This window comes from Microcoleus sp. AT8-B5 (assembly GCF_036705565.1).
GTDB lineage: Bacteria > Cyanobacteriota > Cyanobacteriia > Cyanobacteriales > Microcoleaceae > Microcoleus.
Window position 1 is genome coordinate 57,672 of record NZ_JAUBUY010000017.1, and the last position, 57,671, is coordinate 115,342.

Genomic DNA, 57,671 nt, shown 5'->3' on the forward strand with positions numbered 1-57,671 from the left:
TGCTACTGTTAGACGAACCGTTTTCTGCTTTGGATACTCACTTGCGGAGTCAACTGGAACGGGAGTTAATGCTGACTCTGGCTAATTATCGGGGAATTACTTTGTTTGTGGGTCACAATTTAGAGGAAGTTTACCGGGTGTGCAAAAATCTGTTGGTGTTGGCTGAGGGAAAGCCGATCGCCTTTGATACAAAACAGAACATTTTCGATCGCCCCCGCAACTTCACCGTCGCCCAGTTGACGGGCTGCAAGAACTTCTCTGCCGCTAAACCGATCTCCGTAACTCTCGTGGAGGCGATCGACTGGGGCTGTACTCTGAGTGTAGTCGAACCAATTCCCAAATCTCTAGTTTCTGTGGGAATTCGGGCTCATCAACTGAGTTTTGTCAGCGGGTGCGATCGTGAAAATACTTTTGCTTGTTGGATCGCCTCGACTGTGGAAACTCCGCACCGGGTGACATTATATCTCAAATTGCACTCGCCTCCCAATGATTCCCAAGATTATCACTTACAAGCCGAAGTTTTCAAGGAAAAGTGGAGAGCTATTAAGGACAATCCTTTTCCCTGGTATGTTCATATCGAGCCAATTAGGTTAATATTAATGGAAGCCTGAGTTAACTAGCAATATACCGTTAACCGTCAACACTCAACAGCTAAATACATCTTAACCCAACATCAAATCATGACTGAACAAGTTAAAAAAACCGACGCGGAATGGCAACAACAACTAACGCCAGAACAGTTTAAAGTCACCCGCAAAAAAGGAACGGAAAGAGCTTTTAGCGGCGAATATCACGACAACAAAAAACCCGGAATTTATAAGTGTATTTGTTGCGGCACTGAGCTATTTAAATCAGAAACCAAGTACGATTCCGGTACCGGTTGGCCGAGTTTCTACGCTCCAGTTAGCGAAGAAAATGTCAAGTGTGAGTCCGATAACACCTTGTTCATGCGCCGAACAGAGGTACTGTGCGCTGTTTGCGACGCTCATCTCGGTCACGTATTTAACGACGGGCCCAAACCTACCGGTCAGCGTTACTGCATGAATTCTGCTGCTCTTAATTTCGTTCCCAAGGATTGATTCTTTTAGGGGCTAGCTAGAAGCCCAACCCCTACTCCCCACAAAAAATCAATCCGGTTGTGGAACAGGCATCTTGCCTGTTCACCGGCGCATTCACTGAGAAAAAATCAATCCGGTTGTGGAACAGGCATCTTGCCTGTTCACCGGCGCATTCACTGAGAAAAAATCAATCCGATTGTGGAACAGGCATCTTGCCTGTTCACCGGCGCAGCCGAAGCCACAAACAAATTCTCTGGCAGCACAAGCAGGATGCCTGTTCCGGGCAATTGATGTTCAAAATGCACCCATACTGCTATCTTATGGTGGAGGCAAAAAGAGTAAAAAAATAGTGGCGGCATGGGGATGGTATATCAGCGAGTTTTGCTGAAGCTCAGCGGTGAAGCGCTGATGGGCAGCTTGGGCTACGGGATCGATCCGATAGTGGTTCAGTCGATCGCCCAGGAAGTGGCCAAAGTCGTGTCCCAAGGCATTCAAATCGCGATTGTTGTCGGTGGCGGCAACATTTTTCGCGGGGTGAAAGCTGCTTCGGCAGGGATGGATCGGGCAACGGCTGATTATGTGGGTATGATTGCTACGGTGATGAATGCTATCACTTTGCAGGATGCCCTGGAACAAGCAGGAGTGCCAACGCGGGTGCAATCGGCGATCGCCATGCAAGAAGTAGCTGAACCCTACATCCGGCGGCGGGCAATTCGCCACCTAGAAAAAAAACGAGTAGTGATTTTTGGTGCCGGTTCTGGCAACCCTTTTTTTACTACTGATACTACAGCCGCTTTGCGGGCGGCTGAAATTGATGCAGAGGTGATTTTTAAAGCTACTAAGGTAGATGGGGTGTACGATTCTGACCCCCACGTCAACCCCAACGCGCGCAGGTATCAAACCCTCACCTATGCCCACGTCTTGAATCAAGATTTGCGGGTGATGGACAGTACGGCGATCGCCCTTTGCAAAGAAAATAATATTCCTATTATGGTATTTGACCTCTCGGTGTCGGGCAACATCTACCGAGCTGTAATGGGAGAATCTATTGGAACTCTTGTCGGAGGTTTTTGTGAAGTTAGCTGAAGCAGAAGATCATATGCAAAAGGCAGTTGAGGCTACTCAACGGTCTTTTAATACTATTCGGACGGGACGGGCCAACGCCTCCCTCCTCGATCGAGTCATGGTAGACTACTACGGCTCTCCAACTCCGATCAAATCCCTTGCCAATATCGGCACCCCGGATGCGACTACGATCACCATTCAACCGTTCGATCGTACAGCGCTGACCTCGATCGAAAAAGCAATTTCCCTGTCCGATGTAGGACTCGTTCCCAACAACGACGGTTCAGTTATTCGCTTGAACATTCCGCCGCTGACAAGCGACAGACGCCAAGAATTTGTCAAAATGGCCAGTAAGTTTGCTGAAGAAGGTAAAGTTGCAATTCGCAATATCCGCCGCGATGCCGTTGACTCGATTCGCAAGCAGGAAAAAAGCAGCGATATCTCTAAAGATGAATCCCGCGACTTGCAAGATAAAATTCAAAAGCTGACGGACAAGTACGTTGCCAAAATAGAAGAAGTTCTGGCAGCCAAAGAGAAAGATATCACGACTGTTTAGGGAATGGGAAATTGGGCATGGGGAATAGGAAGAGTTTTGAGATTGTTCAGAGCCGGCCGCGAACAACGAGCAGACGCTTAATCATTTGTGAGTTGTGAGTTAAAAACTCAAGATTTCACACTCATTAACTTACCCATTCCTCCTGCCCCATTGACCAATCACCCATTACCAGTTGTCCGGTGAAGGAATTCGTCCTGCCATTTTTAGTGGATTTAAGGCTGCTGAGGCGCTCGATCGAGCTCTTGGATGTGCCGACGACGCTAAGGAGCCTTACACTCAATCGATCGCCCAAGAATGGAACACTCATCTGATTTGGGTCAGTCGCTTGGCTAGAGCATTCTATCAGTTTACAGGAGCTGCTTACAGAGCGGGCGTCAAATTGCCGATGACTACTCAGTTGATGAGCAAAATTTTGTGTGGCGAACCGCGTTATGCCGATATCGCTAACTGCGCTCTTAAAAAGCTGATGCCGCTTTAGAACGAAGGAAGTTCAGCAACGGATTTAACGCATGGATTTTGAGGGAAGAAAAAAGAGAGAATCTTCTTAAATCCCAATTCCTTATTCTCAATTCCTCATTCCCAATAGCGGTAAGGTGCGCCCCTAAGCACCCTAGATAATTGGATTTTGCGTAAATCCTGTAAAATTTAAAATCTAAAATCTAAAATCTAAAATCTAAAATCAAATGATAATTTATTTTTATAAAGTAGAGGAGCCTTATGGCTGCTTTTCTAATTTTTCACTACACGACATTTCTCTGCACGGTCAATATTGGTTGACGGTGGAACATTACTATCAAGCCCAAAAATTTGTCAGCACCGATCAAAGATTAGTGGCGGCGATTCAAGCCGTAGCAACTCCTCAAGAAGCCGCTAAATTAGGTCGCGATCCCAACCACCGGATTCGCGCTGATTGGGAAGCCGTGAAAATTCCCATTATGCGCGAAGCAGTTTTAACTAAGTTTCTCACTCATACAGACATTCAAGCGATTCTTCTTGCCACAGGGGATCGAGTAATTGTAGAGGATTCGCCAACGGATTACTACTGGGGGTGTGGCTGCGACCGAACCGGTCAAAATCATTTGGGTAAAATTCTGATGAGCGTGCGCCAAGAAATTAGTCAGCACCAAGGGCGCTGATAGAAACTCAAATTCTTTCGTTAATTATCATTATATGAAGTTCTACAACAAATGTCAAGTTATCCTAACAATGAAGAATTCTCCTAGTGAGAGTGTAAGATTGCGAGAAATTTATAAGAGCATTAAAATAATAATTATTATTTGCTTAAGTCGCTCTGCCTGTTGAAGGCAAGGATTAAACTGGCGCGATCGCAGATTTTACTTACCCCAGCCCACCAGAGGCGATACACCGTCGTCTCTGACAAGTGCGCGACGGATTAATTGTACAGATCGGTTGAGTCAAAAACTCAGGGTGAGGCATTTGAGTTTCAACGCTCCAAGAGCACATCAAAACTTCTTATTATCATTGTATAAGTACAAAAGGAGATTTATGCAACTCAGAGAAAATACGCAAGAATTACATTATAAACTAGACAGAGAAGTTTTGATACGGCGGATAACAGAACGCATTCGCCAATCTCTAGAATTAGAAGATATTTTAACCAGTACGGTAGCAGAAGTGCGGTCTTTTTTGAAAACAGATCGCATTATGATTTACAGGTTTAGTGCCGACGGCAGTGGAGAAGTTGTTGCTGAGTCACTTAATAACAACCATCTCCCTTCCTTGAAAGGACTGCACTTTCCAGCAGACGACATTCCCGCCAGCGCCAGGGAGATGTATCTCACTTTGCGCCAGCGGACAATAATAGATGTTAACTCAGGGACGATCGTCCTGAGTCCCCTCGATGCAGCAGACACCGGTCAACCCTTAATAAAAGAGGAGATGCACTACCGATCGCTCGATCCTTGCCACACCGCTTACCTGATCGCAATGGGAGTGCAATCATCCTTAGTCGTGCCGATAGTGCACCGCCGGATCGTCTCGGAAAACAGCAAAACAGATATCTGCCAAGCCGCGACGTGTCTGACTCGATACGAGCCAGGAAATAATCAAAAAATTCACATCGAACTGTGGGGACTTTTAGTGTCTCACCACTGTGCGCCCCTCAATATTTCACCAGCAGATTTAGAAGTAGTTCAGCTCGTATCGGATCAATTGTCTAGCGCTATCGCCCACGCCCTCCTCCTCCAGCAAACCCGCTCTCAAGCGGCCCGCGAAGCTACCGTGAGCCGCATAGCAGCCCTGTTGTACGGTCACGTCAACATTCAACTGCAACAGGGTTTAGAAGCCACCGTCACCGCTTTGGGTGGCAGCGGTGGCAGACTCTATCTCAACCAGCCGAAAATCAACGGTGAAAAATTATCCCCTCCCAAGATAGAAGGAGGATTGCCAATTGCCCCGGCCCACAGTGATGCTACCTTTGAACTGTTCACCACAGGAGAACAACCGACACTTCCCAACTGGGAAAAAGTTAAGGCGATCGAAGCTCATGCCCTCTGGCAGGAATGGCTAACCAAAGGATTCAAAAATACCGAAGAATTTCCCAAATTTCCAATTTTTACTAATTCTCAATTCCCAGTTTTGATAATTACCGACTTATACAAAGAACCTCTATTTAGAGTTTTAGTTCCCGCTTTCCAATCTACTAAAATTCGGGGTTTGTTGGTAATTCCCCTCCACTACAAACAACAAGTAGTTGGCTGTTTGACCATTTTTCGCAATGCAATAGATACCGAAAAAATGTGGGCGGGGCGCTTTGACACCAGCGCTGCACAAACCCTTCCCCGACAATCATTTGAACTTTGGCGAGAAATAAAAAAAGGTCAGTCGCCAGAGTGGAAGTACGAAGAAATTGAGCAAGCTTTAGCTATAGGCAGCCAATTTTGTTCGGCAATTGGGCAGTACGTTCTTTATAAAGAAGTGCAAACTCTGAATGCCAACTTGGAGCGCCAAGTTCAAGAACGCACCGCCCAATTGCAAAAATCCTTGGACTTTGCCAAAGTATTGACGCGAGTTAGAGACCAGATTCGCAGCACCTTAGATTTAAAAATCATACTGCAAACTATTGTGCGAGAAGTCAGAGTTTTGTTGGATACCGATCGCACGGTAATCTACCAATTTGCGGCCGACAAACAGGGCGAGGTAGTTGTCGAAGCTGTTTGCGGCGAGTGGCGGTCAATTTTAGGTATCACATCTCCACAAGGATGCTTTCCCGAAGGCTCAGACTGCTTTTATCGAGCCGGACGGGTGCGAGCAATTAATGATATTTATACTGAGGATTTAACACCCTGTCACCGCGAATTTTTGGAAGAGTTGCAGGTGAGAGCAAGTTTAATTGTACCCATGATGGGCAAAGATTCCCAATTGTGGGGGTTGCTGATTGCCCATGAGTGTTCGGGGCCGAGAGTTTGGCAAACAGCAGAACAGGAATTGGTGCAACATTTAGCGGCTCAAGCTGCGATCGCCATTCACCAAGCAGAACTTTATCAAGAAAGTCTCAATGCAGCAACTGCCGATCGATTAAAAGCCGAACAGCTAGCTAAAACCCTCACAGAATTGCACAATACCCAAGCCCAACTGATTCAAACCGAAAAAATGTCCAGTCTCGGACAACTCCTGGCCGGAGTCGCCCACGAAATCAATAACCCCGTTAACTTTATCTACGGTAATCTGTCCCACGCCAGCGAATACACCAAAGATTTACTCTGCTTGGTGGAACTCTACCGCCAGCACTACCCCAATCCCAACCCAGAAATTAGCGAGTGCTCCGAAGCAATAGACATCGAATTTCTTGCCGAAGATTTGCCAAAAATTTTGGGTTCCATGACAGTCGGAGTTGAGCGCATTCGCCAGTTAGTGGTATCTTTGCGTAATTTTTCCAGGATCGATCAAGCCGAGAAAAAAGCCGTTGACATTCACGAGGGCATCGACAGTACCCTGTTGATTTTGCAGCACCGGATCAAAGCCAATTCTGAGCACAACACCGTAGAAATCATTAAAGAATATGGCAAGTTGCCCTTAGTTGAATGCTATGCCAGCTCGCTCAATCAGGTATTTATGAATCTGATCGGTAATTCCCTCGACGCCCTAGAACTGAGAAAAAAAGAGGGAGTTATGAATCTTCCCTTTAAAGCAGCAAATGCAGCCGCGACGCATTTAAGCTCCCAAATACTGCCTATCGAGTCAGGAGATATAAAGGCCACCACCGAGTGTTTGATTCCTAATTTTCCATCTCCTTGCATTCGGATTCGCACTGAATTAATCAATGAAAAAATGGTAGGAATTTGCATTGCCGACAATGGTCACGGCATCCCCAAAGAGTTAATCTCTCACATATTTAATCCGTTTTTTACTACTAAACCCGTAGGTCGGGGCACGGGTTTAGGACTGTCTATCAGTTACCAAATTGTAGTTGAGAAACACCAAGGTGTACTTAAGTGTGTTTCTGTACCGGGTCATGGTACAGAGTTCTGGATCGAGATTCCCCTGAATTAGGCAACCCTCAAGGCAAGATTAGCTTCACCAGCACAGAACCGATCGACCCCAGAAGACTCATAAAGTCGCCGCGGCTGGAAGTGCGGGGTTCCGTTGGCTTTTGGCGTGCCACAATGGCTTCGCCTAACTGCTTTGACAACTCCTCACCTTGGGGATTTCCTTGATCTGCAAAGAGTTTGTTTGCTATTGCAGCGTCTTGAGCCGCACCGGCGAACTCTCCCAAGTCAGCGCGAGACATACTGCGCGCAAAATAAACGGCTGCTAAATCCGATTTCAGATTCAGGGCTTGATTGTAATAATCAATGGCGTTTCTGTAGTTTCCTGCTTGAGCTTCCAGCACTCCCAACCGATAGAAGTCTTCAGCGGTGCCGATATTGGTTGGCATTCCTCTAACTCCGAGCAGTTGCGCGTTAGTTAAATTGGCGTTGAGCAAATTGGCGTCGCTGAGATAGGCACTTCTCAAGTCAGCACCGCTGAGGTTCGCACCGCTGAGGTTTGCCCCTGTCAGGTTGACGCCAAACAGGCTAGTGCCGCTGAGGTTGGCACCGCTGAGGTCAGCCCCCGCGAGGTTGGCTCGACTGAGGTTAGCCAACCTCAAGTCAGCACCTTTGAGATTGGCTCCTGTTAAATTGGCTAAAACCAAGCCAGCACTGCTGAGGTCGCAGTTGGGGCACTGTCGGGTGGCTAGTAATTGTTGCGTGTGTTGGATGTTCTCGGCGGGTGCAGGAGCGATCGGGGCGATCGCGCTCAGCAGCGTTGCAGCAGCGAGGATTCTGAGTTTCATTTTAACCGTCCCAAATCCAAAATATTAAATCTAAAATAGCTTTTATCGAAGCAATTGAAAATCACCATAACACAAGTTCACCCAACAAATCTTTTGACTTGCCGTATGTAGGAGTTCTGAGCGCCATCAGCAGCCTAGATTGAAGTTCTCGGCCTTACCTGAGTGTCAATCGATTTTAGATTTTAGATTTTAGATTTTAGATTTTAGAATTGAAGCATTGACTTGCGCGAGAGAAATACGTTCGGCAAGTTTCTCGGATACAGGTTTTTTATTTCTGGACGGATGAATCACGTGGCGGGTATCATGGATGCTTTCGGTCAAATAAAGATTTCGCTGCCAATAAATTAGGGTAATGAATTACTCATTACCCTTTAGCCGCTGTTCTCGGCAACCATAAAAATTAACCAATAAATTAGTCGTGAATCGTGCCGTCGGGCATCGTTGTACCCTTAAGATATACTCCGCTCAGGTTGACTTTTGTAAGGTTTGCTCCCAACAGGTTTGCTCCGCTTAAGTCGGACGCACTTAAAATCGCTTCAGTCAAGTCGGCCCTAATTAGACTCGCCCCCATTAAGTCGGCTCCGCTAAGGTCTACTTTACTCAAGTTTGCGCCAATTAAATCGCATTCTGTGAGCACCGCCCTACGCAAGTTTACTCCGTAAAAATTTACTCCGTGCAAGTCTGCACGGCTGAGTGTTGCCCGAGATATATTCGCTCCAATTAAAGTTGCTTGGATCAGAGAAGCTCCGCTCAAGTCTGCTTTACTGAGATTTGCTCCCATCAACTCAGCTCGATTCAGGTTAGCTTCAAGTAAAAGTGCTTCTGTGAGGTCTGCTCCACCTAAGTCTGCTTTGCTCAAATTAATCTTGCACAAATTGGCTTTGCCAAAGTTGACTCTGTTGAGTTTGGCTTTGCTGAGATTGGCTCCAATCAGGTCGGCTTCATACAGATTGGCTCCAATCAATTCTGCTTCGTAGAGGTAGACCTCGTGCAGGTAGACCCCACTAAAATTTCTTTCTCCTATTGCATATAGCTTGAGCAGTTCGTCAACGTTCATTGTGGCTTCTCTACACCTTTTAAATGAAGAATACTGTCAGCAAGCTGGTTACACCGGATGTTCTGCAATTTTAGATTCTGAAATATTCACACCTAGGGTGAAACTTCCCTGAATCTATAAGGTTTTAGGTGGAAAGTCCGATCGAACTCATAACTTTTTGTGGCTAGTTGAGCTTACTGAGTGCTCGTGTGACCTAAATCACAAAACAATGTTAGTAGTATCACATAGAGGTTCCGCTTTCGATCACAGCAGACGGGCAAAAATAGCCGATACTTATACTGTAATGCTGAGAAATTGACAATGCCACCCTCGTCGTGTTTTACTCAATTGGCGATAAAGCCAGTAGTTTCACGGATAGTAGCCCGCTTGCTGTGAAAGTAGGTTGCAACGTCACTCGGCCCTACCCGCTCTGACCGATGAGAGTGCTGATATCTAAGGATTTTTCGCACTGCGAAAGCCAAAAATGCACTTCGGGGACGAGGGGAATGTCTGTATAAAAATGCGATCGCTGGTGTACAGACATTCGCTTGTTTGCTAGCACCTAATGACTGAAAATCGCCCATACGTTCGCAAAAAATACCAATAAATACCAGGAAAACCATGATTGATGTTTAACAATAAAAGAATAAATGGTATTCCTTAAGAGTCACCTATTGCCGCTAATGTTACAGTCGATCGGTTAACGGCTATCAGTATTAGCAATGACGCTTGTCCATCAAATACAAAACTGACCCAGAAACAGGGTGTTTTACCAAAAAAATCGTTGCAACCTTGCTCCAGGTTAAAATAATCAGGTTTCTGAGCGTCTGAGTGCATCCAGGAAGGAAAAAGTTGAATGAGTACGATCGCTTTTGTATTGCTTCAGGGCAAACAAAAGGTCAGCATTTAGGATAGGAGCAGCTTTTGCTCCCTTGTCAAACAAAGGTATTGTAGAACGCGAATCGTGAGGTAATTGATATGGCTGGAGTATGTAAACTTAGCATCACAGAGACAAGTGAAGAGCTAAAAAACCTGTTAACTGAACAAAAAACAGCAAGTGGCTTTCAAAAAATTCAAGCACTTTACCTGTTCAAAATTTGTCATGTTAAGACAGTTAAAGAATTGGCAATGACGATCGGGGTAAATCGAATTACAGTGCAGCGGTGGCTGAGAAAGTACCGATCTGACGGACTCGAAGGACTCCTCGAAACAAAGCACAGCGGTGGCCGTAAGCCGGCCATTCCACCTCTTGCCCGCGCTAGTTTGGCAATGCGCCTCAGCGACCCCCAGAAAGGCTTTAAAAGCTATGGAGAAATTCAAGAGTGGTTGCAGCAGGAATACAGCATTGAGGCTTCCTATAAAGCAGTTTATGCAACAGTCAGATATCACCTAAAAGCCAAGCTGACGAAAGTCTAGACAGTTCATACCACGTCGGATTAAGCACCGATTATCTAATGGTTAACCGTCAGCTTTTGAATATCTTGAGGAGTTGCGTCATCACGACAAACCGGACTAATTCTTTTTTAACAAAACTCGCTCTCCTAAACTGCGAAGCATATAAATTATATGTTGTGGCAATGGGGGTGAAGGGGAGAAAATTTGATGCTTTTCCCGCGTTTGTGAAAGATGCTTAAAAAATTAGCCAGAAAGAATAACTTGCAAGTTTTGTCTAACTTGCAGGTTTTGTTATATGGATGTAAAAATTGGCAGCGGCTAAGGCAAAAACCGATCCAAAGCGGCTTTCAACTCTTCGATTTCCGTATCGATATTGCCTTCTTTCGCGGCTCTGGCGATGCACTCAGTTAAGTGTTCGTCAAGAATGATTCTCGCTACGCGATCGAGCGCGCCTCGCACCGCAGCAACTTGCACCAGAACTTCGGGACAGGGACGGTTTTCTTGAACCATTGTTTTAATGCCGCGGACGTGTCCCTCAATCCGAGACAAGCGATTTACCAGCCGCCGCATCGATTCTTCATCGTGATGGTGAGGGTGGGCTGATTCAGCGTCGTGATGGTGGTGGGAATTTGAGGGCAAGGATTTGTCAGTAGAAGTATCAGATAGAATCATTGGGGTTATACCATTTTAGATTTTAGATTTTAGATTTTAGATTGGGAATGAGTGATTTCGTAATGGTTGGGCCCACGGGCCTAGAGTTGCATTCTTTTTTTGAAACTGGTATTACTAGGGAATTTTTTAAAGTTAGAATTCAGAATAGGGTGAGTTGGTGCGGGCTCGTGACTCATGTATTGTAACTGTCAATCGATTGCGCGATTTTAGATTTTAGATTTTAGATTGACCCCACGGATAAGTTCGGGGGCAAGTGTCATCGGATACAGGTTTTTTATTTCTGGACGGATGAATCACGTGGCGGGTATCCTGGATGCGGGAATTGTCAAAATATATTTAGGATCTTCATAGTGGCAGATTATGCAGATTATTGAGTCCGCACGATCGCACACCTTTACCAGACTAACCCAGACTAACAAAGATTGACGCTATGCGACTATTTAAGTTTTTTCGCCCCGCACCTCGAACAGGTGCTCGTTGGTTCGCCCTAATTTTAGCAATGACGATCGCCCTGAGTGCTTTAACAATCAATGCTGCACCCGCCGCAGCCGCCGCCGCTGATGGCAAAAATCCGCCCAAGTTGCAGTTCCAGACTGCCCCAGCCACTGCCGCGAATCCGCAACTGTTAGCGCTGCGGAGCTCGGAACTCCCGGCGGATACCGGCAGTTTTGTAACGGCGGCAGTCGATCGAGTCGGGCCGGCAGTTGTTCGCATTGATACCGAGCGCACTGTCAGCCGCAACCTCGACCCCTTAATGGAAGACCCCTTTTTCCGCAGATTTTTGGGAGAAGATTTACGCAGCCTGACCCCCAGACAAGAACGCTTGCGCGGTCAAGGTTCGGGCTTCATCATTGACAAAAGCGGGATTGTTTTAACCAACGCCCACGTAGTTGACAAAGCCGATCGAGTGACTGTCACCTTAAATGACGGCAGGACATTTCCAGGAGAAGTGCAAGGTACTGACGAAGTAACAGATTTGGCTGTTGTCAAAATTAATACCAAGGAAGTTAACTTGCCCGTGGCAATCCTAGGAGATTCAGACGCGGTGAAAGTGGGAGATTGGGCGATCGCCGTGGGCAACCCCCTGGGATTTGACAACACCGTCACCTTGGGCATTATCAGCACCCTCAAACGCTCCAGTGCAGCCGTCGGCATTCCCGACAAGCGCCTTGATTTTATTCAAACCGACGCCGCCATCAATCCCGGCAATTCCGGTGGCCCCCTGTTAAACAGCAGAGGAGAAGTGATTGGCATCAACACGGCGATTCGAGCCGATGCAATGGGTATTGGCTTTGCGATTCCGATCGACAAAGCCAAAGCCATCTACGCGCAGCTAGCCAACGGAGAAGAAGTCAGCCATCCGTTTTTGGGGATTCAGATGATTGCTTTGACTCCTGAAATGGCCAGAGAGAATAATTCTGACCCCAATGCTCCTTTGATTGTGCCGGAAGTTAAGGGAGTGTTAGTGATGCGAGTTGTGCCCAACACTCCTGCTGAGAAAGCAGGGATTCGCAAAGGGGATGTCATCGTTCAAATTGACGGTGAGGCAGTGACTGAAGCCGAACAGTTGCAAAGTTTGGTGGACAACAGCAAAATCGGTCAAATTCTGAAACTGAAAGTGCGGCGCGGTGCCCAGATTAAAGAAGTAGCAGTTCAAACTGCTCAAATGAGGGATTTTTAGAAGTGAAGAGGAAGGGGGAAATCGTTAAAAAACCCTCCTCCTTGTTTCTTTTTTATGTGAATAGATTCAGGAGTGCGATAGTTTTAATAGTTGCATTTTTTCTCTCAAAAACTGATGGTTTTTAATAAAGTATCAATATCCCAACAATGAAAAAAAAACAAATTTTAAATTACCAAAAAAGTCAAATTATTGAGGTACTAAAGCAGGATTATTTTCAAATGACCGCGCAGCTTCATAGAAACTGGACACCAGAGCAACATGAAAAAAATCGATTGAGTCGTTCTTTGGCTGCATTTGCGATCGCCAATCTTGCCGATATTACCCCAGCTCAAGCGGCTAACTCAATTATCAATGGGGAAAATGATAATGGGATTGATGCCATTTATTTCGATCGGATGAAAAATTTGCTTTTGTTGGTGCAGGCTAAGGCAGGGAATGCTCCAAATATGGGTGATAATAAGAAATTTTGTGATGGGATTAGAGATTTAGTCCATCAACGTTTTCAGAAATTTAATGATGGCTTTGTGCGGTTGCAGCAAGAGGTTGAAGATGCTTTAAATACTAACGGGGTAAAAATAGTTGGCTGTAATATATATCTTGATGAAAGCCTTAGCTCTCATGTGATTGCGGATCTCGATCAGTTAAAAACTGAACTGAATCAGTTCGATCAACGTTTTGAATGGCAAGATTTAAATATTAGCATAACACATGGTTGGTTGACAGCCAAACAAGCGATCGCCCCTGTTGATGTAGTCTTGACATTGGAAAACTGGCATTGTTTAGATCGGCCGCGTAGGGCATTTTATGGATTGGTTAAGGCTTCAGAACTTGCATCTTTATATCAACAGCATAATAAGTCGCTTTTTGAGAAAAATATCCGTTATTACCTAGGTGCAGAGGATGTTAACTTAGCGATTGCGGACACTGTCAAAGAGCAACCATCTGAACTATTTTATCTCAACAATGGTCTGACGATTACTTGTTCGATAATTAGTCTGCCATCAGGACACAAACAGGAATCAACTCAATTTACTTTAAAAGGTTTTTCCGTCGTGAATGGGGCGCAAACGGTAGGAGCTATCGCTGCTGTTTATAATGCTAATGGTTCAATATCTGCTGATGCAAAGTTATTAGTTACAATTATTGAAGTGGGGACGGAGACTGATAATATTGGCGAAAAAATTACTGGAGCAAGAAATACGCAAAATGCTGTGCGCGATGTTTATTTTGCCGCGTTAGATTCCAATCAAGAACGTTTGCGACAGGAATGTATGGTATCGAATATTGTTTACGAATATCGACCATCGGCGGAGCGGAGTCAGGATGCGATTACGATTGAACAGGCGGCAGTTGCCCTTGCTTGTTTTAGCGGTGATACGGAAATAGTGGTTGCAGCAAAGAGAGAAATTAGTCAGATTTATAAGCGTTATTATGATATATTGTTTAGTGATGGGCTTTCAGGAGTTACGCTGTGTCGTTATGTGCGAATTTTTCAATATCTGGATGAAATTTTTTCGGCTTCAGAAAATGCTGCAACAGGTCAACAAAAAAAGTTTTATAAGCATGGTAGATTTTTTATTATAGATATTCTTGCAAGACGCTATAAACCTTTGCTAAATAAGCATGAAGTTTATTTGTCTGAGGACGATAAAATGCAACTTTCACGAATTGGGTTAGAGCTTGCTGAGGTTGTTTACACTGTTGCTGAATCTCGATTTGCTAGTGACAACAAGGGATATCTTGCTATTTTTAGGAATATCACAGATGTTAGGCCTTTAACGAGTGAGGTAATGCAGGAGTTAGATCGCAGGGATGCTCAGGCTGAAAATCCGAATATACCTACAGTTTAACTTTTGAGATAGATATTAATTATGAATAAGAAGCAGAGACTAGAACTAACATGGGTTGGTAAGGATATTCGCCCCAAGCTGGAGCCGCGAATTTTACTGGAAGATCCAGAAATATCTTATCATGCTGCTCATCAGGTGAGTGAAAATGATATTTTTGATAATCGCTTAATTTTTGGGGATAATTTGTTGGCTCTCAAGGCTTTAGAGTCTGAGTTTGCAGGAAAAGTTAAGTGTATTTTTATCGATCCGCCATATAATACAGGCTCAGCTTTTGAACATTATGATGATGGAATTGAACATTCTATCTGGCTTGGTTTAATGCGCGATCGTTTAGAGATTTTGCGTAATTTATTATCGAATGATGGTTCTTTATGGATCGCGATTGATGACAATGAAGCACATTATTTAAAAGTGGTTTGTGATGAAATTTTTGGTCGCAACTGTTTTATTACATCTTTTATTTGGAGAAAAGTTGATAGCCCTAACGATAATAAAGTTGCCATTACACCCGATCATGAATACGTTCTGTGTTTTGTAAAAGATCCGAGATTAGTACAGTTTAAACAGAAACCTGATAACTCAATTCTCCATGCTTATAGACAACCTGATTCAGAGTCAGATCGCCCTTACAGAGATCGATTATTAAAAAAGAACGGCAAAAGTAGTCTTCGGTCAGATCGACCATCAATGTTTTTTCCAGTTATTGCTCCTGATGGTACAACAGTTTTTCCAATCCATGACGATGGCCGAGAGGCTTGCTGGGCGATAGGTAAAAAAGGAGTTGAAGATTTGATAGCTCAAGGAAATTTAATTTGGAAACAGCGCCAACAAAACGGTATAAAGCGATGGGTTCCGTATACAAGAGAATTTGCAGCCGAGGAGCCTTCTCGTCCGTATCCAACAATTTGGAACGATCTCGATACTACGCGACAAACCAAAGCACATCAAAAGATTTTGTTTGGCGAGAATAGTTTGTTTGAAACACCAAAACCAGAAGATATTATTTGTCGCATCTTACAAATTTCTACAGAAATAGGTGATCTGGTTCTTGATTCTTTTGCAGGTTCAGGAACAACAGGCGCAGTCGCGCAGAAAATGGGAAGACGCTGGATCATGATTGAACTCGGCGAACATTGTCATACCCATATCATTCCCCGACTCAAAAAAGTAATTGATGGCGAAGATCAAGGGGGAATTACTAAAGCAGTTAACTGGAAAGGTGGCGGTGGGTTTCGTTACTATCGTCTCGCACCATCCCTACTAGAAAAAGACAAATGGGATAATTGGGTGATCAACAAAACCTATAACGCCGCCATGCTTGCCGAAGCACTCTGCAAAATCGAAGGTTTCACCTACGCACCATCCGACACTTTGTATTGGCAACATGGCTATTCCACTGAAAGCGACTTTATCTATGTCACCACCCAAAATCTTAGTCACGAACAACTATCCAAACTTGCAGACGAAGTAGGACAAGAACGCACCCTACTTGTTTTATGTACCGCCTTTCGAAGCGAAACCGACATATTCCCAAACCTCACCGTTAAAAAAATTCCCAAACAAATCCTTTCACGGTGTGAATGGGGACATGATGATTACAGCCTAAAAATTGAAAACTTGCCAAAAGCACCCCCAAAGTTCGGACAACTATCACTATTTGACCTGGATACCTATGATAAATAAACTGGTTAATAATATTTCTAATCGTCTCAGTCTGCGCCATCCTCAGCGCCAATCTTTAGAAATTATCGATCGCATTTGTGAACTCTTATCCATCCCAGACATCACAGATAGAGAAACAAGTTTAGTCGCCCTCAAAAAAGAATTCCCAACGTTTACTGACTTCGAGCGCGACTTTCCCTCCCTATGTTTTGCCCTAGCCACAGGTGTTGGTAAAACTCGACTCATGGGCGCATTTATTAGTTATTTATACCTAGCATATAACATTAAAAACTTTTTTATCCTTGCCCCAAACCTAACCATTTATAACAAACTAATTACCGACTTTACGCCCAACACCTCAAAATATGTATTTACGGGTATCTCTGAATTTGCGATCTCTCCACCAGTCATCATCACAGGTGACAACTATGAAATGAATGCGCGAACGATCTTAGATCAACAAATTTCATGCAAAATTAATATCTTTAATATCTCAAAAATTAACTCAGAAGTGCGTGGTGGCAAAAGCCCTAAAATTAAACGACTATCCGAATATATTGGCGAAAGCTATTTTGATTACCTGTCTCAATTAAAAGACCTCGTAATTCTCATGGATGAATCGCACCGATATCGCGCCTCAGCAGGAGTTCGCGCTATCAATGAATTAAAACCATTAATGGGGCTAGAACTTACCGCCACACCCTTTGTCGAAACCAATAAAGGTTCAGTAGCTTTCAAAAATGTCATCTATGACTATCCCCTCGGACGTGCCATAACCGATGGATTTGTTAAAGATCCTGCCGTCGTCACCCGCAAAGACTTTAACCCCGCGTCAATGTCACCAGAAGCGATCGAGCGTCTTAAACTAGAAGATGGCATCTATCTCCATGAAAATATTAAAGCTGAATTAGAAACCTATGCTATTCAAACTGGAAGAACGATTGTTAAACCTTTTGTATTAGTTATTGCCCGTGACACTACCCACGCCTCAAAACTGATGGAACTCATTCAATCTGATGAGTTTTCCGAAGGAAATTATAAACATAAAGTTATTCAAGTTGACTCTAGTAAAACGGGCGCTCAAGAAGATGAAATGGTAGAGCGATTGCTCAAAGTAGAACATACTGATGAACCTACTGAAATAGTTATCCATGTAAATATGCTCAAAGAAGGTTGGGATGTCACCAACCTCTATACAATTGTCCCTCTGAGAGCCGCAAATTCCAAAATCCTGATCGAGCAATCTATTGGAAGGGGCTTGCGTTTGCCCTATGGAATGCGTACAGGTGTAGAAATAGTCGATCGCCTAAATATCGTCGCCCATGACAAATTTCAAGAAATTGTCGATGAAGCAAAACGCCCAGAATCCCAAATCCGCTTAAAACAAATTATCCTTACAGATGAAGACTTACAGCAAAAGACACAAACAGTAATTTCGCGATCGCAACTAGCCCAAAATCTAGGACTTCACCCCGAACAACCCATTAATTTACCTGATAATTTACCTGAAACAGAACCCCAAAATATTCAACCATCGCTATTTCAATCACCTATAGAACAAAAGATTGCACAGCTTACATACCAAGAAATCCTAAAGCTTGAAAGCCGGCCCGAAGAAGTCCCAACCACCGCCCATCTCGCATCCCCACAAGTTCAGGGAAGGGTGCGCGAAGCCGTAGCTAGAGAATATCAACCCGCACAAATGGAACTTGAAGGCATAATAGCACCTCCAGATATTGAAGCGATCGTTGCGAAAACAACGAATTTAGTGATTCAGCAAACCATCAATATTCCTAAGATTCTGGTTATTCCTAAAGGGGAAGTGCGATCGGGTTTCAGGTCTTTTGCCCTAGATGTCACAGGCTTAAATTATCCCGTTCCCTCCCAAGAAGAATTACATATTCAATCCCTAACAACGAATAAAGTTGAACGTATGGGAATTAACAAAGAAAACTTTGAAGAATTACGGCTTGAAAACTATATTGTCAAAAATCTAGTCAACTTCGATGATATTGCCTATGACGAACACGCTGATTTACTCTATGACCTGGCGGGTCAAGTTATCAGTCATTTTATGACCTACTTATCGGAAGGAGATACACAGAAAGTTTTACGCTATTACCAAAGGGAAATTACCAATTTTGTCCGCAGCCAAATGCAGCAAAATTTCTGGGAAGAAACAACAGGTTATGAAGTCAAAATCAGTAAAGGTTTTACAGCCTTAAAAGATAGCGCATACACTACAAATGCTAATAATTGCCTTGATTATCAATCTTCGCCACGAGACAAAAGCAATATGTCCAAATATCTGTTTACAGGCTTCTCCAAATGCCTCTATCGAGAACAGAAATTTGAAGCGGAAGCAGAAAGAATACTAGCACTGATTTTAGAACGGGATGCAATCAAATGGTTTAAACCCGCAAAAGGACAATTTCAGCTTTATTACAAATGGCAGGGAAAATATTCAGAATATCAACCAGATTTTGTTGCTGAAACAGAAGAAGTTATCTATATGCTGGAACCAAAAGCTCGAAATGAAATTGACAATCCTCAAGTGCTTGCTAAGAAAGATGTCGCAGTTCAATGGTGTCAATATGCTTCGGACTATATGCTAAAGCACGGTGGCAAACCTTGGAAATATGTCTTAATTCCCCATGATGAGATCAAAGAAAATATGAGACTCCAAAAACTAAGCGATCGCTATACCGCCACTACTAAGGGTTAATTTCAGGGGCGATCGGGAGCAAAAAAGTAATCACTAGCCATGCTACCAACCGATGCCAAAGGGCGAAATGTAGGAAAGTTCTTCAACAATCCAGCAATCCTGCGTCACTCGATGCTATATCGCTAACCCGCCAGCTTTTGCATTACCCTACTCTTCAAGTTCTAAATATCGAGCCAAAATTTGTTGAATTTCTTGGAGTTGTTGCAACTCCAATTGCCCAACACAGCGCACAAGTCTGCGTTTATCAAACGTCATCGGATCGACACACACGATAAAACTCTCGGTACTCAGACCATTGAGAGTCGAAGGAATCACAGGCAAAACAACAGGCCGTAAACCATCGTTGGGAACAGCAGAAGTGATGGGTAGAACAGTTACCTTGCTGCGTTGATTAAAAACAGTTCCTGAAATAATTACCGCTGGTCGAGTCTTGCGGATTTCTGTACCAACTGACGGATCGAAAGTCACAAGCCAGATGCTTCCCAGTCGGTAATCGCTGCTTGCTGCCATGCTTCATCCTCATCGGTTAATTGATCGCTCAGTTCATCCAGCAATAAACAGGCTTCTACCATTGCCTGCTCTTCTTGTTGTTTGCGCCATGCTTGCAATAAAAGCTCAACTAGCCGACTGCGATTTTCTACACGATCGTCAATGTAACGCACTAGCTCATCTGGCAAAGAGATAGATACTTTCATATTATGTATGCCACTTTTAATACTACCAATGGTAGCACAACGATCGAGCAGATAGCAAGCTGATGAAGTAGAGCAGCAGCAACGCCGATTCCGTCTGATTCCGATATGCCCTAGAATCCTACACAAAATTAGCCGGATCTTGATCTCGCCGATGCTTCAGCAGAATCGGAGAACCTTGGCCATCACCCACCAAAGCCGCCGTTTCCTCCAACGCTTCCCTCAATCGCTTGGCCGCGTAGATCGACATATCACGGGGCACATTCACCCGATCGCGCAAATACCGCAAAGCCGCATCAGAACCAGCCGGCGGCGTACAAACTTCGCCAGTCATCATCAAAGTTAAAGCACAACGCAAAGCCTCATCGAATAACTTGTCATCAGCAGGATTGACTCGAACGATGTTGCGCTGGTGCTTAATGACGCGGTGAAGTGCTTCAGCGCGGGAGGTTTCCGGTTCTGGATACATCACATCCGGCAGGCCAGCCCAAGGCCCATTATCCACGCGGGCCTTATTGAGTAGCATCTGAGGTTCGCCATTTTCATAACACCCGCCCATCTGAGGCGGTAAATCGTGGGCGTGGGTGTGAAAGTCGCTCTGAGTGCCGCGATAGGTAGGGCGGGTTTCCATCGCCGCAAACCAGTCAGCAAAGCGCGGGTTTTCTTCGCGCATCGAGTAGCCTTTGTAGTAGTAAAGACTGGCATTCATCCGTTCGACGTAGGGCGTAAAGATCACATCCGCAGTGCCAAATTCATCGAGGAAATAAGGCCCCGGAGTGCTAGCCAAGGCCTTTTCTACCTGGGCGACGACGCTGATAAATTGGTTGCGGTTGTGTTGTTCTACTTTGGCTGAACTTGCTGGGTAGCACAGCCAAGAGCACCAGGCTCTAAATAGCAGTCGCTCTAACCGCCGCATGGGTATTACTGCGGGATTTTCCATGCCCAAACCCAAGGGGGCATAGACTCGTTCCAGCGCGATTAAGATGTCATCGCTTTCGGTGATGATGCGGCCGTCTAGTTCGATCGCCGGTAGCATTCCCGATGGCACTTTGCGCTTATACCAGCTTTCCTTTTCCCCATAGCAGAACATCGTAACTTTCTCAATGCGGTAGGGGATTTGTTTTTCTTCTAACCACAACCAGATTTTTTGGCAGTAGGGACACCAAGCATGGTTATCGCGGTACAGGGTGACTCGCACATCGGATTCGGTTTTACCGAAGAGGCGCAAGCGGGATTGAGCGTTGGTGGGGCCGTTTGTGCGATCGACTTCAAAGTCTGTGAGGGCTTCTAATTCTGTCCAGCTTAAGGGGGTCATGGGATTTTAGATTTTAGATTTTAGATTTTAGATTGGAGAATTGTAGACAGGGACTGCTTCGTGGCAATAATAAAACTTACGCACCAACTCTATCTGTAGGGTGCGCTGTGCGCGCACCTTACCTCTACCCATAACGTATTCAACTATTTTTTGGTCTTAGTTCTGAATAAGATAGTTGGTTCTCAGTTAAACAACACTTTGAGGACTGAAGTCCTCACTACTAACTTAACTACAATTAAGGCGACAGTTGGGGAGGGGGTGGGGCGTCTTGAATTTTAGTCAGTGCTGCTTTGATTTCAGGAGTGGCTAGCAACTTTTGGGTATCTGCGATTAAACGATCGCCCCAGAGGTTTTCTTTGAGATATTCTACGGTAGCATAACGTTTGTCGAGTTTCAGAGCTGCTTCTCCCATCGCTAAGCCTTTTTCTTTGTCACCTTTGGTGTAGAATGCTACTGCTAGAGCTAGCATTGCTTCGGCTGCTTTGTCGTCGATCGCGATCGCTTCTTGCCAGCGTTTGATGGCGCTATCAACATCTCCCATTTCGTATTTGACTAATCCGATATTGTTGACAGCAGGCCACAGGTTTTTTTCTAAAGCAAAGGCTTTTTCGTATTGGGCGATCGCCTGATCGAACCGCTTCAGCTTATAAAAAGCATTGCCTAAATCAAATAATGCACCTGGAGTGTCTGGTTTGAGTTTTAATCCTGCTTGCAAATATTCGGCTGCTTTCTCGTAGTTCGCTTTCCGAAAGTGAGCTTCTCCCAAGACAAATTTAATTGATGGATTTTCGGGCGACAGAGATTGAGCTTGTCCCAAAGCTTCAATGCCTTTGTCAAACTGCTCGACTTGAAGGTACAAGCTACCTAACAAAGTCCAAGTTTGAGCATTTTTGGGGGCTAACTGTGTGGCGAGTTCGGCTCTGGGTACCGCTAGTTGGTACTGCTGGAGTCTGGCTAGCTGGACGGCTTCTTCTGCAAGGCTCAATGCCGTTTGTTCGAGTTGGGCCGAGTCGATTTGCAGGGTGTAAGGCAGGAGTGCCTGTGCAACAGCAGGCTCGGGCATTGCCCCCAAACCGAGTGCGAGTAGCAGAGATATTAAAGGAATGCGATTAGGCACTGTACAGCCCCAGAAAAAAATATAAGGGTTTCTCGATCGCCTATAATAACTCATATTTTTGAGTTTTGATATTGCTTCTTGACTCGCAACACTTTTTGGTTTTCATTTAAATACTTCTCAAATTATGTTTACATTCTGGATTGTCGTTTTTATTCACTGTTTTAGACACGACTGATTACCTCACTACAAATAGGCACAATTATGAGTTATTAGCAACTTAAATGAGTCAATAAATAACGCTTCGCGGTTTATATTTTAAAACTTAAAAAATCCTTTTTTTTGTCCTAAATACTCTTTTGTTTTTACTGGTTATAAAGGAGTAAATTATTCAATCTAAACCTGGTAAATCCTTCATTTTCAAAAATTTTAGTGAGTTAATAAAGCTTGTTGAATTTTGTCTAACAATTGTGCTGCCGATAGGGAAGAAGGCAAAATTTTGGCAGATACTTCTTGCAGTAGAAAGTCGATCGCCTCGGATTCCGAATTTACAGCCGATCGATAATCCCAGACTAAAATTGGCAGTTTTACTGCCATTTGCCGCAGGTTCGATAGCGCCTGCAACATAGCGGGGGATTCTGAGGGGGCATCTCGCAAGCACAGCAAAACTAAGTCAACGCTTTGATATTGCAACTGCTGCAAAACTTCTGTCCAGCTCTGAGCGATCGACCCTCGAAATCCTGCGGTTTGGACGTACTGAATCAAAGCTTGAAAGTTGGGAGTAGAAAACTGGGAATTGGGGAGGGGAATCTCGGCCGCGGTCGATCGATCGCCATGTTCCAATTCTCCCGTCGGCTTCCCCCCAGAAGAGGAGTGCAAATCCGGTAAAGTCGAAATGTCGGCAAATAAAATGCTGGGCTTCCAACTCATGCCCGCAGCAACTTGAATTACTTGCCACAAAGCACTTGGCATTAACCCGGTTGGTGAAGTTTCACCGTCGTCGGGACTGCTAGTGGCTAAACAGGGAAATACGGACAATCCTTTGACTTGATTTGCCAGTTGCGTAGTTCGGGAGTCTAAAGTCACCAAGGGGAGAGAACCCAAATTTCGAGACCGACTTAACTGTTCGATAAAAGCTAAGGGGTTTTGCAGTTGACTTGTACCGTCTAAGACGATCGCATCGGGCCGCCAAATTCGGGCCACGAGTTCTGCTTGGCCGAGGTCGTCTGCTTCTAAAACCCGGCAGTAGTTGGGGTTGAGCAGTAAAGCGGAACCTTGAGACGAACTGTTTTGCGGGCTGAGCCACAACACGGTTAAAGAACTCCTTACTTTGGCGCTACTAGCATTACTGTGGCCGATCAAGTCTGCCAGCAGCCGCCGCAAAGCGGGTTCTTCCACCGGCAAGCTCAAAAAGCCTTCGGCCCTGTTGACACTGGCCCGTTCTTTTTCGCCTCTGGTGGCCGTGACGATCGCCGGAATCGATCGGGTATCCGGGTCACTCTTGAGCAGCGTCAGCACGTCCCAACCCGACAGCAGGGGCAGCAGCGGGTTGAGGAAAATCGCTTCGGGACTAAACCTGCGGGCTTTTTCCAGCGCTTCGGTGCCGGAACGGGCCACTATTACTTGGTAGCCCAAACCTGAGATGACGTTGGTTAAATCTTCGATATATTTGGGAACTGCTTCGACTATTAATACTAAACGAGAGCGAGAATTGGCGATCGGAATCTGATATTGGGGTTTTAATAATTCTTCCTCAGCGGCTCCCGGTGCCGGGACTTCTTCGCTGCTGTTTCCCGGAGGAGTTGGTGGCAGCAGCAGGGTAAATTGAGAGCCTTGGTTTTCTGAGGAAATAAACGAAACGTCTCCGCCGTGGAGCCGAGCTAGGCGTTGAGTCAGTACCAGTCCCAGTCCGGTTCCTTGAAAGCGGCGGGTGAGGGGGCTTTCTAGCTGTTGAAATTTCTGAAAGATTAGGTGCTGTTTGTCGGCGGGGATGCCGATGCCAGTGTCCCAAACTGTGAATGCGATCCAGCCTTCCCAAACATTTACTTTCAATCCGATTTTGCCACCGATTTCTGTGAATTTTAGGGCGTTGGAAAGGAGGTTAACTAGCATTTGCCGCAGTCGCAGTTCGTCGGCAATTAATTGGCTCAGTCCCGGTTCTATTTCGAGTGTAAATTCTATTTGGGCGGATGGTTCTGCGTTGGCTGTACCGTCCGTTTTGCTGGGGGCGGGAGGGTTTTTTTCTTCTTGCTGTTGCAGTTGTTTTGCTTGTTCAAAGGCTCTTTGGCAGGTTGATGCTATTTCCACTGCTTCGGGAATTAGTTCTAGCTGCCCGGTTTCCATCCGGGTCAAGTCTAAAATGTCGTTAACTATTGTCATCAAATGCCGCCCGCTTTTATGGATTAGTTTGGCGTAGCGTGTTTGGCGATCGTTGAGTTCTCCGATCAATTTATCTTTGAGGAGGCTGGACAAACCGAGGACGGCGGTGAGGGGGGTTTTTAGTTCGTGGCTGATGCAGGATAAAAATTCGTCTTTTAGTCGGTTGAGGTGGATTAAATCTGCGTTTTTCGCTGCTAGTTCTTTGGCGACTAAATGTTCTTCGGTGACATCTTGTCCCATTACTAAAATTAGCTTGTCTGAGAGCGGCTGTTTGACAAATTGCCAGATCCGTTCTTGACCTTTTTGTACGGGACACTCGCAAATGTAGGTGTCTGGTTTGCCGGCCATGGGACACCAAGCTGGAGCGGTTAAGGTTGAGGGGGAGGCGGCGGCGTACAAGGGTAGTGGGCAACTGGTGGCTGCTGTTGAATCACGCGCGGCGAAGCTATCCCGCAGGGAATCGCCCGATCTACTTGCTCCTACTAGGCTCCTGCAGTCTTTGGTGATGGCCTCAAACTGCACGCTCTTGTATTCGCTTGTTAAATTGCTTGGTTTGCGGGGCGAGTGTTTACCCAAATTTGCTGCTGGTTCGGGAACTGGTTCGGGGCCTGCTCCCAGCAAAATCCGCCACGCTGCGTTTTGACTGACTATTTGTGCGGTTGGGGTTTGCAATCTCAGGGGCAGGGGCAGTTTTTCCAACAGTTCAACTAGGGAGTTGAGGTTTTCCGAAGGTTTCAATCCTGCTTCTAAAAAGCGTACTTGAGCGCCTAGGGCCGTGGCGATGGCTTCGGAAACCGGTTTTAATTCGATTTCTTTGACGGCTGTTTCCTGCTCTGTGAGGCTGCAGAGCGAGCTGCTGTTGAGTGCGGCGAATTGCAGCAGGCTCAGGCTGTCTAGCATTCCTAAAAATTGACCGCTGGCATCTGTGACGGCGATCGGGTTGTTTGATGAAATGCCGGCGGTTTGGCGGTTTGGCTGGGCTGGGGTGTTCTGTTCTTCTGTTTGCAGGTACTCCCAGAATTCCCTGACGCTCATAGTGGCGGGTAATGCTCTGACTGGTTCGATCGCGATCGAGCTTTCTGACAAAGGTTGCGGCCCGTCGTTTGTGCGATCGGCTCCCCAAGCCCAAAGGCTGCGGAGGTACACTAATCCCAGCGGCTGTAACTGTTCGTTGACTACTGCGACTCGATCGCAGTTGCAGGAGCTGAAAATTGACTGCAGCGATTCTAGCGCACTCGTTTGGAGGCACAGCGGCACTGGCTCGATAAAATTTTTGAGACTGGGGGTGGTGAGTGGCATAACAAACCTGAAAGTCTGCTCGCGAGAGCAGTAATATTTTTGATGCTCAATGTAGCTGCGAATTTCTGTATCTTATTTGTTTTATATCAGTTCGCTATCAGGCTCGTTATCCGCACCGAGACCGGGGAGTTCGATGCCTACGCCTGATTTGAGGCGACTAGCAATTATTTTAAGGCTTAAGCTTAATTGCAGAAATCACGCTCAGGGTGCTTGACACAAAAACCACGGAGTACACTTTGATTCTTCCTCTGGTAGAAGCGCATCACTTATTTTGCGGTTAAGATTGGTTAAAATAAATGTTGAGATGATTGTTAAAATGTTAAGTTTTTTGTAAAGGAGATATCAACTCTGAGCGATCCAGCACTTTCAGGCAACTTAGGTGGTGCACCTACAGCTTTGCTTCCTCAACTGTCTATCGGTATTTTTGTCCGCTCTGAGGAAATTGCAGCCTCTGCGATCGAGCTTTTGAGAGGCGAACGCTATACTTTAACGCACATTAAGTCGGCAGTGGAGCTTTTGGGGTTCCTTAAACACAATTATCACCTTGATTGTTTGGTTTTGGAGGTGGATGGGGATCTGCGATCGCTTCTGGGGAAGCTGCAAGAACGATCGCTCTTTTTGCCTGCTGTGATTTTTTCGCCTCACGCGCAGGTAGATGGCAAGCCCGAAGCACCATATTCAGATGGTTTTGAGGCCGCAGCCAGTACCGCCAACCAGAGTCAAGACGAAAGCTGTGCTTTTTTTTATCACCCTGCTGAGGTGCAACTGGCAATCGCTCGATCGAGATCCATAGCTGCCGCTATCGATCGGGCGATCGCACAATTTCTGAAACTTTCAACTCCGGTTCCTGTCAATTACCAATCCGTAACCGTCGATGCGACAGCCCAATTGACTGCTCAAAGTTTGCTCAGCCGACAGCAGCGGCGACTGGCGGAAAAATTACGGGAGCGATTAGGATACTTAGGTGTGTATTATAAAAGAAATTCTCAGATTTTTTTGAAAAATCTGTCGGCCCCCGAAAAGCAAAAGTTTTTGGAGCAACTCAAGTCAAGTTATCGCGACATCGTTTTGAATTACTTTTCTCAAGATGCTGCCGTCAACAATCAAATAGATGAATTTGTGAATTTGGCTTTTTTTGCTGACGTTCCCGTGACTCAAATTGTAGAAATTCACATGGAATTGATGGACGAGTTTGCTAAACAGCTAAAATTAGAAGGGCGCAGCGAGGAAATATTGCTAGATTACCGTTTGACCCTGATTGACGCGATCGCTCATATGTGCGAGATGTATCGGCGATCGATTCCGAAAGAGACATCTCAAGGTAGAATGTAGCAGGGATTTGGCATAATTGAAGAAACAAAAGGTAGAAGGTAGAATCTAACAAAAAATAAAGGAGCCGACCAACTGCCGATCGAGCGTGAGGCTGAAATTATTATAAAATAACAAAGAACAGCGGATTTAAGACAAATAACAACTACAACTAACATCTGACAACTAATACTCAACATTTAAAAAAGTTCATGAGTCCTCTGAAGAAAACCTACGTTCTGAAGCTATACGTTGCGGGGAATACTCCCAACTCAGTGCGAGCTTTGAAAACCCTAAAGGACATCCTAGAACAAGAATTTCAAGGTGTCTACGCGCTGAAAGTCATAGATGTTCTCAAAAACCCTCAGCTAGCAGAAGAGGACAAAATATTGGCAACCCCGACGCTGGCCAAAATCCTGCCGCCGCCGGTGCGAAAAATTATTGGCGATTTGTCCGATCGTGAGAAAGTTCTGATAGGATTAGATTTGCTCTATGAAGAACTTCGCGAAGAAGACCTGAATTCATAAGATAATCAGGTAAGAGTCAGTCGATTTTAGATTTGAGACTTCGGTTTGGCGTCAAACGTTCGGCGAGCGCGAGCGTCGAAGCGTCGAGTCGCGCGATCGTCGAACGATTTTAGATTTTAGATTTACTCCACAGATGAATCTGGGAGGTTGAACAAAAGTCTAAAATTTCTATCTTTCCACGACAGGAGTACGTGGCACGGTATCGGTTTTTGGGCGGGGTCATTAGTCAGCATTCAGCAGTCATTAGTTATTGAGCAAGAGCCAAAACTAAAAGCTGGGTACAAAGACTCACGATCCGCGGTTAATGAGTGACAACTAAAGAATACTGAGAGTTGACAAAAATCGACATGAATGAAATTAGTCAAACGGTTAAACGAGAAGGATTGGTAACGGCAGGAGTTGAAAAAATTCGCACGATGATTGAGGGTTTCGATGACATCAGTCACGGCGGAATGCCCATCGGCCGAACCACCCTAGTCAGTGGCACATCAGGAACGGGAAAAACTTTATTTGCCGTACAATTTCTCTATAATGGAATTACCCATTTTGACGAAGCTGGAGTGTTCGTAACTTTTGAAGAATCTCCGACAGATATTATTAAAAATGCTTGCAGTTTCGGTTGGGATCTAGCACAGTTAATCGAGGAAGGCAAGCTATTTATTTTGGACGCTTCCCCCGATCCAGAAGGTCAAGATATCGTAGGAAATTTTGATTTATCAGCCTTAATCGAGCGAATTCAGTACGCCATTCGCAAGTACAAAGCCAAGCGGGTTTCAATAGATTCTGTTACCGCCGTATTTCAGCAGTACGATGCTGCATCGGTGGTGCGCCGAGAAATTTTTCGCTTAGTTGCGCGCCTCAAACAAGTCGGAGCAACTACAGTTATGACGACGGAACGGGTGGAAGAATACGGCCCGGTGGCTCGGTTTGGAGTGGAAGAGTTTGTGTCGGATAATGTGGTGATTGTTCGCAACGTATTGGAAGGAGAACGCCGCCGCCGCACCATCGAAATTTTGAAGTTGCGCGGTACAACTCATATGAAGGGCGAATATCCTTTTACTATGACTAATGACGGAATTAATATTTTCCCATTAGGGGCGATGCGATTAACTCAAAAGTCTTCCAACGTGCGGGTTTCTTCGGGCGATAAAACTCTCGACGAGATGTGCGGTGGCGGCTTCTTCAAAGACTCGATTATTTTGGCTACGGGTGCAACGGGAACCGGCAAAACGCTGTTGGTGAGCAAGTTCTTGCAGAATGCTTGTATGAACGGCAATCGGGCGCTGCTGTTTGCCTATGAAGAGTCGCGAGCTCAGTTGTTCCGCAATGCTTATTCTTGGGGCATTGATTTTGAGGAAATGGAACAGAAAGGAATGCTGAAGCTGCTGTGTACTTACCCGGAATCTGCTGGTTTGGAAGACCACTTGCAGACTATTAAATCAGAAATTGCGGAGTTCAAACCTTCTAGAATTGCTATAGACTCGCTGTCGGCTTTAGCTAGGGGTGTCAGCAATAATGCTTTCAGGCAATTTGTGATCGGAGTGACAGGTTTTGCGAAGCAGGAAGAAATCACTGGCTTTTTTACGAATACAAGCGACCAGTTTATGGGTTCTAATTCGATTACCGACTCCCATATTTCTACGATTACTGACACAATTATTATGCTGCAGTATGTAGAGATTCGAGGAGAAATGTCGCGGGCAATTAATGTGTTTAAGATGCGCGGTTCGTGGCACGACAAAGGAATCCGGGAATACACAATTACTGAAAGAGGCCCACAAATTAAAGATTCGTTCCGTGGTTACGAACGGATTATCAGCGGTTCTCCGACTCGGATTACGATTAATGAGAAGAGTGAGCTATCGCGGATTCTCCAGGGTGTGCAAGGTCAAGATGACGAGGATATTTGAGAGTTAGCAGTAATTCGTTGTTAAAAGTAGGTTGGGTTGAGCTAGGAAACCCAACTTTTTTAATTTGAGGATTTTGTGAACATTTATAGCAACCGCGACAATATTTGGCAGGTTCTTAATTGCTGAAATAGGAGCTTTTATTGCCTTCTTCATCACCGCCTTTTGCTATAGTAATCCCACTAAATTGGTTGTGGTAAAAATCTAGGGGTAAGCTGTTGTTTCTCTAAATTGTATATTTCAATGACATCTCAAAAATCATAAAATCCTGTCTCTACTCGATTTGCAAACAGGTAGCCTTGCTGGTGTTAAAGTTATAGTAGGAGGAGGGCATTCTCCTGAAGTAGGTTGGATTCATCGCCATCGATGTATTCCCCTCGCCGAAAAAACTAGATTGATTTTGCCCGAAGAGCAAATGGGTTTTAGAGCAAGCTTGTGGGCAATATCAGCAGTGGCTAGCAGCAGGACTAATTCTTCCTAATATCGCGGTGAATCTGTCGGCACGTCAACTCAGCCAACCGACTTTAATCGCTAAGAGCGATCGCATCCTTGAGCGCACCGAGATGAAGCCGAAATATCTATAGCTACAGATTACGGAAACTGTAATGATGCTTAATGTTGACATTACATACCATGTTTTGAGCAAATTATCAAAGCATGGTATGGGGATTTATGTCGAGGATTTTGCGACTGGCTATTCTGCTTTTAACAACCTGAAAAATTTTCCGGTGAAGTCGCTCAAAATTGATCCCTCATTTGTCCGCGATTTAGCCAGCGATCCGAGCGATCGCGGAATTCAAAAACCCATAGTTGTAATCCCAGAGGGGTTAAATCTCAGCATAATTGCTGAAGGAATGGAAGCCCCAGCGAAATGGGAATCGTTACAAGCGATCGCCTAGGAAATCGGGCAGCGTTATATGTTGAGGAAGCCTGCCATTGCTGAGGTTGCCATTCAATTAATCCGACATCCTGAATTGTTGTCTACCACTATGTGGGATCAGCAATCGTCCCTCATGAAAGCGCGCAAAAGTCTTATAATTAATTTAATGCTCGTCTCGCTCAAATGACTAAAAAAATTTTCTTACGGAATAATATAAAAGTCTTAGGACAAGGCACCCAGACGATGATGTTTGCTCATGGATTTGGGTGCGATCAAAATATGTGGCGTTTCGTAACACAGGCCTTCGAGAAGGATTACAAAATTATCCTATTTGATTATGTAGGTTCGGGACAGTCTGATATTAGTGCCTACAGTTATGAACGGTACAGCGACCTCAATGGCTATGTTCAGGATGTCCTCGATATCTGTGAACAATTAGCCTTGAGGGATGTAATTTTTGTCGGTCATTCTGTCAGCAGTATGATCGGCCTTCTGTCCTCAATTCAAGCTCCTAATTACTTTAATCGCCTGATTTTCGTAGGGCCTTCACCTTGCTACATCAATGATTTACCAAATTATTACGGAGGGTTTGAGCGCAAAGATATTGAGGATCTCCTCGATATCATGGAGAAAAATTACATTGGTTGGGCAAGCTTTCTGGCGCCAATGGTGATGCAGAATGAGGATCGTCCTGAGTTAACGGAGGAACTTGAGACAAGTTTTTGCTCTACGGATCCGGTGATTGCAAGTCGCTTTGCCGAGGTAACTTTTTACTCTGACAATCGCAGTGATTTACCCAAGGCATCAGTACCTACACTGATATTGCAATGCGCTGATGATGTGATTGCTCCCACCCAGGTAGGGGATTACCTCCACCGCCACCTACCTAAAAGTACGCTACGGGTGATGAAAGCTACGGGACATTGCCCGCACCTGAGTCATCCACAAGAGACGATCGAGATGATTAAGGAGTATTTGAGTGTACCTCATACTACCTGATTTGTATGGCAAACATGACCTACCAGATAGACGAGCTACTCAACACGTCACCCTGTGGATTCCTCTCGTTTGCTGACGATGGTACGATCGTAATGGTCAACGCCACATTACTGCAATTACTCGGATACGAAACCGATGAACTGCGGGGACAGAAGATGGAATTCATTCTGCCAATGGCCAGCCGGATTTTCTATCAAACCCATTTCTTCCCCCTGTTGAAGCTCCATGGTAAAGTAGAGGAAATTTACTTCTCATTAAGGTCAAAGGAGGGTAGTGATATACCGATGCTGATCAACGCTGTGCGTCGGGAGAAAGGAGGAAGCTTCGTCAACAATTGCATCTTGATCTGTATCCGCCAGCGTATCCTATACGAAGGTGAAATTATTAAAGCAAAAAAAGCAGCAGAGGCAGCTATTCTCGCCCAAAAGCAAGCAGAAATCGCTCTGCGGAAACAGTACGACAAGGCGATATTACTTCAAGAAATTACTCAACACATCCGTCAATCTCTTGATTTGTCTACAATTTTTGAGATTGCTTCGCAGGATATTCGCTTGTTTCTTGATGCCGAGCGCGTCGGCATATTTAAGTTCGATCCTGATAGTAAATTTGGATATGGTGAGTTTGTTTCAGAATCCGTAGGCGAAGGATGTAAATTGGTAAGCAAAAATCAATTTAACGACCATTGTTGTGGTGAACAATATCCTGATTCATATCAAGAATGGAGAACGCAGATAGTAGAAAATATCAATAATATTGACCTTCAACACTGTTACCGCGCTCTTTGGAAACAATTTCCGGTTCGGGCTAATTTAGTTGCGCCGTTGCTCAATGGACAAGATTTGTGGGGGTTGTTATGTATTCATCAATGTTCTGCTCCTCGGCAATGGGAAGAATTTGAAGTTGACCTTGTTAAACAGATTGCTAATCAGTTAGCGATCGCCATTAAACAAGCGGATATTTTTCAGAAATTGCAGAAGGAATTGGCAGAAAGGCAGCAGGCTCAAGCGCGGATGAGAGAAATTAATCAACAACTGGCACTCTCTAACGAAGAACTAGCGCGCGCTACTCATCTCTTAGAACAAGTGGTAAATATTGATGGGTTGACTCAAATTGCTAATCGTCGCTGTTTTAATGACCGCTTAGAACATGAATGGCAGCGGCTATACCGGGAAAAAAAACCTATTTCTCTTTTGTTATTTGATGTGGATTATTTCAAACGTTATAATGATTCCTACGGTCATCAAATGGGGGATAGTTGTCTGTTCAAACTTGCTCAGACGGTGCAAGAGGTGGTGTACCGTCCGGCGGATTTAGTGGCGCGTTACGGCGGAGAAGAATTTGCCATCATTTTGCCTAATACAGATATTGAAGGAGCGAGTTCGGTGGCCCAACGGATTCACGCTGCTATTCAAGCTTTACATATTCCTCACAAAACCTCTGATGTGAGCGATGTAGTTACTATTAGTATGGGTATCGCCAACTTAATTCCGATTTCGGAACTATCATCGGCTGACTTGATTGCGCTTGCCGATCGTTCACTCTACCGTGCCAAGCAACAGGGGCGCAATCAGTCCGCGACCTGCGAGTACAGTGGCGATTCAATTTTTGACACTGACGCTTAAATCACAATAATTGAGGCCGAGGACAAAAATTTGTCCCCGGTCTATCAAAATCAGTCATTCTATAAATCTACATGAGCACGGAGCTATTGGAAAACTCCGCTCCGACCGTCGCAGATTTTCCAGAGCCAGCCGACTTGCTCAACCAGTTGAAAGCGCGGCGCAAAAAGTCCGGCGCAAACTTGGCAGATATGGAGGTGGTTTTGGAGATACTTGGAACAGATGGGAGCGAAATTTGAGCGGAAAATAGGACTATCGGTAATACAATTAACCTGAAACCCTTACTCCGCAAACGACATACAAAGTGAGCACGGAGGGATTTGAACCCCCGACCCTCAGGACCGGAACCTGATGCTCTATCCACTGAGCTACGTGCCCTCGACTTTCTGAAGTATAACACGTCTTGCGGAAAATGGCGAGTGCCGATCGCAAATTTCCTGGCCGGCCTCCAAACCGCTTGACCCATGCGGGTTAAACTCGCCCGCGCGATCGGGTATCAGGCCATTCTCGCAGCCAGAGACGGCAACTTTTACCTAAATGGTAACAATAATACGACAATGGGTAAAATAATAGACTTTAATCGACCAAACATTAGGTTCACAAGCGATCGGGGTCGAGCATCTACCACAGCTAAAATAGCCCGCATCAATTCCCCTAGCTAATCGGCAGTAAATAAATGGTGCTGCAGTTAAGACAGGTTGTGCAAATACGGTTCTAGACTAAGTTCACCAAACCCCTCAATCTTATGGTTTCTAAAATTTTAGACAAATTATCGCTGCGAACTGTTCTCATAGTTCCATTTGTATTGCAAATCGTGGGAGCCGTGGGACTCGTAGGATATCTGTCTTTTAGAAACGGACAAAAAGCAGTTAATAACCTTGCCAGTCAGTTAATGAGCGAGGTGAGTTTGCGGGTCGAGCAAAACCTGCAAGTTTACCTAACAACTCCCCATCAAATCAATCAAACCAAGCTGGATGCTGTCAAACTCGGGTTGTTAAATATGGACAACTTATCCGCTTGGGAGAAATATCTTTGGCGCCAAGTACAATTATATCCATATATCAATTTTACCTCCATTGGCAACAAGAATGGAGACTATCGAACCGGAGAGAAACTGTCAAATGGCTCTCTAATGATTAATTTATCAGGCAAATCTACTGGTTTTGATTTTTATTCTTACCATACTAATGATACAGGCGATCGCACTACCCTAGCAACAGTTGTCAAAAACTTTGACATCCGCGAACATCCTTCGTACAAAAATGCGGCTCATCTCGAACAACCAACTTGGAGTTCCGTTTATATTTCGTTTCTAGAACCAACCTTAATACTCAGTGCGCTCCAACCTGTATACGAGAACAATCAGCTACAAGGAGTATTAATTAGCGCCTTGCGTCTAGACCATATTGGGAGTTTTTTAAACAGTCTCAAAATTGGCAAATCCGGGCAAGCATTTATTATGGAAAAGAATGGTACTTTACTGGCAACTTCAACTGCCGAACAACCATTTCGCATCAATAATAATAAGAAAGAACTGTTCAAAGCAGAAGAGAGTGTTGACCACTCGACTCAAGCTACAGCTAAATATGTAGCAGTTCGTTTTCAGGAATTAAAGCAAATAAAAACTTCCTATCTCTTTAATTTTGAAATAGACAACAAGCGACAATTTGTAAAAGTTCTACCGTTCCAAGATGGCAAAGGTTTAGACTGGCTGATTGTGGTAGTTGTTCCCGAATCAGATTTTACCAAAGAAATAGATGCTAATACCCAGACTACTATTTGGCTATGTTTAGCAGCTTTAGGAGTAGCTTTAGTTATCGGCATTCTGACTTCTCGCTGGGTGACAAATCCTATTTGGCGCTTAAATACAGCAGCCCAAAATATTGCTAAAGGTGAATGGGATAAAACAGTAGAAAGCGAACGCTCCGACGAATTGGGGGAATTAGCTAAGTCATTTAACAGCATGGCTCAACAATTGCAACAATCTTTTGAAACTTTAGAACAGCGAGTGCAAGAGCGGACGGCAGAATTGGCTATAGCTAAAGACAAAGCGGAAGTAGCGAATCAAGCTAAAAGTACCTTTCTTGCTAATATGAGTCACGAATTGCGATCGCCTCTCAATGCAATTCTCGGTTTTTCCCAACTGATGACTCGCAGCCAAACTCTCTCCCCAGAGCATCAAGAAAATATTAGCATAATTAGCAGCAGCGGAGAACACCTCCTTACCCTGATTAATAACGTGCTGGATTTATCTAAAATTGAATCGGGGCGCACCACCCTCAATCCCCAAAAATTCGACCTCTATCGCCTGCTAAACGACGTGGAAGATATGTTTCAACTCAAAGCAGATGACAAGCACTTGCAGTTGATTTTTGACTGCAGTCCCGATGTGCCACAATATATAAAAACTGACGAGTTAAAGTTGCGGCAAATCTTAATTAATCTGCTCAATAATTCTCTTAAGTTTACCGAGGCAGGCTGTGTAGCGGTAAGAGTTGGCAAGCAGTCATTAGGCCGAAATCAGCAGGCACAAGGGGGAATTTTTTCTGATTTTGCAGTATCAAAACCTACAAATTTTTTCGCCATAAATGGTCTTAAAATATCTCAAATCAGTCAGTCGAACAACCAAATCATTGCAACCCCAAATGACGATGCAGCTTCTACCTCTTCCTTCTTCCTTCATTTTGAAGTCGAGGATACTGGTCCCGGTATTGCTACCAATGAATTAGACGATATTTTTGAACCTTTCGTGCAAACCAAGACAGGCAAAGATTCGCAAGAAGGTACTGGCTTGGGATTGCCCATCAGTCGCAAATTTGTGGAATTAATGGGCGGTGAAATGAGCGTCAGTTCTGCTGTTGGTAAGGGAACGAATTTTCAGTTCGATATTCAAGTTATTGCTGTCGATGCGGCTGATATTGAACGCCCAAAGCCGATCAGGAATGTTATAGGCCTGGTTCCCAACCAACACACCTATCGAATTTTGATAGTAGACGATAAACCGCTCAATCGCCAATTGTTAATTAAAATCCTCTCTCCTCTGGGTTTTGAACTAAAAGAAGCGAATAACGGTCAAGAAGCTATTGAGATTTGGGATAGTTGGGAACCGCATCTCATTTGGATGGACATGAGAATGCCTGTGATGGACGGCTACGAAGCTACGCAATACATTAAAGGTACTATTAAAGGTCAAGCTACTGCGATTATTGCGCTGACAGCCAGCGTTTTGGAGGAAGAACGGGCAGTTATTTTATCGGCGGGTTGCGATGCTTTTATGAGGAAGCCTTTCCGGGAACCCGATATTTTTGATGCTATGCACAAACATATCGGAGTGCGCTATATTTATGAAGATCCGGCTCAAAGTGATTTATCGGCAATCAAAGAGGGCGATCGCGCTATGAGTGCGACTGATTTCGTAAAATTGCCTGATTCACTGGTAGCTGATTTAAAGCTAGCAATACAGAATGCAGATATGGATTTAATTGATACTTTGATAGAGCAAATTCGCTTAAAGGATGCAGTAACGGCAGGCGCGATCGCAAATTGTATAGAAAATTTTGAGTACGACAAACTTTTAAAATTAATATCTCAAGCAAGATCACATGAATAACGACATTCCTAGCACCGATCGCGGTAATATTTTAGTAGTTGACGATACCCCAGCTAATTTGCGGCTGCTAGCCGGAATTTTGAACAGCAAGGGCTATAAAGTTCGCCCGGTACCTAGCGGTGAGTTAGCGCTTTCGGCAGCCAAAGGTATGCCTCCAGATTTGATTTTGCTGGATATTATGATGCCCGAAATGAATGGGTATGAAGTTTGCGAAAAGATCAAAGCTGATGAACGAACTTGCGAAATCCCGGTAATTTTTATTAGCGCGATTAATGACGTACTTGACAAGGTCAAAGCCTTTGCTGTGGGCGGGGTAGATTATATTACTAAGCCCTTTCAGGTGGAAGAGGTTCTAGTGAGGGTAGAAACCCATTTAGCAATGTGCCAGTTGCGAAAAAAACTCCAACAGAAAAACAATGAACTTACAGTTACTTTAGACCAACTGCAAGCTACTCAGAATCAATTAGTGCAATCGGAAAAAATGGCTGCATTAGGGCAACTGATTGCGGGCATTGCTCACGAAATCAATACGCCGTTGGGAGCGATTCGGTCGTCTATTGGAAATATTACCAGCTTTTTGGATAACAATCTCGAAAGCTTGCCAGTTTTTTTTAAAGAACTGTCTGCTGAACGCCAGCAAGATTTCTTGCGTTTGATGTACAGTTCTAGTCAACAAAATTACTCTTTATCTACTCGAGAAAAACGGGTATTGAAAAAAGGAGTGAAGCAGCAACTAGAGTCGGAAGGTCTTGACAATGCTGACAGCCTTGCTAGCATTTTAGTCAATATCGGATTGCAAGGAAATTTGCAAGAATTCTTGTCGTTGCTCAAAGATCCTGACAGCGAAAATATTATAAAAACAGCCTACGACTTTGCTAGCATTCACAGAAGCGCCCGAACCATCGCTACCGCTACTGAACGCGCTGCCAAAGTTGTCTTTGCCCTGAAAAATTATGCGCGTTACGATGTAAATGGGGAAAAAATACAAGTGAATATTACGGATGGAATTGAAACTGTATTAACTCTTTACCAAAACCAAATCAAGCAGGGTGTGGAAGTGTTCAGAAACTATCAAGATAAATTGCCTGTGGTACTATGTTATCCTGATGAACTCAATCAAGTTTGGACAAATTTAATTCACAATTCCTTACAAGCGATGGACAATCAAGGGACTTTAACAATTGACGCGCTACAACAAGATACCAGCCTCTTGGTAAAAATTATTGACAGCGGTAAGGGGATTCAACCAGAGATTATTCCGAAAATTTTTGAGCCTTTTTTTACCACCAAACCTGCGGGAGAAGGCAGCGGATTGGGACTGGATATTGTCAAAAAAATAATTGAAAAACATCAAGGTAAAATTGATGTGGAGTCGAGGCCCGGTAAAACAGTATTTACCGTGTGTTTGCCGATTAATTTAACTGAGTAGCTAAAGCGCCGGATGCTGAAGTCGGGGGCGAAAATTTGCAGTCTACCCGCGCAGAATGTAGAATTTGGAAAACGGTGTACTGCCCATGGGGGTTCACCCTACCCCACTAAAGAAGGAAACTAGCGATGTCTAAATCAGCAATTTTGTGTGTGGACGATGAAGTAGGAGTGTTGGAAAGTCTGGAAATTGAACTGCAACAGGCATTTAACGGTAAATATCTTTGCGAATTTGCTGAAAGTGCTGCCGAGGCCCTGGAAATTATTGAAGAGCTCTGTGAAGCTGAGGTTAATATTTTAGTAATTGTCTCTGATTGGTTGATGCCCGGAATGAAAGGAGATGAGTTGCTGATTAAAATCCACCAAAAATATCCGCAAATTGTGACAGTGATGCTGACAGGACAAGCCGACAAAGAAGCAATCGAACGCACAAAAAATCAAGCTAATCTTCATGCTTTCATAGAAAAACCTTGGCAGAATCAAGAATTAATTGAAGCGATTAAGTCTGGTCTAGCAAATTTATGAAAAAACCAGTCATTATTTGTGTGGATGATGAGCAGACTATACTCGATAGTCTGGAAATAGACCTCCTAAAAGCCTTTGAAGATAAATATTTAATTGAAACGGCCCAAAGTGGCGAAGAAGCTTTAGAGTTGCTGTCAGAACTTTTAGCAGAACAGTATGAAGTTCCTTTGGTTATTTCGGATCATATCATGCCTAGCATGAAAGGAGACGAACTATTAAGGAGCGTTCATGCTATCTCGCCGAACTGTCTCAAAATCATGCTGACGGGCCAGGCCGATTTGGATGCGGTAGCCAATGCTATTAACTATGCTAAATTGTACCGATATATACCTAAACCTTGGCAATGTGATGACTTAAAATTAACGGTCACTGAGGCAATATATAGATATTTTCAAGATAAACAATTAGCGGAAAAACAAAGAGAACTGCAGGAAATGAATCAGGAGTTGGTAAAATTAAACCGCAAGCAGGCGATGCTGATTGCCAAACTCCATGAAAACGAAAGTCGCTTGACGCAATATTTAGAAGCTATGCCATTGGGCGTGTGTGTACTTGATGCAAACGGGCAATCTTTCTACGCTAACCAGAAAGCGCGGGATGTATTTGGCAAAGGCACTGTGCCACATATTAATTCAGAGCAAAAAGCAGCTATTTATCAATTCTATAAAACCGGGACTAATCAGAGATGCCCTGTGGAAGAATTGCCAATTATGCGGGCGCTTAGGGGCGAAAATGTGCGGACTGAGGGTGTAGAAATTCGTACAGCTAATAAAATTATTCCTGTAGAGAGTTGGGCAACTCCAATTTATGATTCTACAGGAGACATTTCCTATGCGATTATTGCTTTTAGTGACATAAGTGAACGCAAGGAAGCTGAAGCGGCGCTAATTCAAGCTGAAGAGAAGTATCGCGGGATATTTGAAAATGCTCTAGAAGGTATTTTTCAGACGACGCCGGACGGACATTTTATCAGTGCGAATCCTGCTCTGGCGGAAATTTACGGCTACGATTCTGCGTCAGAATTGATAGAAAGTATTAATGATATTCAGCAGCAATTGTACGTGGAACCGAACCGCCGTCAAGAGTTTTTGGGGCTGATGAAACAGCACGGTACTCTGTGTGAGTTTGAGTCTCAGGTTTACTGTCGAGATGGCAGCATTATCTGGATTTCTGAGTATGCGCGCACAGTTTATGATGCTAACGGTGAAGTGCTTTACTATCAGGGTTTTGCTAAGGATATTAGTTTGCAAAGACAGGTAGAAGTGGAACGAATTAGGTTTACTAATGATTTAGAAAAAGCTTTGGCAGCCGAAGAAAAGTTAAATGAGGCACTGTCAGAAAACGAAAGCCGATTGACTCAATTCCTGGAAGCGATGCCAGTAGGAATATTTGTTGTGGATGGTAAGGGTAAACCTTTTTACATGAATTCTTGGGGCGAAAGGATACTAGCCCAAGGTTTAATTTTTGATGGGGGTACTGAGCAATTTCCTGAAGCTTATCATTTTTACGACGCTGGAACTAATCAATTGTATCCCAGGGATAGCCAACCGATTGTTCGGGCGTTGCGGGGAGAATTTGTGCGTATGGACGATCTAGAAGTTCATGGATCGGATCGGATTGTGCCGATCGAGGTTTGGGCGACTCCAATCTACGACGAACGGAAAAACATAGTTTACGCCATCGCGGCTTTTCAAGACATCACGGAACGTCTAGAGGTAGAAACCGAGCGCCGCCAATTCACAGACGAGTTGCAAAAAGCTTTAGCAGCGGAAGAAAAATTAACAGATGCTTACGGGCGGTTTGTGCCGCACCAATTTCTCCACTTTCTGGGATATGAAAGTATTCTGGAAGTCAAATTAGGCGATCAGGTACAGAAAGAAATGTCGGTGCTGTTTTCAGATATCCGCGATTTCACTTCTCTTTCGGAAAGGATGAATCCCGAAGAAAATTTTAAATTTATTAATGGTTATTTGTCCCGGATGGAACCGGCAATTACTGACAATTTTGGTTTTATTGACAAATACATTGGCGATGCGATTATGGCGCTGTTTGATGGCAGTGCGGACGATGCTGTGAAAGCTGGAATTGCAATGCTAGAAGAGCTTAACGAATATAATATTAGTCGTAATCAGGTCGATGGCCCGCCGCTGCAAATTGGCATTGGCATCAATACAGGTTCTTTGATGTTAGGCACGGTGGGCGGCCAAAGTCGGATGGACAGCACGGTGATTAGCGATGCGGTAAACTTAGCCTCCCGCGTGGAAACTTTAACGAAAGAGTATGAAGTTTCGATGTTAATTACTCACAATACTTTTATACAGTTAAACAATATTTATGATTTGAGGTTGATCGATCGCGTAACAGTTAAAGGCAAATCCCGAATGGTAACACTTTATGAAGTATTTGCGGCCGATCCGCCAGAGTTACGACAGAAAAAGTTAGAGACAAAGACAATCTTTGAGCAAGCTTTGGTACTCTACAATAGTGATAGGTGTGGCGAAGCTATAAGATTGTTTTCGGCCTGCTTAGAAATCAACCCTAATGATAAGGTAGCTCAAATTTATATGCAGCGGTGTCTGAAAGGCGCGATCGCTCCTGCATAATAGCAGAAGGAAGAAGCAATCGATCGCATGGGGAAAGTGCGATTAAAAACTTCCCAATCATCGGCCACGGTTGCTATATTGTTGATAGGATTTTCCCAAAATAATGCAACTGTAGGGAATATCCCAACCCTGATCTAGTAAATCATCCCCAATTCTAAAATCTAAAATCTAAAATCTAAAATGGTTTAGACAGGCAGGGAAACGCAAACTATGGTTTCTTGCTGCGGCAAACTTTCTATTTTAAATTCTCCGCCGTGCAATTCTACAAGGCGTTGAACGATAGCCAAGCCCAATCCCAAACCTGCTTGTTGGTAAAGTTTGCGATCGAACTGCCTGTAAGCTTCTAGCTGTGCAATCTGATCGTTAGTCATACCGCGGCCTTGGTCTTTGACAGACAGAATAAAAGTCTGATTTTCGACGAAAGTGCGTAATAAAACAGGCGTTCCTTCTAAAGAAAATTTGAAAGCATTGTCCAATAGTTCTTCAACAATTTTTGCGAGTCTGACAGAATCAATAGCTACCGACGAATCTTGCAAGTTTAATTGTAAATCGTCTGTTCTATTCGCGTGTTTTGCTTGCTGCCGCGCTTTTTGACTCAGCAAAGATTTTACACAGCTAAATTCGCTGTTTCGCATCTCCTTTAGCAGTTCGGGATTGGTGGCTGCTATCTCCAGTTCTGCATACAGCAAAAAGTTTTGAATCAGCCGATACAAGCGATGACCGGAAGTGTGAATTTGACCGATCATCTCTAAGATATCTGATTCCTCTAAGACCTGATATTCTGACAGAATCAGCTCAGAAAAACCCAGAATTGCATTCAAAGGAGTCCGCAATTCGTGGGGCAGCGACATACTAATATTAGTGCGTAATTCGTCAAGCGTCTTTTGAGATTGTCGGCTAATTGTTTTTTGTTTTTCAAGTCTAATAGCAATGGCTTTTAGCAGTTCTTGGGGCGTACAGGGCTTAGTAATGTAATCGTCAGCTCCCAGTTCCATGCCCGTGCGAATGTCAACTTTATCGGCTTTGGCTGTGAGGAAAATAAACGGAATTGTGGCAGTCAATGGTTCGGAGCGCAAAGCTTTGATGACGCCGTGACCGTCTACTTCCGGCATCATCATGTCGCACAAAATTAAGTCGGGGATTTTTTCGATCGCCAATTTGATGCCGACTTGGCCATTACTCGCTCCTATTCCTTCAAAATTCTCGGCTTCCAGCAACTCTAAAATATTCTCTCTAATCGCTTCTTCGTCTTCTATTACCAAAATCTTAGCCACGGTGCTAGCTCCTTGTAGTTAGTAGTTTTTCGTAAAAATTCTGGGTTCAGATACTTGATAAGTTTGTTTGTTAGGGGCTTAATTAATCGTTAAATTGCGGATATGTATAGTTAATAATTCAGTTGTTATTGACTGGGGGTGTAAATTAAAGGCAAGGTAATAGTGAAAGTTGTGCCTTTTCCTTCTTGACTCTCGATCGCGAGTTGGCCGCCGTGAAGTTCCACAGCCCTCTTCACAATTGCTAAACCGAGACCTGTTCCCGAAATAGTGCCGACATTTGGAGCTCGGTAAAAAGTTTCTAATATCCGCTCTCGATCGGCTTGGGGAATGCCGATGCCCCGGTCTTGAACTTGGAACACAGCTTCGTTGTTTTGACAGTTGAGGTGCAAGGAAACTGTACTGCCGACGGGGGAATATTTGATGGCATTTGAGAGGACATTTCCCAAGATTTGCTGCAGCAGTTTTTCATCCATTTGAGCATCGCAGTTGCCGCCTTCATATTGAAAGGCGATCGGGTGTTGGTTGCTGTCGTTGAGCTGCTGCTCTTCTACCAGTTGACGGCAAAATTTTTCGAGGTTTAAGGAAACCGGTTGAAACTGCAAGGTATTGGCTTCGATTTTGCCAATTACGAGGATATCTTCTAATAACTCTGTCATGCGTTTAATTGCTAATTGAATCCGCACAAAATGAGTAGATTTTTTATCTTGGGGCCACTGAGAACTGTAATCTTGCAGCAATCCAGCGGAAAATTGGATGGTTGTCAAAGGTGTGCGGAACTCGTGGGAAACCATTGTGACAAATTTAGCTCGCAGTTGTGAAAGTTCCTTTTCTCGTGCGAGGGCTTTGAGAATTTCCGCTTCTGCTCGTTTGCGATCGCTAATGTCACGGGCTTCGGCAATCAGCAGCAAAACTTGTCCTGTTTCATTTTTAACAGGTTTCAGTGAGAAATCAACTGTCATAATTTGGCCGCTTTTGCCTAATAAGTCGATTTCGCTGCGGAAAAACTCGCCCCGACTTGCTTTGCCGATCGCGAATTGCAATTGTTCGGAAACCTGTGGCGACTGGGCCCAAATCGCCATTTCCCAAATTGGGCGGCCCACAATACCTTCCGATCGCAATCCGGCAAAATCGAGGGCTGTCTCGTTGACTTCCAGCACAATTCCTTGCGGAGTCAGCAGCTTGGTTAGCTGAAACGACGAGTCAAAAATCGCCCGAAAGCGGCGCTCGCTTTCCCGCAGCATTTGAAATGTTTGAGATCGTTCGATCGCGTAGCGGATCGTCCGCACTAATAATTGAGTAGTAATTTGACCTTTAACAATATAGTCTTGAGCTCCCAAGCGAACTGCTTCTAGGGCGATCGCCTCATCGTCCAAGCCTGTCATTACCACCATTGGCACATCAGGAGCAACTTCTCGCAGGCGAGTTAGGGTTTCCAAACCGCGGCTGTCGGGCAAAGAAAGGTCGAGCAAAACGACATCAAAGGGTTGTTTACACAGTTGTGCGATCGCCTCATGCAGGAACTCAACAGACACCAGTTCCCACTCGACGCCCACAGATACTTCTAACAGTTCTGCAAGTAAATCAGCATCAGCAGGATTGTCTTCTACTAACAGAATCTTAATCCACATAGCTTAGACGTTTTTGACTGTAAAATTTTTACTCTACCAATCTTAGGTTAAACTTTTTTGCTTTCCCTTGCCATTTTCAACTTGAAAATTATTATTTGGGAACTGTCACCACCACCAGCCACCAATCCTCAATCCATCTCACCAGCTTAGCGACTTGACTAAAATCGATAGGCTTAGTGATGTAGCACCGGGCTGACAGGGCATAAGACTTGAGAATCTCTTCATCGGCTATGGATTTTGTCATAATTACCACCGGAATCATTTTTAACTTGAGTGCTGAATTAATTTATATCAATATTTACCAACCGTTTTTTTATACAAAATTAAGTCCAGCAGAATTAAATCGGGACGCAAACCCGAACAGAAAAGCCTTCTTTATTCAAAAATTTTATTGCTAATACCATATTTCCTACTCTTAGGCAAATTGTTAAAAATTGGCTGGTAGCCAGCTTTTATAAACCCCATTCAGCCTCGCTGAGCAAATCATCCACCAGCATAATTTCCATAGGTTAAAAAAAATTAGAGCGCTCATAAGCGAAGCATCTGTTCGTTTAATTTAGAGGAAGTTTGACGACGGCCAGCCAGAATTCCTCAATTAACCTGACTACTTTAGTAAATTCTATGAAGTCTACCGGTTTTGTTATGTAACAGTTGGCGTGGAGGGAGTATGACTTAAAAATATCTTCCGGCGCTGCTGAAGTGCTGAGAATTACTACAGGAATTAATTTTAAGTTGGGGTCAGTTTTAATTTCTTCTAGCACTTCAATACCGCTTTTTTTCGGCAGATGCAAATCGAGCAAAATCAAATCAGGACGAGGTACCCTGAGATAGGGCTCTTTTTGGCGCAAAAACTTGATTGCTTCGACTCCATCCTCCACAAAATGCAAGTTATTCAATATTTTACCCTGACTGAGGACTTCTCTTGCCAAATCCGCATCGCTGGGAGAATCCTCAATCAGCAGAATTTCTATAGGTCTAACAGTGCTTCGATCGCTCATAACTGGCGTATCCTTTAAAGTATAAAAACAAAATTGAATTTTGAGGCTTCAGGTACTAATTATAGGAATAGTGAAGTAAAAAGTCGCTCCTTTTCCCTCTTGGGATTCCACCCAGATGCGACCGCCGTGGCGTTCAACAATGCGCTTGCACATCGCCAAACCTATACCAGTACCGGAATATTGGCGGCGTCCGTGCAGGCGTTGAAAAATGATGAAAATGCGATCGGCATACTGCGGATCGATGCCAATGCCGTTATCGCGGACACTGAACACCCATTCACTCTCTTGCCTGTAGGCAGCGATATGAATCAACGGGATATCTTGGCGACAAAATTTGATGCTGTTGGCGACCAAATTTTGGAATAATTGCACCAGTTGAAATTCATCCGCCATCACGGTTGGCATCGCGTCGCAGGTGATTACAGCTTTTGTTTCGGCGATCGCAATTTGCAAATTGCACATAGTTTGCTTAACCACAGCGTTGCAGTCCGCCTGCTCAAACTCCTGACCCCTCGTTCCCAGGCGCGAATACGCCAACAAATCGTTAATTAACTGCTGCATTCTGGTGGCGCCATCGACAATATAATTAATATACTTATCTGCGCGATCGTCCAAATTTCCTTGATAGCGCTGGGCAAGCAATTGAGTGTAACTGGTAACGGCTCGGAGCGGTTCTTGCAAATCGTGGGAAGCCACATAAGCAAATTGTTCTAATTCCTCGTTGGAACGCTTCAAATCTTCTGTCAGTTGCAGCATTTGCTGCTCTGCTTCTTTGCGGCTTGTAATGTTGTAAACCAAGGCGCAACAAGACAGCAGATTATCCTGGGAGTCCATGACTGGACTGGTAGACATATGAGTCCAAATATCTTTGCCGTCCTTGCTTTTGAATTTAAATTCGTGTTGATCGCCAATACCTTGCTTCCGTCGCTCGATATGATCGAGAGCTTTTTCTTTTTCCGATTTGTCCATGAACTCAAAAAGTGGGCGACCGAACATTTCTAATTCACTATAACCTAGCATACGCGCCATTGCGTGGTTTACGTAATTCGTGAGACCATTTCTGTCAATTACCCAAATACCTTCTTCTGCTAATTCAACTATTTGCCTGTACTTAAATTCGCTTTCCTGCAAAGCTGTTTCAGTTAGTTTGCGCTCAGTGATATCTTTCATAAAACAGTGGTGGCCGTTAAATATCCCTTGTGCGTCGCAAGATTTTACCATCGTTAATTGCTTATAAAAAAACGAGCGATTTTTTCGGACTCCTCTAGCTTCAACTTCTACTTTCCCAGAAATTAACATTTCCTGATAAGCTGAGAGCATCATCTCAACATCGCCCGGATGTACGGTAAGCTGCCATTCCATGCCAAGCATTTGTTCCGGTTCGTAACCGCATTTATGAGCGTAAGCTCGGTTAACCTTCACGTAGCGTCCCTCAATATCAAGCAGCGAAATGCCTTCCACGGTATTTTGCATGGCATTTGTGAGGTCACGCAGCTCTTTTTCTGCTTGTTTGCGATCGCTAATATCCTGACCAATACCCAAAAAACCGTTAATATTTCCGCTACTATCAAATAAGGCCGTCACCGACAGCAGTACCGGAAACCGCGAACCATCTTTGCGAATATAAGTCCACTCATTTTCGTCCGCGATTTCCCGGCACGGCAAGGTAAATAATACTTGAATTCCCGGCTCTATTTTAACTCCCAATTCTTGAGAAAGAACTTCAGCTCTTTGAGCGACCTCCAGAGGCTCGTGAATTATTGCTATGGTGACTTTCCCCACTACTTCTTCTAGCGAATAACCTAAAAGTTGCTCTGCCGCCCGATTAAATGTTTTAATTGTACCGTCGGAATCGGTAGAAATAATTGTGTAGTTAGCGCTATTAAGAATAGCATTTTGCAGTTGCGTCAATTCCAACAAAGTGAGAGCAATTTTTTCGCGGTAAGCTATTTCTTTTTGCAATTGGTGGTTAGAAATTTCGATTTGAGCAGTGCGCTCAGAAACTCGATGCTCCAGAGTTTCATTGAGCCGTCGATTTTCCTCTTCTATCTGCTTGCGTTCTGTAATATCAGTAATAGTACACACATAACTTTTAACCTCCCCATTTTCTCCGATTTGACCGACAGATTGACCGAATACCCAACTGATTTGAGGGTGATTAATGCCTTGAAAGCGGTACTCAGATTTAAACGGCAATTTCTCCTGCGCGGCGCTATACCATTCAGAACAAACCCGATCGCGATCGTCTGGATGAATGCCTTGCAACCACCCTTTGCCCAAAGCTTCATCACAAGTTATTCCCGAAATTTGACACCAGCGTTCGTTGACATACAAGCAGTCTCCTCCAGCATCTGCATAAAATATTCCCACCGGCGAAGCTTCAGTTAAAGTTTGATAGCGAGCTTCCGTTTCTCGGCGTTCAATTATTTCTTTTTGCAGTATTGAATCGATCATCCCTAATTGAGTTGGACTCAGGAGAGTTAAGGCTTGGGGAACGAAAGGAATTAATGCAAAAGCGGTGTAACCAGAAATCGCGGCGGTAATAATTTTTAGAATCCCAGAAACCCAATAAACAGGATGCCAAAGCGTCCAAACTTCCATCACATGAGTAGTGCCGCCGGAGATAATAAAGGCTGCAAACAGCCAAAAGATATTGCGAAAGGGCAAGTCTTTTCGCTGAAAGATAAAATAATAAATTAGCGAGAGGGGTATTGAATAGTAAGCCAGGGCAATGATAGAGTCTGACACTATGTGGAGTGCGACTAGCTCTGGCGGCCAAAGGTAACAGTAGCCTTGAGGAATATAATTTCCCGTGAATAACAGGTGATTTAAAAAATTCCAAATCATAAACGGAATGGCAAATGGGGAAGGAGTAATTTAAGGCAATAACTTATAACTTATCTTAACTCTCTGAAATATACAGTTATGGAGGCACGGGGGGCTAAAAACCCGGTTTCTTCATAAAAATCTCGTTGCCAAACCGAATATAGTGGTAGAAACTGGTTTTTCTTCCGTAAGTCTTAATATAGCAATTCTCAATGATTCGCGAGCTGTAGCGAGCTCTAGGTTGGGTATAACTCATATGTTGCACCATTCTCAATCCTTTTATGAACAGGCTTTTCTGCCTGTTCCACAAGAGATGAATTTTCTTGTGGAACAGGCAGAAAAGCCTGTTCCTGACAATGGTGCAAGATGTGAGGTATGACGAAGTGAAACCCTAGATGCCGATTTTAGATTTTAGATTTTAGCTTTTCCTTCCTTCTTCCTTATCTTCTAAATAACTAAAGCCTTCTTCCATCCATCCGTTACATCGGAAGGAAGCGAATCCGTTGCCGAACTTCTTCCTTCTGCTATAAAAAATGGGGCGAGCCCGAAGCCCGCCCCACCAAAAATTATGCTGCTGCTATTAGCCCAACAGCGCCTGAGCCTTAGCTACCACATTATCAACGGTGTAGCCAAACTTTTCTAAAGCAACCGGGCCCGGTGCAGAAGCACCGAATCTGTCAATACTGAGGCTATCGCCTTCAGAACCCAAATAACGTCCCCAGCCGAAGCTAGAACCTGCTTCAACGGCCAACCGCTTAGTAACAGCTTTCGGCAGTACAGATTCGCGGTAAGCGGCATCTTGTAAGTCGAACAATTCCCAGCAAGGCATCGAAACTACGCGCACTTTATTACCTGCGGCGCGCAATTTTTCAGCGGCATCAACGCAGAGGTAGGTTTCGCCGCCGGTGCCGATTAAAATGATGTCGGGAGTGCCGCCGTCGTCGGACAAAATGTAAGCGCCTTTGGCTGTTCCTTCGATCGAACTTCCGGCCAAGTTGGGCAGATTTTGGCGCGACAAAGCCATTAAAGTTGGGCGAGTGCGGCTTTCAACGGCCACTTTGTAAGCGCCGGATGTTTCGTTACCATCCGCAGGGCGCATTACCAACAAATCGGGAATTACGCGCAGAGAAGCGATGGTTTCCACGGGTTGGTGAGTTGGGCCGTCTTCGCCCAAGGCTACGGAGTCGTGAGTCATTACGTAAATAACTCCAGCTTCCGAGAGTGCAGAGAGGCGAATTGCTCCCCGCATATAGTCAGCAAATACCAAGAAAGTGGCGCAGTAAGGAATTAAACCGCCGTGCAAAAGCATACCGTTGGCGATCGCACCCATGCCGTGTTCCCGCACACCAAAGCGCAGGTTACGTCCTTCGTACTGACCTTTTTGGAAGTCTTTTTCACCCTTAAGCAAAGTCATGTTAGAAGATGCCAAGTCAGCGGAACCGCCGATCAATTCAGGTAACACACCTGCCAAAGCATTCAAACATTTTCCAGAATGATTCCGAGTCGAATCGGCTTTATCTTCTGCCTTGTATGTCGGCAAAACTTTATCCCAACCTTCAGGAAGTTTGCCGGCCACTGTGCGCTCATATTCTGCTGCTTCTGCAGGATATGCTGCTTTATAAGCATCAAAAGCTTTCTGCCATTCTTGCTCAGCTTGAGCACCGCGATCGACTGCTTTGCGGAAGTGTGACAAAGCATCATCAGGAATCTCAAACGGTGCGTGTTCCCACTTCAAGAAATCACGAGTTGCTTTCACTTCATCGGTACCCAAAGCAGCACCGTGAGAACTGTAAGAATTGCGCTTGTTAGGAGAACCGTAACCAATAACTGTGCGGACTTTAATCATGGACGGTTTGTCCGTGACTTTTTTGGCTTCTTCAATAGCTTTGTGAACTGCTTCTAGGTTAGTATCTTCGTCTAGAGCGGTATTGTCTACTGTAATAACGTGCCAATTGTAAGCTTCAAAACGCTTGCCCACATCTTCAGTAAAGGCCAAGCTTGTGTCGCCTTCAATAGAAATGTGATTGTCATCGTACAAAGCAATTAATTTGCCGAGTCCGAGGTGTCCGGCCAAAGAACAAGCTTCGCCAGAAATGCCTTCCATGTGGCAGCCGTCACCCATGATGACATAGGTGTAGTGGTCAACAATTTTATGGTCGGGCTTGTTAAACTTAGCAGCGAGGTGAGCTTCTGCCATTGCCAAACCGACGGCATTAGCAATTCCTTGTCCCAGGGGGCCAGTGGTAACTTCTACGCCTTCGGTGACGAAGTTTTCGGGGTGTCCGGGGGTTTTGGATTCCCACTGACGAAATTGCTTGATGTCGTCGAGGGTGACGCTATCGTAGCCGGTCAAGTACATGAGGGCGTACTGTAGCATACAGCCGTGGCCGGCGGAGAGGACGAAGCGATCGCGGTTAAACCATTTGGGGTTTTTGGGGTTGAACCGCATGAACCGATCCCACAGCACGAAGGCCATAGGGGCAGCGCCCATCGGCAGTCCCGGGTGTCCTGATTTTGCTTTTTCTACCGCATCGATGGCCAAAAAGCGGATAGAGTTGATGCAGAGTTCTTCGAGTGATTGGGTTGCAACAGCCATAATTCTGGTTTTTATATGTTAAGAGAGAGTGTGTGTGGTCGATTCTGACAGAGGTGCGATGAGCCGAGTTCGATCGCTCGCGTTTCTGCTGTTCAGTTTCTGTGGAACTGCCGTGAGGCTGCACTACATATCATCTCACCTGTTGCGATCGACAGACAACTTAATTTTTTAATGTTTCGGTCGCTTTGTGCAGTCGATTGTAAATTTTTATCGGAGATATTTCTGGGGCGAGTGCGGATCTGTGAGATCGGGGTACGAGAGGGTGTAACTTATTTATTTGGCAAATTGGCTCTCAAAGCCACCCAGTTATGATAGAGTTTGGTGTTTCTGACATTTTGCAGCTCGATCGCGAACAGGCAAGATGCCTGTTCCACAAAGAGGAATTTTCGTGTGGGGCGTTGATTTGAGCAACGCTCGATCGCACGATCGCCAGAATAGTGCAAGATGTCAGATATTTGTAATTTTAATCAGGCAATAACTAATGACTCTCAGTGAAGCCGAAGTCCGCAGTCAAAAAGTAGACGAACTGCGATCGCAAGGCATAGAACCGTATCCCAGTGAATCCTACGCGCGATCGCACACAGCCAAGCAAGTTCGCGAAATATTTAGTCAGCCGGGAAAAGAACTCGAAAACGGACAAAGTGACCCCGAAGAAATTTCCCTGCGATTAGCTGGCCGCATCACTTCCAAGCGAGACAGCGGCAAAATTGGTTTCATCGATTTAAAAGACGCCACAGACAAAATTCAACTCAAAATCGAGAAAGCAATCGTCACCGGCGAAGTCGGTTTGAGCTTTGAACAAATTAAAAAATTGCTCGATGTCGGCGATTTTGTCGGCGTCGAAGGTATCGGCTGCCGCACCCCCAGGGGAGAACTTTCTATTTTAGTGAGGGAATTAAAGCTTTTATCAAAAGCTACCATTCAATTTCCCGATTCTTATTACGGAATTAACGACCCCGAAGTTTGCCGCCGTCACCGCGAAATGGATTTGGCAAGCAACCAAGATGCGCTCAACCGTTTTATGCTGCGAAGCCGCATCGTTCAAAGCATCCGTTCCTATCTCTGGCAAGCCAATTTTTACGAAATAGAAACGCCAACACTGCAAGCTATTTACGGCGGTGCTGCTGCTAAGCCATTCATCACTCACCACAATGCTTTAGAGGTAGATTTGTATTTGCGAGTGGCTCCCGAATTATTCTTAAAAAGAGCAATTTGCGGCGGTTTCGAGCGAGTCTTTGAACTGGGTAAAGCATTTAGAAATGAGGGCATTGACAGCACCCACAATCCTGAGTTTACCTCTTTAGAAGTTTACCAAGCTTATGCTGATGTTTTCGACATTTTAGGAGTAGTCGAAGACGTGATATGTTTCGCAGCGGCGGCGGTATTTGGGGATGTCAAAGAAATTGAAAATCAGGGGGAAACGATTAGTTTAGAACGCAAGTTCGACTACAGCGAAAAATATCCCGGTTTCAGCGGCAAACACTGGCAAGTGAAAACGATGGTAGAAGCTGTCAGAGACGAGTTTGGGCTGGATTTTGACACTTTGGATTTAGAAAGTGCGAGATCCTCTGCAACCAAGCTAGAATTGCACCTGTCTAAGTTAGAACAACAGAGTTTAGGCTACGTGCTGTATGCAGTTTTTGACAAATTAGTTGTTCCCAAACTAATTCAACCTACATTCATCATCGACTACCCTGTTGAAGTCAGTCCCTTAGCAAAAGGACATCGCAGCAAGCCGGGATTTGTAGAACGTTTCGAGCTGTTTATCAACGGTACAGAATACTCGAACGGCTTCTCAGAATTGAACGATCCGAAAGAGCAAAGAAAGCGGTTTGAGGAACAGTTGGCGCAGAAAAATGCGGGCGATGACGAAGCGCATCCAATGGATGAAGACTTTATTCAAGCGCTATCTTTGGGAATGCCTAATTGTGCGGGAATGGGTATCGGCGTAGACAGATTGGTGATGCTTTTAACTAATACTCAAAGTATCCGAGATGCCGTCATGTTCCCGACAATGCGGCCGGTCAAAGATTGATTCGAGTAGCTTTTTTGCAGATGTCTAATAAGTACATGGGTATTTTTTAACCGCAGATATCAGCGGATAAACACAGATAAACGCAGATGGAATTTCATCTGCGTTTATCTGCGTTTACCTGCGGTTAAAACAACATTTTTAAGATCACCGCATAAACGAACCGACAACACCGTTCATATCTTCAGCCAAAGGATTTCCCAAAGCCTTAAACTTCCACTCGCCGCCTTCTCGATAGACTTCTCCCATCAACATATTTAATTTTCCTTCATAAGATGGGTCATTTGACAAGCGATAGCGAGCGATTTCTTTGCCTGCGGCATCTACAGCTCTCACGAAAGCATTTTCTACCAGGCCGAAATGCTGTTTTCTCTCTTTTCCATCGTAAATATTTACGCCCAAAATAATTTTGTGATATTCTCCTGGCAAAGAACTCAGTTTCACCACTATTTGTTCGTCGTCTCCCTCTCCCTCGCCCGTGAGATTGTCGCCTGAGTGAACAACTGTTTTGTCCTTTGACTCCAAATGAGAGTAATAAATTACATCCTCTTTGTAGTTCTTTATTTTGCCATTTTCTCCCAACAGCATAGCGTAGGAATCTAAGTCAAAATTTGCACCGCTGCTTCGGCCGAAAAGACCTTTTTTAGTTTGTGCCACATCCCAGCCCAAACCCATTGTCAGTCTGGACAAGTCGTATTCGCTTTTGCTGAGAACTATTGATTGTCCTTTTGTTAAGTTGATAGCCATAGTTTTGTGATTTTGTAAGGTTTATGGTGAAGTTGAATGATTGCCCTAAGCTAGCATTTTGTTTGTCGGCAAAAGCTGTTTCTAGGGTAAGAGATTTTTGATTCGTGCTGATTTTACCCAATTCGGATATTCTGCTGTCAACAAATCGTATAATTCCTCATCGGCAATATGTTCCGGGTCTTCTAAACTGAAGAAATCGGCGTTGTCTAGGTAGCGATCGCCCATTTGGTCAAGCTGCTCTAAAAAGCTAAAATCGCTCGCTACTGCTCTTGCTAACCACCCGCGAACTCCCTTACTTTTGACATCTTTCTGCGACTTACCGATCGCCATAAACTGCCAAAATATCGGCTCATAGGACGACCATTGTAGCTGCTGCTTGGTTTCCGATTCGTCCGCAGTGGCTCCATCAGTCACAAACATCACGTAGACAGGTCGATCGGCTTTAATACCTGCGTTGCGCCTGCTACCCCTACCGTCAGGAAAATAGAAGTTTCTAATTTCCTTCATCACTTTACCGTAGTAAGTACCTCCTTCTAAAGGATACTGTTGCAGTATATGGTCGATGAAGTTTGAGAAATTGTCGATCGACATTTCACCGGGATTGTGTGGGTTCACTCCAAACAGAAATATGTCGATCGCTGCGTTGTCATCAAACCGACATCCCAAAGCCAAAATCTTCTCTGCCAAACGCTGAATTTTTCCTGAACTGTATAGCGAAGACATGGAACCAGAAATATCAAGGCAAAGCGCTACTTGAGCATTGTGATTTGTTAGATTTGCTTTCTTGAGCGAGATATCTGCTTTCTTAGCGAGATTGAAAATGTGCGGCGCTTTCTCCTGAAGCTTTTTGTCTAATGCTATAGCTTTCTGACTTTTGTGGCTATCTTCAATAACTGGTAATCTAGGCAGTTCTACTGTACGTTGTGCAGGTTTTTCTGGCTGTTGAATCTCTGAATGATACTTGTCAACAAAACTCTGCAACCCTGCTTTATATCCTTGTCCTACGGCCTGAAATCTCCAAGCTGCCTCTTTTTTATACAACCGTCCAAACTCGACTGCTGTTTCTTCAGAAAAAGCTTCTGTTAAATCATAGCGCGCTAGTTCGCTGCCGGTTTGGCGATCGTACAATCGGATAAAAGCATTTCTGATTTGGCTAAAATTTTGATGTTTAGCTTGTGCGTCGTGAATCGTGACCACAAAAACCATTTCCTCAACAGCAGCCGTTACTTTTTCCAAGTCTACATCAATTGTCTCGTCATCCCCTTGAGTTTGACCGGTTTGATTATCTCCCGAATGGGCGATCGCTCCGTCCGGCGACTGCGAGTTATTGTAAAATACAAAGTATCTTTCATCGGGGATTTTGCCGTCCGTACCTAATGCAAAAACCGAGGCATCGATATCGCAGCTTTGCTGGTTTGAGTCTGAAAAATTTAGTTCAGTTGCTATTTCCCATCCCAGGGCGATCGCAACTTTTGTTAAACTTGGAGATGTTTTAGAAAGATTAAATCTTTCGCCCTTCTTTAATTGAATTCCCATCTGGTTTGTCACCTCATGAGTCTGGCTTAAAATCGAGGGAAATATTCCTGCTTCCGAATTTCCCCTCGATTTATTTAGTTAGGAGCGATCCTCTTCGAGGGCTTCGCTAACGACCTTTTATCCGGCATACTTATCTACAAAGCTTTGCAAGCCGGAATTGTAGCCTTCTCCTACAGCTTGAAACCTCCACTCGCCGTCTTTCTTGTAAAGTCTGCCAAACTCTACCGCTGTCTCCCTAGAAAAATCCTCGTCCAAATCGTACTTCGTTACTTCTGTGTTAGTAGTAGTGTCGTAAATCCTGATAAAAGCATTCCGCACTTGACCGAAGTTTTGCCTTCTCAATTCTGCTTCGTGGATAGTTACCACAAACACAATTTCTTGCACCGCCGGATCGACTTTGGTTAAATCGACTGTAACGGTTTCATCATCGCCAAATCCTTCTCCGGTTCTGCTATCTCCCAGATGTATTACAGAAGTGTCCGGCGACTCCTTGTTGTTGTAGAAAACAAAGTATTTTTCGCCGGGAATTTTGCCAGTAGCCCCCAACATAAACACGGAAGCATCTAAGTCAAACGCTGCGCCGGTGTCTGTAGCATTGGTATCCCATCCCAAACCAATCCCGGCATTTTTTAGCCCCGGTGCTTCTTTAGAGAGATTGATTCTCCCGCCTTTTTCTAAGTTGATAGACATTTGCTCTCCTGTTTGCAACATCTCTGATATTACTGCTAACAATTATACCAACTGTCAGAGCAGCTTGACAAATTGCTTTTGGTACTCGTCCTCGGTCAATCGATTTTAGATTTTAGATTTTGGATTTGGGATTTTGGATTGGAGAATTGCTCCCGTATGGTCAGAGCAGCTTGACAAATTGCTGCTGGTACTCATCCTCAGTCATCAGTTCGTGGGTATTTTCCACCCTGTCTAAAAACACGATTCCATCTAAATGGTCGTGTTCGTGTTGAAAAATTCGGGCCACAAAGTCTGTCAATTCTTGTCGGTGGAGTTTGCCGTCTCTACTGGTGTATTCTATCTCGATCGCCCTACTTCTCGGCACCAATCCCCGAATCCCCGGAATGCTCAAACAGCCTTCCCAGTCTTTGACTGTCTCTGTTGATGCAGCCACAATCCGGGGATTAATCATCGCTGTGGGCTCCATGTTGGGTGCTTGGGGATACCGCAGGTTGGGGCGAGATGCGACGATGAACAGGCGATCGGACTGAGCCGCTTGAGGGGCGGCAATCCCCACTCCGTTTGCCTGCTGTACTGTAAATATTAAGCTGTCAATCAACTCTTGAATGCGATCGTCTTTAATATTCTCGACAACTTGCGATCGGCGGCGCAATACGGGATTTCCTAATTGTGAGATTTGTAAGATTTCTGCCATAGTTATTGGTTAGTCCTTATTGGTTATTTGTTGTTACCGTTTTGTCGGTTGAATGGAGGAACAAAATCTAACTTACTCACTCAATAATTAATCCGTGTATCCGTGTCCTAATCCGTGTCGTGCTTTCCTTCTTATCCAACTTTTTGAACCGGCAAACTTCCCGTTTTAACAGTCAAATTAACTATTTGCCCGTTACGGTTAATTTCCATTTGCAACAGCCCGCCAACCTTAGCATTTTGCACGAACTCCTGAACAGCTTCCGACTGAATAATCGGCTGATTATTAATTTTTTGAATCACATCTCCAGCCCGCAAACCGGATGCGGCTGCCGGAGAATTAGGAACAACGCTAACAATAGCCACACCCCGATCGACTGCAACTCGCAGGCTGCTGGTAGCATTGCTGTTAATTTGCTGCTTAACCTCTGGATTCAGCGTCGCCATTTCAATGCCTAAATAAGCGTGTTCGACTTTCCCCGTCGTAATCAGTTCCTTCGCCACCTGTTGGGCCGCCTGAATGGGAATCGCAAACCCCAGTCCTTGAGCACCTTGAATAATCGCCGTATTCATGCCAATAACTTCGCCCGAAGCATTCAGCAGCGGGCCGCCAGAATTCCCCGGATTAATTGCAGCGTCTGTTTGAATAAAACCGATCCGCTTGTCGGGTACGCCCACATCAGTGCTCGATCGCCCCGTAGCGCTAATAATCCCCGCAGTTACGGAATTGTCCAAACCCAAAGGATTGCCAATGGCGATCGCCCATTCCCCAGACAACAGCTTATCCGAATTGCCGATCGTCACCACAGGTACATTATTCGCCTCAATCTTCACCACAGCCACATCCGTCACCTTATCCGCCCCCAACACCCGCCCCTGAAAGCTGCGGCCGTCCCTGAGAGTTACATTTACCGTATCGGCTCCCTCTACAACGTGAGCGTTAGTGAGAATCAGGCCGTCGGCACCGATGACAAAACCCGAACCAGTGCCCCGTTCGATCCCGCCCCGGCCACCCGAATTCGGTTCTATCCCAAAAAAATCTTCCGGCGACAGCCCTCTATTTCCCGGTTTCACCAGGCGCGAAGCATCGATCCGAACCACTGCCGGGCCAACTTTTGCCACCGCAGCCACAATAAAATTCACATTAGCCGCGTCCCCCGACAAGGGAACCGGCGGCAAGACTTTCCTAGCTTGATCCTTTGTATTAGGAGGCAGTTGCAATTTCGGTTCTAGCGCCCTTTGTCCCGAATCGCCAGAATTTGCACGAAATTGAGAAACCGTCAGACGATCGCCCAACATGGCGGCCCCGGCTCCCGTTACCAGCAGCAATATGTAAATTGCCGGTTGCTTCCAAAATTTGCCAGTAGAACTCTTCATTGCCATGTTTTAAGGCTTTCCTGCCAAATCTAAATATTTGCTGAGCAGCTCCCCGATAGCTGGCGCATGACTGCAGAGCCGCCAAATTTGTGGGCGATGGCGTCGGGCCCTGGCCCGTGCTACGGCAGACTCCCTTAAA

Annotated in this window: 47 protein-coding genes and 1 tRNA gene (1 of these 48 only partly in view); 26 read left to right on the forward strand and 22 right to left on the reverse strand. The window is 44.7% G+C overall.

Annotation, left to right across the window (positions count from 1 at the left end):
- Nucleotides 1-611, forward strand: the final stretch of a protein-coding gene (gene modB / locus QUB39_RS13925) for a molybdate ABC transporter permease subunit (protein WP_333056535.1). Its footprint begins 1,207 nt before the window's first position; only the last 611 of its 1,818 coding nucleotides appear in the window; the start codon falls outside the window, past its left edge; the stop codon is at nt 609-611.
- Nucleotides 612-680: 69 nt separating this feature from the next.
- The gene (msrB, locus tag QUB39_RS13930; protein ID WP_333056536.1) at nt 681-1,079 is read left to right on the forward strand and encodes a peptide-methionine (R)-S-oxide reductase MsrB; all 399 of its coding nucleotides are present in this window, start codon (nt 681-683) and stop codon (nt 1,077-1,079) included.
- Between the two features lie 152 nt (nt 1,080-1,231).
- Here msrB and QUB39_RS13935 read toward each other — a convergent pair whose 3' ends face one another.
- Nucleotides 1,232-1,417, reverse strand: coding sequence for a hypothetical protein (locus QUB39_RS13935; protein WP_333312421.1), 186 nt, complete (start codon nt 1,415-1,417; stop codon nt 1,232-1,234).
- On the opposite strand from QUB39_RS13935, the gene pyrH reads away from it, so the two are divergent.
- The 5 genes from pyrH to QUB39_RS13960 all read left to right on the forward strand — a co-directional run bounded on the left by pyrH (nt 1,416) and on the right by QUB39_RS13960 (nt 7,191).
- Nucleotides 1,416-2,144, forward strand: coding sequence for a UMP kinase (gene pyrH, locus QUB39_RS13940; protein ID WP_333056538.1), 729 nt, complete (start codon nt 1,416-1,418; stop codon nt 2,142-2,144). The genes QUB39_RS13935 and pyrH overlap by 2 nt on opposite strands.
- The gene (frr, locus tag QUB39_RS13945) at nt 2,131-2,679 is read left to right on the forward strand and encodes a ribosome recycling factor (RefSeq protein WP_333056539.1); all 549 of its coding nucleotides are present in this window, start codon (nt 2,131-2,133) and stop codon (nt 2,677-2,679) included. The genes pyrH and frr overlap by 14 nt, the downstream gene beginning before the upstream one ends.
- 172 nt (nt 2,680-2,851) lie before the next feature.
- The gene (locus QUB39_RS13950) at nt 2,852-3,157 is read left to right on the forward strand and encodes a hypothetical protein (protein ID WP_333209158.1); all 306 of its coding nucleotides are present in this window, start codon (nt 2,852-2,854) and stop codon (nt 3,155-3,157) included.
- A 205-nt stretch (nt 3,158-3,362) separates the two neighbouring features.
- Entirely contained in the window at nt 3,363-3,815 is a 453-nt protein-coding gene (locus QUB39_RS13955) for an NADAR family protein (protein WP_333056541.1), read from the forward strand.
- A 370-nt stretch (nt 3,816-4,185) separates the two neighbouring features.
- The gene (locus tag QUB39_RS13960; RefSeq protein ID WP_333056543.1) at nt 4,186-7,191 is read left to right on the forward strand and encodes a GAF domain-containing protein; all 3,006 of its coding nucleotides are present in this window, start codon (nt 4,186-4,188) and stop codon (nt 7,189-7,191) included.
- Between the two features lie 7 nt (nt 7,192-7,198).
- Here the strand turns inward: QUB39_RS13960 and QUB39_RS13965 are convergent, their stop codons facing one another.
- The 3 genes from QUB39_RS13965 to QUB39_RS13975 all read right to left on the reverse strand — a co-directional run bounded on the left by QUB39_RS13965 (nt 7,199) and on the right by QUB39_RS13975 (nt 9,555).
- Nucleotides 7,199-7,975, reverse strand: coding sequence for a pentapeptide repeat-containing protein (locus tag QUB39_RS13965; protein ID WP_333209155.1), 777 nt, complete (start codon nt 7,973-7,975; stop codon nt 7,199-7,201).
- 412 nt (nt 7,976-8,387) lie between these two features.
- Nucleotides 8,388-9,032 carry a pentapeptide repeat-containing protein gene (locus tag QUB39_RS13970; RefSeq protein ID WP_333056817.1) on the reverse strand — a complete coding sequence of 215 codons (645 nt, stop codon included), beginning with the start codon at nt 9,030-9,032 and terminating at the stop codon, nt 8,388-8,390.
- 400 nt (nt 9,033-9,432) lie between these two features.
- Nucleotides 9,433-9,555, reverse strand: coding sequence for a hypothetical protein (locus QUB39_RS13975; RefSeq protein ID WP_333056816.1), 123 nt, complete (start codon nt 9,553-9,555; stop codon nt 9,433-9,435).
- A gap of 434 nt (nt 9,556-9,989) precedes the next feature.
- On the opposite strand from QUB39_RS13975, the gene QUB39_RS13980 reads away from it, so the two are divergent.
- A complete protein-coding gene (locus tag QUB39_RS13980) occupies nt 9,990-10,427 on the forward strand; it encodes a helix-turn-helix domain-containing protein (RefSeq protein ID WP_333056815.1) in 438 nt (145 codons plus the stop codon).
- A 297-nt stretch (nt 10,428-10,724) separates the two neighbouring features.
- Here QUB39_RS13980 and QUB39_RS13985 read toward each other — a convergent pair whose 3' ends face one another.
- Entirely contained in the window at nt 10,725-11,078 is a 354-nt protein-coding gene (locus tag QUB39_RS13985; protein ID WP_333261490.1) for a metal-sensitive transcriptional regulator, read from the reverse strand.
- A gap of 430 nt (nt 11,079-11,508) precedes the next feature.
- On the opposite strand from QUB39_RS13985, the gene QUB39_RS13990 reads away from it, so the two are divergent.
- From QUB39_RS13990 to QUB39_RS14005, 4 genes are all read left to right on the forward strand, one after another.
- On the forward strand, nt 11,509-12,759 hold the full coding sequence (locus QUB39_RS13990) for an HhoA/HhoB/HtrA family serine endopeptidase (protein WP_333261494.1): 1,251 nt from the start codon (nt 11,509-11,511) through the stop codon (nt 12,757-12,759).
- Nucleotides 12,760-12,905: 146 nt separating this feature from the next.
- On the forward strand, nt 12,906-14,609 hold the full coding sequence (locus tag QUB39_RS13995; RefSeq protein ID WP_333261498.1) for an AIPR family protein: 1,704 nt from the start codon (nt 12,906-12,908) through the stop codon (nt 14,607-14,609).
- Nucleotides 14,610-14,630: 21 nt separating this feature from the next.
- Complete coding sequence (locus QUB39_RS14000; protein WP_333261500.1) at nt 14,631-16,292, forward strand: site-specific DNA-methyltransferase; 1,662 nt, start codon at nt 14,631-14,633, stop codon at nt 16,290-16,292.
- Complete coding sequence (locus tag QUB39_RS14005; RefSeq protein ID WP_333261503.1) at nt 16,282-18,996, forward strand: DEAD/DEAH box helicase family protein; 2,715 nt, start codon at nt 16,282-16,284, stop codon at nt 18,994-18,996. The genes QUB39_RS14000 and QUB39_RS14005 overlap by 11 nt, the downstream gene beginning before the upstream one ends.
- A 147-nt stretch (nt 18,997-19,143) precedes the next feature.
- Here the strand turns inward: QUB39_RS14005 and QUB39_RS14010 are convergent, their stop codons facing one another.
- From QUB39_RS14010 to QUB39_RS14030, 5 genes are all read right to left on the reverse strand, one after another.
- Nucleotides 19,144-19,506 (reverse strand): type II toxin-antitoxin system PemK/MazF family toxin, encoded by a 363-nt coding sequence (locus QUB39_RS14010; RefSeq protein WP_333209144.1) that lies wholly within the window; start codon nt 19,504-19,506, stop codon nt 19,144-19,146.
- A complete protein-coding gene (locus QUB39_RS14015) occupies nt 19,461-19,691 on the reverse strand; it encodes a hypothetical protein (protein WP_333209142.1) in 231 nt (76 codons plus the stop codon). Before QUB39_RS14015 ends, QUB39_RS14010 begins: the two co-directional genes overlap by 46 nt.
- Before the next feature lie 118 nt (nt 19,692-19,809).
- The gene (locus tag QUB39_RS14020; RefSeq protein WP_333209140.1) at nt 19,810-21,003 is read right to left on the reverse strand and encodes a glutathione S-transferase family protein; all 1,194 of its coding nucleotides are present in this window, start codon (nt 21,001-21,003) and stop codon (nt 19,810-19,812) included.
- Nucleotides 21,004-21,238: 235 nt separating this feature from the next.
- Nucleotides 21,239-22,120, reverse strand: coding sequence for a tetratricopeptide repeat protein (locus QUB39_RS14025; RefSeq protein ID WP_445243085.1), 882 nt, complete (start codon nt 22,118-22,120; stop codon nt 21,239-21,241).
- 366 nt (nt 22,121-22,486) lie between these two features.
- Nucleotides 22,487-25,735, reverse strand: a complete 3,249-nt coding sequence (locus QUB39_RS14030) for an ATP-binding protein (protein ID WP_333209136.1) — start codon at nt 25,733-25,735, stop codon at nt 22,487-22,489.
- Nucleotides 25,736-26,131: 396 nt separating this feature from the next.
- Between QUB39_RS14030 and QUB39_RS14035 the strand changes: the two genes are divergently transcribed.
- From QUB39_RS14035 to QUB39_RS14065, 7 genes are all read left to right on the forward strand, one after another.
- Nucleotides 26,132-27,067, forward strand: a complete 936-nt coding sequence (locus tag QUB39_RS14035; protein ID WP_333056796.1) for a circadian clock protein KaiA — start codon at nt 26,132-26,134, stop codon at nt 27,065-27,067.
- Between the two features lie 188 nt (nt 27,068-27,255).
- Nucleotides 27,256-27,570 carry a circadian clock protein KaiB gene (gene kaiB / locus QUB39_RS14040; protein WP_006632119.1) on the forward strand — a complete coding sequence of 105 codons (315 nt, stop codon included), beginning with the start codon at nt 27,256-27,258 and terminating at the stop codon, nt 27,568-27,570.
- A gap of 347 nt (nt 27,571-27,917) precedes the next feature.
- Nucleotides 27,918-29,480 (forward strand): circadian clock protein KaiC, encoded by a 1,563-nt coding sequence (gene kaiC, locus QUB39_RS14045; protein WP_333056794.1) that lies wholly within the window; start codon nt 27,918-27,920, stop codon nt 29,478-29,480.
- A gap of 587 nt (nt 29,481-30,067) precedes the next feature.
- Entirely contained in the window at nt 30,068-30,376 is a 309-nt protein-coding gene (locus QUB39_RS14050) for an EAL domain-containing protein (protein ID WP_333485082.1), read from the forward strand.
- Nucleotides 30,377-30,540: 164 nt separating this feature from the next.
- A complete protein-coding gene (locus QUB39_RS14055) occupies nt 30,541-31,356 on the forward strand; it encodes an alpha/beta hydrolase (protein WP_333240552.1) in 816 nt (271 codons plus the stop codon).
- A 5-nt stretch (nt 31,357-31,361) separates the two neighbouring features.
- Entirely contained in the window at nt 31,362-32,978 is a 1,617-nt protein-coding gene (locus tag QUB39_RS14060; protein WP_333056792.1) for a diguanylate cyclase domain-containing protein, read from the forward strand.
- 71 nt (nt 32,979-33,049) lie between these two features.
- Nucleotides 33,050-33,214 carry a hypothetical protein gene (locus QUB39_RS14065; protein ID WP_333056791.1) on the forward strand — a complete coding sequence of 55 codons (165 nt, stop codon included), beginning with the start codon at nt 33,050-33,052 and terminating at the stop codon, nt 33,212-33,214.
- Nucleotides 33,215-33,280: 66 nt separating this feature from the next.
- On the opposite strand, the gene QUB39_RS14070 is transcribed toward QUB39_RS14065, so the two are convergent.
- Nucleotides 33,281-33,353 (reverse strand) — tRNA-Arg (locus tag QUB39_RS14070).
- Between the two features lie 86 nt (nt 33,354-33,439).
- Here QUB39_RS14070 and QUB39_RS14075 point away from each other — a divergent pair.
- The 5 genes from QUB39_RS14075 to QUB39_RS14095 all read left to right on the forward strand — a co-directional run bounded on the left by QUB39_RS14075 (nt 33,440) and on the right by QUB39_RS14095 (nt 41,138).
- On the forward strand, nt 33,440-33,637 hold the full coding sequence (locus QUB39_RS14075) for a hypothetical protein (protein ID WP_333056790.1): 198 nt from the start codon (nt 33,440-33,442) through the stop codon (nt 33,635-33,637).
- Between the two features lie 83 nt (nt 33,638-33,720).
- Nucleotides 33,721-36,585 (forward strand): ATP-binding protein, encoded by a 2,865-nt coding sequence (locus tag QUB39_RS14080; RefSeq protein ID WP_333209130.1) that lies wholly within the window; start codon nt 33,721-33,723, stop codon nt 36,583-36,585.
- On the forward strand, nt 36,578-38,014 hold the full coding sequence (locus QUB39_RS14085) for a response regulator (RefSeq protein WP_333209128.1): 1,437 nt from the start codon (nt 36,578-36,580) through the stop codon (nt 38,012-38,014). Before QUB39_RS14080 ends, QUB39_RS14085 begins: the two co-directional genes overlap by 8 nt.
- Nucleotides 38,015-38,139: 125 nt before the next feature.
- Nucleotides 38,140-38,535: a response regulator gene (locus tag QUB39_RS14090; RefSeq protein WP_333056787.1), complete on the forward strand. Its 396-nt coding sequence runs from the start codon at nt 38,140-38,142 to the stop codon at nt 38,533-38,535.
- Nucleotides 38,532-41,138, forward strand: a complete 2,607-nt coding sequence (locus QUB39_RS14095) for a PAS domain S-box protein (protein ID WP_333209126.1) — start codon at nt 38,532-38,534, stop codon at nt 41,136-41,138. Before QUB39_RS14090 ends, QUB39_RS14095 begins: the two co-directional genes overlap by 4 nt.
- A gap of 185 nt (nt 41,139-41,323) precedes the next feature.
- On the opposite strand, the gene QUB39_RS14100 is transcribed toward QUB39_RS14095, so the two are convergent.
- The 6 genes from QUB39_RS14100 to tkt form a co-directional block, all read right to left on the reverse strand.
- Nucleotides 41,324-42,412: a response regulator gene (locus QUB39_RS14100; protein WP_333209124.1), complete on the reverse strand. Its 1,089-nt coding sequence runs from the start codon at nt 42,410-42,412 to the stop codon at nt 41,324-41,326.
- A 125-nt stretch (nt 42,413-42,537) separates the two neighbouring features.
- Nucleotides 42,538-44,040 (reverse strand): ATP-binding protein, encoded by a 1,503-nt coding sequence (locus QUB39_RS14105; RefSeq protein WP_333209123.1) that lies wholly within the window; start codon nt 44,038-44,040, stop codon nt 42,538-42,540.
- Nucleotides 44,041-44,131: 91 nt separating this feature from the next.
- Nucleotides 44,132-44,284 (reverse strand): hypothetical protein, encoded by a 153-nt coding sequence (locus QUB39_RS14110; protein WP_333056783.1) that lies wholly within the window; start codon nt 44,282-44,284, stop codon nt 44,132-44,134.
- 307 nt (nt 44,285-44,591) lie between these two features.
- Nucleotides 44,592-45,038, reverse strand: a complete 447-nt coding sequence (locus QUB39_RS14115; protein WP_333056782.1) for a response regulator — start codon at nt 45,036-45,038, stop codon at nt 44,592-44,594.
- Between the two features lie 48 nt (nt 45,039-45,086).
- The gene (locus QUB39_RS14120; protein ID WP_333209120.1) at nt 45,087-47,885 is read right to left on the reverse strand and encodes a PAS domain S-box protein; all 2,799 of its coding nucleotides are present in this window, start codon (nt 47,883-47,885) and stop codon (nt 45,087-45,089) included.
- Between the two features lie 559 nt (nt 47,886-48,444).
- Nucleotides 48,445-50,460 carry a transketolase gene (gene tkt, locus QUB39_RS14125; protein ID WP_333056780.1) on the reverse strand — a complete coding sequence of 672 codons (2,016 nt, stop codon included), beginning with the start codon at nt 50,458-50,460 and terminating at the stop codon, nt 48,445-48,447.
- Nucleotides 50,461-50,494: 34 nt separating this feature from the next.
- Between tkt and QUB39_RS14130 the strand changes: the two genes are divergently transcribed.
- Nucleotides 50,495-50,632, forward strand: coding sequence for a hypothetical protein (locus QUB39_RS14130; RefSeq protein WP_333110366.1), 138 nt, complete (start codon nt 50,495-50,497; stop codon nt 50,630-50,632).
- A 309-nt stretch (nt 50,633-50,941) separates the two neighbouring features.
- A complete protein-coding gene (lysS, locus tag QUB39_RS14135) occupies nt 50,942-52,495 on the forward strand; it encodes a lysine--tRNA ligase (RefSeq protein ID WP_333245027.1) in 1,554 nt (517 codons plus the stop codon).
- Between the two features lie 144 nt (nt 52,496-52,639).
- Here lysS and QUB39_RS14140 read toward each other — a convergent pair whose 3' ends face one another.
- The 5 genes from QUB39_RS14140 to QUB39_RS14160 form a co-directional block, all read right to left on the reverse strand.
- Entirely contained in the window at nt 52,640-53,239 is a 600-nt protein-coding gene (locus QUB39_RS14140; protein ID WP_333056778.1) for a TerD family protein, read from the reverse strand.
- An 81-nt stretch (nt 53,240-53,320) separates the two neighbouring features.
- Nucleotides 53,321-54,775, reverse strand: coding sequence for a TerD family protein (locus QUB39_RS14145; protein ID WP_333233160.1), 1,455 nt, complete (start codon nt 54,773-54,775; stop codon nt 53,321-53,323).
- 117 nt (nt 54,776-54,892) lie between these two features.
- A complete protein-coding gene (locus tag QUB39_RS14150) occupies nt 54,893-55,465 on the reverse strand; it encodes a TerD family protein (RefSeq protein ID WP_333056776.1) in 573 nt (190 codons plus the stop codon).
- Nucleotides 55,466-55,625: 160 nt separating this feature from the next.
- Nucleotides 55,626-56,159, reverse strand: coding sequence for a peptide deformylase (gene def, locus QUB39_RS14155; protein ID WP_333056774.1), 534 nt, complete (start codon nt 56,157-56,159; stop codon nt 55,626-55,628).
- Between the two features lie 131 nt (nt 56,160-56,290).
- Entirely contained in the window at nt 56,291-57,532 is a 1,242-nt protein-coding gene (locus QUB39_RS14160) for an HhoA/HhoB/HtrA family serine endopeptidase (RefSeq protein ID WP_333056773.1), read from the reverse strand.
- Between the last annotated feature and the right edge of the window lie 139 nt (nt 57,533-57,671).

Coding starts and splice junctions, on each gene's coding strand:
- msrB (WP_333056536.1), top strand. CDS start 681: ATGACTGAACAAGTTAAAAAAACCGACGCGGAATGGCAACAACAACTA.
- pyrH (WP_333056538.1), top strand. CDS start 1,416: ATGGGGATGGTATATCAGCGAGTTTTGCTGAAGCTCAGCGGTGAAGCG.
- QUB39_RS13935 (WP_333312421.1), bottom strand. CDS start 1,417: ATGCCGCCACTATTTTTTTACTCTTTTTGCCTCCACCATAAGATAGCA.
- QUB39_RS13955 (WP_333056541.1), top strand. CDS start 3,363: ATGATAATTTATTTTTATAAAGTAGAGGAGCCTTATGGCTGCTTTTCT.
- QUB39_RS13960 (WP_333056543.1), top strand. CDS start 4,186: ATGCAACTCAGAGAAAATACGCAAGAATTACATTATAAACTAGACAGA.
- QUB39_RS13965 (WP_333209155.1), bottom strand. CDS start 7,975: ATGAAACTCAGAATCCTCGCTGCTGCAACGCTGCTGAGCGCGATCGCC.
- QUB39_RS13970 (WP_333056817.1), bottom strand. CDS start 9,032: ATGAACGTTGACGAACTGCTCAAGCTATATGCAATAGGAGAAAGAAAT.
- QUB39_RS13975 (WP_333056816.1), bottom strand. CDS start 9,555: ATGTCTGTACACCAGCGATCGCATTTTTATACAGACATTCCCCTCGTC.
- QUB39_RS13980 (WP_333056815.1), top strand. CDS start 9,990: ATGGCTGGAGTATGTAAACTTAGCATCACAGAGACAAGTGAAGAGCTA.
- QUB39_RS13985 (WP_333261490.1), bottom strand. CDS start 11,078: ATGATTCTATCTGATACTTCTACTGACAAATCCTTGCCCTCAAATTCC.
- QUB39_RS13990 (WP_333261494.1), top strand. CDS start 11,509: ATGCGACTATTTAAGTTTTTTCGCCCCGCACCTCGAACAGGTGCTCGT.
- QUB39_RS13995 (WP_333261498.1), top strand. CDS start 12,906: ATGAAAAAAAAACAAATTTTAAATTACCAAAAAAGTCAAATTATTGAG.
- QUB39_RS14000 (WP_333261500.1), top strand. CDS start 14,631: ATGAATAAGAAGCAGAGACTAGAACTAACATGGGTTGGTAAGGATATT.
- QUB39_RS14005 (WP_333261503.1), top strand. CDS start 16,282: ATGATAAATAAACTGGTTAATAATATTTCTAATCGTCTCAGTCTGCGC.
- QUB39_RS14010 (WP_333209144.1), bottom strand. CDS start 19,506: ATGGCAGCAAGCAGCGATTACCGACTGGGAAGCATCTGGCTTGTGACT.
- QUB39_RS14015 (WP_333209142.1), bottom strand. CDS start 19,691: ATGAAAGTATCTATCTCTTTGCCAGATGAGCTAGTGCGTTACATTGAC.
- QUB39_RS14020 (WP_333209140.1), bottom strand. CDS start 21,003: ATGACCCCCTTAAGCTGGACAGAATTAGAAGCCCTCACAGACTTTGAA.
- QUB39_RS14030 (WP_333209136.1), bottom strand. CDS start 25,735: ATGCCACTCACCACCCCCAGTCTCAAAAATTTTATCGAGCCAGTGCCG.
- kaiB (WP_006632119.1), top strand. CDS start 27,256: ATGAGTCCTCTGAAGAAAACCTACGTTCTGAAGCTATACGTTGCGGGG.
- kaiC (WP_333056794.1), top strand. CDS start 27,918: ATGAATGAAATTAGTCAAACGGTTAAACGAGAAGGATTGGTAACGGCA.
- QUB39_RS14055 (WP_333240552.1), top strand. CDS start 30,541: ATGACTAAAAAAATTTTCTTACGGAATAATATAAAAGTCTTAGGACAA.
- QUB39_RS14060 (WP_333056792.1), top strand. CDS start 31,362: ATGGCAAACATGACCTACCAGATAGACGAGCTACTCAACACGTCACCC.
- QUB39_RS14065 (WP_333056791.1), top strand. CDS start 33,050: ATGAGCACGGAGCTATTGGAAAACTCCGCTCCGACCGTCGCAGATTTT.
- QUB39_RS14075 (WP_333056790.1), top strand. CDS start 33,440: ATGCGGGTTAAACTCGCCCGCGCGATCGGGTATCAGGCCATTCTCGCA.
- QUB39_RS14080 (WP_333209130.1), top strand. CDS start 33,721: ATGGTTTCTAAAATTTTAGACAAATTATCGCTGCGAACTGTTCTCATA.
- QUB39_RS14085 (WP_333209128.1), top strand. CDS start 36,578: ATGAATAACGACATTCCTAGCACCGATCGCGGTAATATTTTAGTAGTT.
- QUB39_RS14090 (WP_333056787.1), top strand. CDS start 38,140: ATGTCTAAATCAGCAATTTTGTGTGTGGACGATGAAGTAGGAGTGTTG.
- QUB39_RS14095 (WP_333209126.1), top strand. CDS start 38,532: ATGAAAAAACCAGTCATTATTTGTGTGGATGATGAGCAGACTATACTC.
- QUB39_RS14105 (WP_333209123.1), bottom strand. CDS start 44,040: ATGTGGATTAAGATTCTGTTAGTAGAAGACAATCCTGCTGATGCTGAT.
- QUB39_RS14110 (WP_333056783.1), bottom strand. CDS start 44,284: ATGACAAAATCCATAGCCGATGAAGAGATTCTCAAGTCTTATGCCCTG.
- QUB39_RS14115 (WP_333056782.1), bottom strand. CDS start 45,038: ATGAGCGATCGAAGCACTGTTAGACCTATAGAAATTCTGCTGATTGAG.
- QUB39_RS14120 (WP_333209120.1), bottom strand. CDS start 47,885: ATGATTTGGAATTTTTTAAATCACCTGTTATTCACGGGAAATTATATT.
- tkt (WP_333056780.1), bottom strand. CDS start 50,460: ATGGCTGTTGCAACCCAATCACTCGAAGAACTCTGCATCAACTCTATC.
- lysS (WP_333245027.1), top strand. CDS start 50,942: ATGACTCTCAGTGAAGCCGAAGTCCGCAGTCAAAAAGTAGACGAACTG.
- QUB39_RS14140 (WP_333056778.1), bottom strand. CDS start 53,239: ATGGCTATCAACTTAACAAAAGGACAATCAATAGTTCTCAGCAAAAGC.
- QUB39_RS14145 (WP_333233160.1), bottom strand. CDS start 54,775: ATGGGAATTCAATTAAAGAAGGGCGAAAGATTTAATCTTTCTAAAACA.
- QUB39_RS14150 (WP_333056776.1), bottom strand. CDS start 55,465: ATGTCTATCAACTTAGAAAAAGGCGGGAGAATCAATCTCTCTAAAGAA.
- def (WP_333056774.1), bottom strand. CDS start 56,159: ATGGCAGAAATCTTACAAATCTCACAATTAGGAAATCCCGTATTGCGC.
- QUB39_RS14160 (WP_333056773.1), bottom strand. CDS start 57,532: ATGAAGAGTTCTACTGGCAAATTTTGGAAGCAACCGGCAATTTACATA.